This is a genomic window from Brevibacterium sp. VCM10 (assembly GCF_000583215.1).
In the GTDB taxonomy this organism is placed as follows: Bacteria; Actinomycetota; Actinomycetes; order Actinomycetales; family Brevibacteriaceae; genus Brevibacterium; species Brevibacterium linens.
This window is the reverse complement of sequence record NZ_JAJB01000009.1, coordinates 1-57,671: the sequence shown is the minus strand read 5'-3', so window position 1 is coordinate 57,671 and position 57,671 is coordinate 1. Positions and strand designations below refer to the sequence as shown.

The 57,671-nt window shown below is 64.9% G+C and carries 51 protein-coding genes and 3 tRNA genes (1 of these 54 running past the window's edge); 43 read left to right on the top strand and 11 right to left on the bottom strand.

The window, feature by feature from the left end; all coding sequences use genetic code 11:
- Window positions 1–1,946, top strand: the 3' portion of a protein-coding gene (locus AD89_RS0102060) for a UPF0182 family membrane protein (RefSeq protein ID WP_035319666.1). The gene continues 1,042 nt to the left of window position 1, outside the view; only the last 1,946 of its 2,988 coding nucleotides appear in the window; its start codon lies off the left edge, out of view; the stop codon is at window positions 1,944–1,946.
- A 280-nt stretch (window positions 1,947–2,226) separates the two neighbouring features.
- Here AD89_RS0102060 and AD89_RS0102055 read toward each other — a convergent pair.
- A tRNA-Met gene (locus AD89_RS0102055) sits at window positions 2,227–2,300 on the bottom strand.
- A gap of 241 nt (window positions 2,301–2,541) precedes the next feature.
- Here AD89_RS0102055 and AD89_RS0102050 point away from each other — a divergent pair.
- A complete protein-coding gene (locus tag AD89_RS0102050) occupies window positions 2,542–3,090 on the top strand; it encodes a YceI family protein (protein WP_025776946.1) in 549 nt (182 codons plus the stop codon).
- 189 nt (window positions 3,091–3,279) lie between these two features.
- On the opposite strand, the gene AD89_RS0102045 is transcribed toward AD89_RS0102050, so the two are convergent.
- From AD89_RS0102045 to AD89_RS0102025, 5 genes are read right to left on the bottom strand one after another with little or no spacing between them, the layout of a single operon-like run.
- A complete protein-coding gene (locus AD89_RS0102045) occupies window positions 3,280–4,545 on the bottom strand; it encodes an aminotransferase class I/II-fold pyridoxal phosphate-dependent enzyme (RefSeq protein WP_025776945.1) in 1,266 nt (421 codons plus the stop codon).
- A complete protein-coding gene (gene hisN, locus AD89_RS0102040) occupies window positions 4,545–5,336 on the bottom strand; it encodes a histidinol-phosphatase (RefSeq protein WP_025776944.1) in 792 nt (263 codons plus the stop codon). Before hisN ends, AD89_RS0102045 begins: the two co-directional genes overlap by 1 nt.
- Before the next feature lie 9 nt (window positions 5,337–5,345).
- Window positions 5,346–6,449, bottom strand: a complete 1,104-nt coding sequence (gene rsgA / locus AD89_RS0102035; protein WP_025776943.1) for a ribosome small subunit-dependent GTPase A — start codon at window positions 6,447–6,449, stop codon at window positions 5,346–5,348.
- Window position 6,450: 1 nt separating this feature from the next.
- On the bottom strand, window positions 6,451–7,761 hold the full coding sequence (gene aroA / locus AD89_RS0102030; protein ID WP_025776942.1) for a 3-phosphoshikimate 1-carboxyvinyltransferase: 1,311 nt from the start codon (window positions 7,759–7,761) through the stop codon (window positions 6,451–6,453).
- 22 nt (window positions 7,762–7,783) lie between these two features.
- On the bottom strand, window positions 7,784–8,281 hold the full coding sequence (locus AD89_RS0102025) for a DoxX family protein (RefSeq protein WP_025776941.1): 498 nt from the start codon (window positions 8,279–8,281) through the stop codon (window positions 7,784–7,786).
- Between the two features lie 144 nt (window positions 8,282–8,425).
- Between AD89_RS0102025 and AD89_RS0102020 the strand changes: the two genes are divergently transcribed.
- Window positions 8,426–9,082, top strand: coding sequence for a sigma-70 family RNA polymerase sigma factor (locus AD89_RS0102020; protein ID WP_051504988.1), 657 nt, complete (start codon window positions 8,426–8,428; stop codon window positions 9,080–9,082).
- A complete protein-coding gene (rsrA, locus tag AD89_RS0102015; RefSeq protein WP_025776939.1) occupies window positions 9,079–9,336 on the top strand; it encodes a mycothiol system anti-sigma-R factor in 258 nt (85 codons plus the stop codon). The genes AD89_RS0102020 and rsrA overlap by 4 nt, the downstream gene beginning before the upstream one ends.
- A gap of 100 nt (window positions 9,337–9,436) precedes the next feature.
- Here the strand turns inward: rsrA and AD89_RS20620 are convergent, their stop codons facing one another.
- The 3 genes from AD89_RS20620 to AD89_RS0102005 all read right to left on the bottom strand — a co-directional run bounded on the left by AD89_RS20620 (window position 9,437) and on the right by AD89_RS0102005 (window position 13,916).
- Window positions 9,437–9,511, bottom strand: coding sequence for a 50S ribosomal protein bL37 (locus AD89_RS20620; RefSeq protein ID WP_098731028.1), 75 nt, complete (start codon window positions 9,509–9,511; stop codon window positions 9,437–9,439).
- An 83-nt stretch (window positions 9,512–9,594) separates the two neighbouring features.
- Window positions 9,595–10,209, bottom strand: coding sequence for a GDSL-type esterase/lipase family protein (locus AD89_RS0102010; RefSeq protein WP_025776938.1), 615 nt, complete (start codon window positions 10,207–10,209; stop codon window positions 9,595–9,597).
- Window positions 10,206–13,916: a multifunctional oxoglutarate decarboxylase/oxoglutarate dehydrogenase thiamine pyrophosphate-binding subunit/dihydrolipoyllysine-residue succinyltransferase subunit gene (locus AD89_RS0102005; RefSeq protein WP_025776937.1), complete on the bottom strand. Its 3,711-nt coding sequence runs from the start codon at window positions 13,914–13,916 to the stop codon at window positions 10,206–10,208. The genes AD89_RS0102010 and AD89_RS0102005 overlap by 4 nt, the downstream gene beginning before the upstream one ends.
- Window positions 13,917–14,018: 102 nt before the next feature.
- Between AD89_RS0102005 and AD89_RS0102000 the strand changes: the two genes are divergently transcribed.
- The 29 genes from AD89_RS0102000 to murA all read left to right on the top strand — a co-directional run bounded on the left by AD89_RS0102000 (window position 14,019) and on the right by murA (window position 45,481).
- Complete coding sequence (locus AD89_RS0102000; protein WP_025776936.1) at window positions 14,019–15,476, top strand: GuaB1 family IMP dehydrogenase-related protein; 1,458 nt, start codon at window positions 14,019–14,021, stop codon at window positions 15,474–15,476.
- Between the two features lie 131 nt (window positions 15,477–15,607).
- Window positions 15,608–16,939: a hemolysin family protein gene (locus AD89_RS0101995; RefSeq protein ID WP_025776935.1), complete on the top strand. Its 1,332-nt coding sequence runs from the start codon at window positions 15,608–15,610 to the stop codon at window positions 16,937–16,939.
- Window positions 16,936–17,997 carry a hemolysin family protein gene (locus AD89_RS0101990; protein ID WP_025776934.1) on the top strand — a complete coding sequence of 354 codons (1,062 nt, stop codon included), beginning with the start codon at window positions 16,936–16,938 and terminating at the stop codon, window positions 17,995–17,997. Before AD89_RS0101995 ends, AD89_RS0101990 begins: the two co-directional genes overlap by 4 nt.
- A gap of 418 nt (window positions 17,998–18,415) precedes the next feature.
- Window positions 18,416–19,453, top strand: coding sequence for a M15 family metallopeptidase (locus AD89_RS0101985; protein WP_025776933.1), 1,038 nt, complete (start codon window positions 18,416–18,418; stop codon window positions 19,451–19,453).
- 113 nt (window positions 19,454–19,566) lie between these two features.
- Window positions 19,567–19,642 (top strand) — tRNA-Arg (locus AD89_RS0101980).
- Window positions 19,643–19,765: 123 nt separating this feature from the next.
- The gene (locus AD89_RS0101975) at window positions 19,766–20,539 is read left to right on the top strand and encodes an ABC transporter ATP-binding protein (RefSeq protein WP_025776932.1); all 774 of its coding nucleotides are present in this window, start codon (window positions 19,766–19,768) and stop codon (window positions 20,537–20,539) included.
- On the top strand, window positions 20,536–23,085 hold the full coding sequence (locus AD89_RS0101970; RefSeq protein WP_025776931.1) for an ABC transporter permease: 2,550 nt from the start codon (window positions 20,536–20,538) through the stop codon (window positions 23,083–23,085). Before AD89_RS0101975 ends, AD89_RS0101970 begins: the two co-directional genes overlap by 4 nt.
- A gap of 49 nt (window positions 23,086–23,134) precedes the next feature.
- Complete coding sequence (locus AD89_RS0101965; protein ID WP_025776930.1) at window positions 23,135–24,310, top strand: MFS transporter; 1,176 nt, start codon at window positions 23,135–23,137, stop codon at window positions 24,308–24,310.
- Window positions 24,311–24,394: 84 nt separating this feature from the next.
- The gene (locus AD89_RS0101960; protein ID WP_197021701.1) at window positions 24,395–25,222 is read left to right on the top strand and encodes a DALR anticodon-binding domain-containing protein; all 828 of its coding nucleotides are present in this window, start codon (window positions 24,395–24,397) and stop codon (window positions 25,220–25,222) included.
- Window positions 25,222–26,661 carry a diaminopimelate decarboxylase gene (gene lysA / locus AD89_RS0101955; protein ID WP_025776928.1) on the top strand — a complete coding sequence of 480 codons (1,440 nt, stop codon included), beginning with the start codon at window positions 25,222–25,224 and terminating at the stop codon, window positions 26,659–26,661. The genes AD89_RS0101960 and lysA overlap by 1 nt, the downstream gene beginning before the upstream one ends.
- Window positions 26,662–26,695: 34 nt before the next feature.
- Entirely contained in the window at window positions 26,696–28,003 is a 1,308-nt protein-coding gene (locus AD89_RS0101950; protein ID WP_025776927.1) for a homoserine dehydrogenase, read from the top strand.
- Window positions 28,004–28,005: 2 nt separating this feature from the next.
- Entirely contained in the window at window positions 28,006–29,091 is a 1,086-nt protein-coding gene (gene thrC, locus AD89_RS0101945) for a threonine synthase (RefSeq protein WP_025776926.1), read from the top strand.
- A gap of 2 nt (window positions 29,092–29,093) precedes the next feature.
- Window positions 29,094–29,996 (top strand): homoserine kinase, encoded by a 903-nt coding sequence (thrB, locus tag AD89_RS0101940; RefSeq protein ID WP_051504987.1) that lies wholly within the window; start codon window positions 29,094–29,096, stop codon window positions 29,994–29,996.
- Window positions 29,997–30,220: 224 nt separating this feature from the next.
- Entirely contained in the window at window positions 30,221–32,215 is a 1,995-nt protein-coding gene (gene rho, locus AD89_RS0101935) for a transcription termination factor Rho (protein ID WP_025776924.1), read from the top strand.
- Window position 32,216: 1 nt separating this feature from the next.
- The gene (prfA, locus tag AD89_RS0101930) at window positions 32,217–33,293 is read left to right on the top strand and encodes a peptide chain release factor 1 (RefSeq protein WP_025776923.1); all 1,077 of its coding nucleotides are present in this window, start codon (window positions 32,217–32,219) and stop codon (window positions 33,291–33,293) included.
- A 1-nt stretch (window position 33,294) separates the two neighbouring features.
- Window positions 33,295–34,221 (top strand): peptide chain release factor N(5)-glutamine methyltransferase, encoded by a 927-nt coding sequence (prmC, locus tag AD89_RS0101925; protein ID WP_035319662.1) that lies wholly within the window; start codon window positions 33,295–33,297, stop codon window positions 34,219–34,221.
- A gap of 75 nt (window positions 34,222–34,296) precedes the next feature.
- On the top strand, window positions 34,297–34,947 hold the full coding sequence (locus AD89_RS0101920; protein ID WP_025776921.1) for an L-threonylcarbamoyladenylate synthase: 651 nt from the start codon (window positions 34,297–34,299) through the stop codon (window positions 34,945–34,947).
- Window positions 34,948–36,057: an MraY family glycosyltransferase gene (locus AD89_RS0101915; protein WP_025776920.1), complete on the top strand. Its 1,110-nt coding sequence runs from the start codon at window positions 34,948–34,950 to the stop codon at window positions 36,055–36,057. It begins immediately after the preceding gene.
- Window positions 36,054–36,500 carry a hypothetical protein gene (locus AD89_RS0101910; RefSeq protein WP_025776919.1) on the top strand — a complete coding sequence of 149 codons (447 nt, stop codon included), beginning with the start codon at window positions 36,054–36,056 and terminating at the stop codon, window positions 36,498–36,500. Before AD89_RS0101915 ends, AD89_RS0101910 begins: the two co-directional genes overlap by 4 nt.
- Before the next feature lie 263 nt (window positions 36,501–36,763).
- Window positions 36,764–37,576, top strand: a complete 813-nt coding sequence (gene atpB / locus AD89_RS0101905; RefSeq protein ID WP_231488360.1) for a F0F1 ATP synthase subunit A — start codon at window positions 36,764–36,766, stop codon at window positions 37,574–37,576.
- Window positions 37,577–37,657: 81 nt separating this feature from the next.
- Complete coding sequence (gene atpE, locus AD89_RS0101900; RefSeq protein ID WP_025776917.1) at window positions 37,658–37,882, top strand: F0F1 ATP synthase subunit C; 225 nt, start codon at window positions 37,658–37,660, stop codon at window positions 37,880–37,882.
- A 19-nt stretch (window positions 37,883–37,901) separates the two neighbouring features.
- Window positions 37,902–38,453 carry a F0F1 ATP synthase subunit B gene (locus tag AD89_RS0101895; protein ID WP_025776916.1) on the top strand — a complete coding sequence of 184 codons (552 nt, stop codon included), beginning with the start codon at window positions 37,902–37,904 and terminating at the stop codon, window positions 38,451–38,453.
- Window positions 38,453–39,259 carry a F0F1 ATP synthase subunit delta gene (locus tag AD89_RS0101890; protein ID WP_025776915.1) on the top strand — a complete coding sequence of 269 codons (807 nt, stop codon included), beginning with the start codon at window positions 38,453–38,455 and terminating at the stop codon, window positions 39,257–39,259. Before AD89_RS0101895 ends, AD89_RS0101890 begins: the two co-directional genes overlap by 1 nt.
- 81 nt (window positions 39,260–39,340) lie before the next feature.
- Complete coding sequence (gene atpA / locus AD89_RS0101885; RefSeq protein ID WP_025776914.1) at window positions 39,341–40,975, top strand: F0F1 ATP synthase subunit alpha; 1,635 nt, start codon at window positions 39,341–39,343, stop codon at window positions 40,973–40,975.
- Between the two features lie 31 nt (window positions 40,976–41,006).
- Window positions 41,007–41,939: a F0F1 ATP synthase subunit gamma gene (locus tag AD89_RS0101880; protein WP_025776913.1), complete on the top strand. Its 933-nt coding sequence runs from the start codon at window positions 41,007–41,009 to the stop codon at window positions 41,937–41,939.
- 26 nt (window positions 41,940–41,965) lie between these two features.
- Window positions 41,966–43,414 carry a F0F1 ATP synthase subunit beta gene (gene atpD / locus AD89_RS0101875; RefSeq protein ID WP_025776912.1) on the top strand — a complete coding sequence of 483 codons (1,449 nt, stop codon included), beginning with the start codon at window positions 41,966–41,968 and terminating at the stop codon, window positions 43,412–43,414.
- A 3-nt stretch (window positions 43,415–43,417) separates the two neighbouring features.
- Entirely contained in the window at window positions 43,418–43,678 is a 261-nt protein-coding gene (locus AD89_RS0101870) for a F0F1 ATP synthase subunit epsilon (protein ID WP_025776911.1), read from the top strand.
- A gap of 22 nt (window positions 43,679–43,700) precedes the next feature.
- Window positions 43,701–44,168: a DUF2550 domain-containing protein gene (locus AD89_RS0101865; protein ID WP_025776910.1), complete on the top strand. Its 468-nt coding sequence runs from the start codon at window positions 43,701–43,703 to the stop codon at window positions 44,166–44,168.
- Window positions 44,168–45,481, top strand: a complete 1,314-nt coding sequence (gene murA, locus AD89_RS0101860; protein WP_025776909.1) for a UDP-N-acetylglucosamine 1-carboxyvinyltransferase — start codon at window positions 44,168–44,170, stop codon at window positions 45,479–45,481. Before AD89_RS0101865 ends, murA begins: the two co-directional genes overlap by 1 nt.
- Before the next feature lie 120 nt (window positions 45,482–45,601).
- Here murA and nucS read toward each other — a convergent pair whose 3' ends face one another.
- Window positions 45,602–46,297: an endonuclease NucS gene (gene nucS, locus AD89_RS0101855; protein ID WP_025776908.1), complete on the bottom strand. Its 696-nt coding sequence runs from the start codon at window positions 46,295–46,297 to the stop codon at window positions 45,602–45,604.
- 30 nt (window positions 46,298–46,327) lie between these two features.
- On the opposite strand from nucS, the gene AD89_RS0101850 reads away from it, so the two are divergent.
- Complete coding sequence (locus AD89_RS0101850; RefSeq protein ID WP_025776907.1) at window positions 46,328–46,624, top strand: hypothetical protein; 297 nt, start codon at window positions 46,328–46,330, stop codon at window positions 46,622–46,624.
- A gap of 117 nt (window positions 46,625–46,741) precedes the next feature.
- On the opposite strand, the gene AD89_RS0101845 is transcribed toward AD89_RS0101850, so the two are convergent.
- Window positions 46,742–48,439 (bottom strand): cell division protein, encoded by a 1,698-nt coding sequence (locus AD89_RS0101845; protein ID WP_025776906.1) that lies wholly within the window; start codon window positions 48,437–48,439, stop codon window positions 46,742–46,744.
- Between the two features lie 232 nt (window positions 48,440–48,671).
- Between AD89_RS0101845 and AD89_RS0101840 the strand changes: the two genes are divergently transcribed.
- The 9 genes from AD89_RS0101840 to ettA all read left to right on the top strand — a co-directional run bounded on the left by AD89_RS0101840 (window position 48,672) and on the right by ettA (window position 57,608).
- Window positions 48,672–49,862, top strand: coding sequence for an acetyl-CoA C-acetyltransferase (locus AD89_RS0101840; protein ID WP_025776905.1), 1,191 nt, complete (start codon window positions 48,672–48,674; stop codon window positions 49,860–49,862).
- A gap of 83 nt (window positions 49,863–49,945) precedes the next feature.
- Complete coding sequence (locus tag AD89_RS0101835) at window positions 49,946–50,260, top strand: thiamine-binding protein (RefSeq protein ID WP_025776904.1); 315 nt, start codon at window positions 49,946–49,948, stop codon at window positions 50,258–50,260.
- 88 nt (window positions 50,261–50,348) lie between these two features.
- The gene (locus AD89_RS0101830) at window positions 50,349–50,555 is read left to right on the top strand and encodes a hypothetical protein (protein ID WP_025776903.1); all 207 of its coding nucleotides are present in this window, start codon (window positions 50,349–50,351) and stop codon (window positions 50,553–50,555) included.
- 121 nt (window positions 50,556–50,676) lie between these two features.
- Window positions 50,677–50,750: transfer RNA gene (locus AD89_RS0101825), tRNA-Arg, on the top strand.
- 124 nt (window positions 50,751–50,874) lie between these two features.
- The gene (locus AD89_RS0101820) at window positions 50,875–52,572 is read left to right on the top strand and encodes a dynamin family protein (RefSeq protein WP_025776902.1); all 1,698 of its coding nucleotides are present in this window, start codon (window positions 50,875–50,877) and stop codon (window positions 52,570–52,572) included.
- A complete protein-coding gene (locus AD89_RS0101815; RefSeq protein WP_025776901.1) occupies window positions 52,569–54,149 on the top strand; it encodes a GTPase in 1,581 nt (526 codons plus the stop codon). Before AD89_RS0101820 ends, AD89_RS0101815 begins: the two co-directional genes overlap by 4 nt.
- A gap of 190 nt (window positions 54,150–54,339) precedes the next feature.
- Window positions 54,340–55,008 carry a single-stranded DNA-binding protein gene (locus tag AD89_RS19165; RefSeq protein WP_197021700.1) on the top strand — a complete coding sequence of 223 codons (669 nt, stop codon included), beginning with the start codon at window positions 54,340–54,342 and terminating at the stop codon, window positions 55,006–55,008.
- Between the two features lie 101 nt (window positions 55,009–55,109).
- Window positions 55,110–55,817 (top strand): DUF6993 domain-containing protein, encoded by a 708-nt coding sequence (locus AD89_RS0101805; RefSeq protein ID WP_025776899.1) that lies wholly within the window; start codon window positions 55,110–55,112, stop codon window positions 55,815–55,817.
- Between the two features lie 108 nt (window positions 55,818–55,925).
- Window positions 55,926–57,608, top strand: a complete 1,683-nt coding sequence (ettA, locus tag AD89_RS0101800; protein ID WP_025776898.1) for an energy-dependent translational throttle protein EttA — start codon at window positions 55,926–55,928, stop codon at window positions 57,606–57,608.
- Window positions 57,609–57,671: the final 63 nt, after the last annotated feature.

The following is a 57,671-nucleotide window of genomic DNA, read 5'->3' as shown; positions in this document are numbered from 1 at the left end:
TGCGCAAGGACGCCGAGACCGCGGCCTCGATCCGTCTGCTGGACCCGAACCTCGTCTCAGACACCTTCCGCCAGCTGCAGCAGGTGCGTCCGTACTATTCGTTCCCGCAGAAGCTCGATGTCGACCGCTATGACATCGACGGGGAGATGCGAGATACCGTCATCTCCGTGCGTGAGTTGGCACCGAGCTCGGTGAACAACCAGAGCTGGTTCAACCGGGCCATCGTCTACACCCACGGTTTCGGAGTCGTCGCGGCCAACGGCAACCAGCGCAATCCGGACGGCGAACCGCTGTTCATGGAATCGGACATCCCGCCGAAGGGCGACTTCCCCGAATACGAGCCGCGGGTGTACTTCGGCGAGTCATCGCCGGACTACTCGATCGTCGGTGCGCCGGAGGGAGCGACCCCACGTGAGCTCGACTATCCCTCCGATGAGAAGAGCGGCTCCGGCCAGGTGAACAACACGTTCGCCGGAGACGGCGGACCGTCGGTGGGCAACGTGTTCAACCGTCTCGCCTACGCTCTGAAGTTCCAGGACGAGCAGATCCTTCTCTCGGACGCTCTCAACGAGGACTCTCAGATCCTCTACGATCGTCACCCGCGTGAGCGTGTGGAGAAGCTCGCTCCCTTCCTCAAGGTCGACGGCGATCCGTACCCGGCCGTCGTGGACGGGAAGATCAAGTGGATCCTCGATGGCTACACCACTGCCGAGGACTACCCCTATTCGACACCGCAGCCGCTCCAGCAGGCCACCGAGGATTCGACCACGGCCTCGGCCCCGAATTCGGTGGCGACTCTGCCGGACGACGAGGTCAACTACATCAGGAACTCGGTGAAGATCACCGTCGACGCCTACGACGGTTCCGTCGACATGTACCAGTGGGACAAGGACGATCCGGTTCTCAAGACCTGGATGAAGGTGTTCCCCGGACTCATCAAGTCCTCCTCGGAGATGTCCGGTGATCTGATGAGCCACGTCCGCTATCCGGAGGACATGTTCAAGGTCCAGCGCGATCTGCTCGCGAAGTACCACGTCACCTCCGCCAGTGAGTTCTACTCCGGTCAGGACTTCTGGACGCTGCCGACGGATCCGACGACGAAGGCGAGCAGCGGACTCACCCAGCCGCCGTTCTACATGACCCTGCAGATGCCGGGCCAGGAGTCGCCGTCGTTCTCGCTGACGAGCTCGTACATTCCGGCTCGGTCGTCCGAGGGGCAGTCGCGGAACAACCTCACCGGCTTCCTCTCGGCCGATGCCGATGCCGGAAACAAGAAGGGTGAGACTGCCGAAGGCTATGGCAAGCTGCGGCTGCTGCAGCTGCCGCGCAACACGACAGTGCCCGGACCGGGCCAGGCGCAGAACAACTTCAACACTGCGCCGGATGTGCAGCGCAGTCTCAACCTGCTGCGTCAGGGTGAGTCCGAAGTCGAGAACGGCAACCTGCTGACTCTGCCGATCGGCGGCGGTCTGCTCTATGTCCAGCCGGTCTACGTCCGGTCTGCCGGCGAGACCTCGTATCCGCTGCTGCAGCACGTGCTCGTGGCCTTCGGCGAGGACATCGGATTCGCTCCGACTCTCGACGAAGCGCTCGACCAGGTGTTCGGGGGAGACTCCGGTGCCACGGCAGGCGATGCCGGCACCGAGGACAGCGGAGACGGCGAATCCGGATCCACCTCCGGCGGCGAGGGTGCGGATTCGAGCTCCGGTTCTCCGGACAAGGCACTCAACGATGCACTGCAGGAGGCGAAGCAGGCCATGGAAGACTCCGATGCCGCTCTGAAGGACGGTGACTTCGAGGAGTACGGAAAGGCCCAGGAGCGTCTGAAGAACGCGATCGAGGACGCTGTGGCCGCTGATCCCTCGCTGGCCGAGGACGCAGCGGACGGGGAATCCTCCGCTCCCGCCTCGGAGCCGGCTGACGAAGGCGGTGACTCGGGCAACTGACCCTGAGCAGAACCGGTTCGGCTTCCTGACGCTGAACCGGTTCGAGCCGCCCGCGACGAATGCCCTTGGGAACTCCCAAGGGCATTCGTCGTTCTCACACAAGCAGAATTGGCTGGGGCCGACTGCCGAATCGCCGAGCGCTCGAGCTGCCGTCGCTGTGCCGAGTTATGCGGCGCGCGGTCGACGCTGGGGCGAGCGGTCGGCGAGGAGTCGGGGCACGCATGCGGTGAATGAGAAGAACCCCCAGCCAGAAAACTGACTGGGGGTTCTGCCGCTGTCGTGGCGGGGGAGGGATTTGAACCCCCGACCTCCGGGTTATGAGCCCGGCGAGCTACCGAACTGCTCCACCCCGCGGCGTGTTCTTAACTCTACACGAGGGGTCACCTGGCGTCCAAACCGAATACAGGTGACCTCCGCCACATGGTCACTTGCCGTTTACCCGCAGGGTCTGAGGCTGCATGCCGGCGCTTCACCCGCAGGGCCCTGGGGGCTGTACGGCAGCGCTTCCCGAAGGGAAGCGCTCGGGGCTTGCATGTGATTGAAAGTTGAACTAGGATCATTCTTGTACTTCAAATTTCAACCAAAAGGAGAAATCATGACTGCTCTGCCTCAGGGACTCGCCGCCGGAACCTGGAACATCGACCCCATCCACTCGGAGTTCACCTTCACGGCTCGCCACGCAGGCGTGTCGAAGGTGCGCGGCCACTTCGAAGAGATCGCCGGCAGCGTGAACGTCGGGGAGACCCTCGAAGACAGCATCGTCTCCGCCGAAGCCTCCGCGGACTCGATCAACACCCGCAACGAACAGCGCGACGGTCACCTCAAGAGCGGCGACTTTTTCCTGGCCGAAGAACACCCGAAGCTGAGCTTCACGTCGACCGCCATCAAGGCTGACGCCGCTGATGAGTTCGAGACCGTCGGTGAGCTGACGATGCGCGGCGTGACCAAGGAAGTCGCCTTCGCCACCGAGTTCGCCGGCGTCGCGACCGACCCGAACGGCAACCAGGTCGCCGGTCTCTCGGCCACCGCCACCGTCAACCGCAAGGACTTCGGCATGTCCTTCGAGGCTGTCCTCGGCGGCGGCGAGCTCCTCGTCTCCGACAAGATCAAGATCGAACTCGAGCTCGAGCTCGTCAAGGCCTGATCTGCTCTGAGCTGAGCTGCTGATCGGCGCATGCGCCGACACGGAGCCAGACTCAGCGGGCAGCGTCGCTGCCCGATACGGAAGGGGCGAACCGCATCGGCGGTTCGCCCCTTCCGGCGTCTCTCGGCTCAATGATGTCTGCACGTTCCCGCTCGGGGAGTACTCACTCGGCTTGAGTCCGATGGATGCTCATCGTCTCTGCCGCAGAGCCTCCGGGTGCTCCCGGAGATGCCCGCCGAGGGCGATGAACAGCTGTGCGCCCTTGTCGACGTCTGCGACGGACTTGCAGAAGGAATACCGGATCGATGATCGATAGGCCTCATAGGCCGGGCTCCCCGGCCTGCACAGAGCCGGTACGGGAATCCCGACCAAGGAGAATTCCCTGGCCAGCAGATCGTTGAGCTCGAACGCATCGAGGTCCGTCAGCGCAGAGAAGTCCACCACTGTGAAATAGCCGGCGCGCGGAGTGGACACTTCAGCGCCCGGCACCGTGCGACAGGCGGAGACCAGAACCTCGGCGCGTGCCCGCAGCGAAGCTCGGTTCTCGGCGACGAACGGCGAATCGTCGGCCAGCATATCGGCCATTCCGATCTGCATGGGGCCGCCGGCCGTGAACGACAGGAACTGCTTGACCGTCTGTATGGCCTGACGCACCTCGGGCGAGGCGATGACCCAACCGATCTTCCACCCCGTGGTGTTCCAGGATTTGCCCGCCGAGGAGACCGTGACGACCCGTGCAGAATCCTCGATCGCCACGGCCGGGGGAACATGCCCCTGTTCGGTGAGCACGAGCTGCTCGTAGACCTCATCGGAGACCACCCAGGCATCGACCGCCTCGGCTGCTCGACCGATCCGGACGAGATCTGCGGCAGAGAAGATGAACCCCGTGGGATTGTGCGGAGTGTTGACGAGGATGATCTCAGGGGCGACCTCAGCGATGACGGAATCGAAGACATCCCAATCCGGGGCGAATCCGCCATGGTCATCGGGCAGGATCGGTACCGTGTGCAGCGTTCCGCCGGCAGCGGCGATCGCCGCCGGATAGGAATCGTAGAACGGTTCGAAGGCGACGAGGGAGCCGCCCCGCGGCAGCAACGCGAGGATCGCAGCTGTCAGGCCCTCCGTGGCACCCGCCGTGTAGAGCACCTCGTCAGGATCGACCCGCTGACCGAAATCACGACCGCGCTGAGCGGCCACCGCCTCGAGCAGCTGCGGGAAGCCCTGACCAGGGGCGTACTGATTGAATCCGGCGCGCATCGCCTCGGCGGTGGCGGCGATGAGCGCCTCCGGAGGCTCCGTGCCCGGAGCGCCCTGGCCGAGGTTGACGGCTCCGACCTCGGCGGCGAACTTCGTCATCTGGCCGTAGATGGTCTCACCGATCGACCCGTCAGGATTCGTCAGACCCGCGGATTCGGCCATCGAATGCCACAGCGGGGCCCTCATGATGTCCGGCATCACGACACCTGAGCCGGAGCGACACGCCCGAGCCGGTCGAGGGCCGCTTCGTGGAGACGCGAATTGCTCGCCACGGCATTGCCTCCGAAAGGACCTGGCACGCCGGCCGTGTTCGTGAAGGTGCCTCCGGCCTCGAGCACGATCGGAACGATTGCGCCCATATCGTAGAGCGCGAGTTCCGGCTCGCAGGCGAGGTCGACCGCGCCCTCGGCCAGCAGCATATAGGAGTAGAAGTCGCCGTATCCGCGAGTGCGCCACAGCGAATCGCAGAGGCCGAGGAACTCATCGAGGATTCCCAGCTCTTTCCACCCCGACAGCGACGAATACGACAGGGATGCATCGTCGAGTGCGTCGACCGATGACACGCTGATGCGTTCGGCCGCGGACCCGAGCTCGGTCGCATAGGCGCCCAGACCCGACTCCGCCCACCACCGGCGTCCGAGTGCGGGAGCAGAGACCACTCCCAGCAGCGGACGGTCGTCGTCGTAGAGCGAGATGAGCGTGGCCCACACGGGCACTCCGCGCACGAAGTTCTTCGTTCCGTCGATGGGATCGATGATCCACCGTCGTGAAGAGCTCCCGTGCGCCCCGAATTCCTCACCGAGCACACTGTCATCGGGTCGAACTTCGGCGAGGCGATCCATGATCGCCTTCTCCACCGCACGGTCGCACTCTGTGACCGGAGTCAGGTCGGGTTTGGTTTCGACGGCGAAGTCCTGTGCCCGGAAGTGCGGGTGGCTGATGGCATCGGCGAGATCGGCGAGTTCGATCGCCAGGTCGAGGTCGTTCATGCCTCCAGCCTATCCAGTCGAAGGCAGCAGCCGGCGCAGGGACTCCAGTCGTGAGACTCCTCCAGGACCGGCCTTGCCGTCGGCCACCCAGTCATCGAGGCGACAACCGGGTGAATCGGCGAGGTGAGTGCAGCCACGGGGGCATTCGGCGGTGGCGTCGACGAGTTCCGGGAACGCGGAGAGCAGTGTTTCCCGGTCGACATGGGCCAGTCCGAAGCTGCGCACTCCGGGGGTGTCGATGAGCCATCCGCCGCGTTCCAACGGCAGGCACACGGCCGATGACGAGGTGTGACGTCCGCGTCCGGTGACGTCATTGACATGTCCCGTCGCCCGGTCGGCGGCGGGCACGAGGATGTTGGTCAGGGTGGACTTGCCCACCCCGGAATGGCCGACGAGGACGCTGATGCGTCCGCGGAGGTGTTCGGCCACCTCGGCGTGGGGATCGGCTTCGTCGAGAGCCGAATCGTCCTCGGTCGACCGAGCCACGGCCGCATCGGCATCGGGGTCGATGGAGGATTCGACGATGTCGACCCCAGCGGCGGAGAATCGCTGCCTCAGTTCCGTGGCCGGGTGCAGGTCGGTCTTCGTGACGATGAGCAGGGGAGTGATGCCCGCCTCGAAGGCCGCGACGAGGGCTCGGTCGATGAGACCGAACGAAGGTTCGGGATCCACTGTGGCCGTGACGATGCCCATGACATCGACGTTGGCCACGAGGACGCGCTCGGTCGGGTCGGCGTCATCGGCGCTGCGGCGCAGCAGGGTCTGCCGCTCGGTGACCTCCACCAGCCTGGCCAGAGTCCCCTCGGTTCCCGACGTGTCACCGACGAGGCGGACGATGTCGCCGGGAACGATCGCGTGCTTGCGCAGGTGAGAGGCTCGCACTGCCGTCACCGAGGCGGCTCGCCGAGACCGCTTCCCCTTCTTCCGGGACGGGGAAGCCGAAGGGAAGTTCCCCTCATCGTCAGCGAGGATGACGCGGTACCTGCCCCGATCGACGCCAGTGACCAGACCGGAGACTGCATCCTTGTGATCAGGACGGTTCTTCGTCCGGGGGCGTGAGCCACGTCGGTTCGGTCGGGGACGATAGTCCTCGTCGCGGAAGATCTTCGCCATCTCAGGCTCCGGGTGTGAGCATGGCTTCCCACAGCTGGGTGAAGGCCGGCAGGGTCTTTGCCACGGTGCCGGCGTTCTCGATGACCATCCCGTCGTTGCGCAGGGCGAGGACGGCGCCGGCCATGACCATGCGGTGGTCGTGGTAGGTGTGCCACAGTGCTGGGCGCAGCTGTCTGGTGCCGGTGATCGTCAGCGAATCGGCATGCTCGACGACGTCGACGCCGATGGCACCGTACTCCCGAGTCAGCGCGGCCAGGCGATCGGTCTCGTGCCCGCGCAGGTGTCCGATCCCGCGCAGCCGCGAAGTGCCTTCCGCCAGCGCCGCGAGGGCCGAGACCACCGGGGTGAGCTCGCCGACCGCGGACAGGTCGAGATCGACGGCGGTGAGAGTCTCCGGACCCTGCACATGCAGTCCGTCTCGGTCGAGACGGACCGTCGCACCGAAGGCCTCGGCGATCTCGCGGAAGCCGTCTCCGGCCTGCGTCGTATGTGCGGGCCATTTCGCGATGGTCACGGAACCGCCGGTGGCGACGGCTGCGGCGGCGAAGGCGGCGGCGTTGGAGAGGTCGGGCTCGACCTGGACGTCGAGCCCGCGCGGCAATCCGGGTTCGACGATCCAGCGTTCGGGCTCGGGTTCGCTGATGTCGACGCCGGCATCGCGGAGGACTTCGATCGTCATGTCCACATGCGTGCGACTGGGCACTGAGTCAGCAGTGTTGGTCAGTTCGAGGCCCAGGGGCATGACTGGAGCGGCGAGCAGCAGGCCGGAGACGAATTGGCTCGAAGCGCTGGCATCGATGCCGAGGTGGCCGCCGCGCAGCTGCGAATCGGCATGGATCGTCATCGGCAGGGTGCCGTTCGCCGAGGTGATCGAAGCGCCGAGTTCCCGCAGCGAGTCGATCGTCACTGACATCGGCCGCGCCCGGGCCTGTTCGTCACCGTCGAGGACGATGTCACGTCCCGTCAGCGCCGCGAGCGGCGGGATGAAGCGCATGACGGTTCCGGCGAGACCGCAGTCGATGGTGATCGGAGAATCCGGCCCGGCATCGTGCGCGGGCGCATCCGAACCGGCGAAGGGGATCGGCTCGACGTGGAGCTCATCACCGTCGTCGTCGATCACGGCACCGAGGCGGCGCAGAGCCTCGATCATGAGCAGAGTGTCCCGGCTGCGCAGCCATCCTGTCAGGTCGGAGCTCGAACGGGCCAGGGCCGCGAGGATGAGATAGCGGTTGGTCAGGGACTTGGAACCGGGAACGGCGACAGCGGCGGAGACGGCGGAACCGGCGACCGGCGGCTGCCAATCGCCGGTCACCGGGGGAGTGTGTGTGGGGATGTCAGTCAACTCCGAGCGCGTTCAGGGCCTGCTTCGAGGTGTCTTCGACGCTCGACCACAGGTCTTCGGCCGCGTGCTGGGTGCGCCACCACAGGCCGGGGCGACCGGCGGTGTCGACAGCGGCGAGCAGCGCGCCGCCGAGCATCGAGGTGCGCAGCAGGGTGCGTTCGTTGCGGGCCTTCTTCTCCTCCTTCGACGCCGTCTTGTCGGCAGACAGACGCTCGCCGACGGTGTCGAGCAGATAGGTGCCGACGAGGATCGAAGCGCTGAGGCGGGGGAAGCGACCGATGGCCAGCAGCGAACCGGCTGCGACCTGAGCAACACCGGTGGCGCGGGCGAGAGTCACTGCGTCGACCGGGACATCGGCCCGCTTACGGGCCTGGTTGAGCAGCGGGCCGACCGATGCGGCAGCCGCTTCCGGTTTGCGCAGCCGGTCGACGCCGTTGAGGATGTAGCCGGCGGCCAGCATGGGCCGTGCGATCAGACGAATGGGAGACACAGTGGTCCTTCCTACGTGGCGGTCATCTCACTGGCAAGCATAACTGCTGAGGTGGGAATAGTGGGACGCCGACCCGATGTTGTAGGGGTGAAGCCATTCGACGGGCGGACCCGTCGCGAAGTCGACAGGCAGAAGGAGAAGTCTATGAGCGCCACTGCCGTCCTGGAGAGAACGGGCGTACCATTGACTGCGATGACCGAATCAGTCAAAGAAGCCCCCGAAACCGCCGCCGAGAGGTCGGAGCGTTTCGAGCGGGATGCTCTGGAATATGTCAACCAGCTCTACGCAGCTGCTCTGCGTATGACCCGCAACCCGGCAGATGCCGAGGACCTCGTTCAGGAAGCCTATGCGAAGGCGTACGCGGCCTTCCACCAATACAAGCCCGGAACCAATCTCAAGGCGTGGCTGTACCGGATCCTGACGAACACCTTCATCAACAACTACCGAAAGAAGCAGCGTCAGCCCCAGGAGCACGGCAGTGAGGACATCGAGGACTGGCAGATCGCGCAGGCGAACAGTCACTCCTCGTCCGGAGGGCGTTCGGCCGAACTCGAAGCCCTCGACCACCTTCCCGACTCCGATGTCAAGGAAGCGCTCTCGGCGCTGCCCGAGGACTTCCGCATGGTCGTCTACTACGCCGATGTCGAAGGCCTGCCGTACAAGGAGATCGCCGAGATCATGGAGACGCCGATCGGCACAGTGATGTCGCGACTCCACCGCGGGCGCCGACAGCTGCGGGAGATGCTGGCCGACTACGCCGCCGAACGCGGTTTCGTGAGTCCCGAGGGAGGTGCGAATTGAGCAACGAGGGATGCTGCGAAAGCGTCAGGGCCGAGTCTCTGATGCGCATCTACCACTATCTCGACGGAGAGCTGACGACGACGGAGATCCGTGAGATCTCGATCCACCTCGAACAGTGCCCGTCGTGTCATGACGAGTACGAGATCGAAGCGCTGCTGAAGGAGCTTGTGCGTCGTTCATGCAGCCACGACCGTGCCCCGATGGGACTGCGTGAGAAGATCCGCCAGCGGATCGCACTGGAGCAGAACTCCTGACTCGAGGCTTGAGCAGAGCCGGAGCGCTCCGGGAACAGCGAAGGCGGGAAGAGAATCGATTCTCTTCCCGCCTTCGTCATTCACCGAACGAATCAGCGAATCATGCGTTTGGACGCTTGCCGTGGTTGGCTTTCTTACGGCGGCGATCGCGACGCTTACGGCCACGCTTGCTCATTGTGCCCTCCTTTGATAGACGCTCAATTGTCTCATGATCGTCCGAGCAGAGCAAAGTCGGACCAGGTCACACAGTGCGCCGGCTCAGCTGTCGCCGAGGACGTCCTGGACCCCCAGCCAGTTGAACCAGCCGCGATGCAGAACCAGCCACGCCAGGAGCCCATAGCCTTCCTGTGCCGGCAGATGGTCCCGTGACGATGCGACCTCGCGCTGCCATACGGGATGGCCGAGGAGGGGAGTGAAGGTGTCGACATAGGTGATGCCGCGCCTCTTGGCCACGTCCGAGAAGCTGGTGTTGAGCTCGGCGATGCGTCGATTGCGATCCCCATCGTGCTCCGGCGGTGGGCCGAGCACGAAGGTCGAGACCTTCCGGGCCAGGGCCTCGTCGAGGATATTGGCCACGTCGAGGCGTGCCCTGGCCACCGATCGACCCGAGTCGAGGTCGCCGGAGCTCAGAGCCAATACCAGACGGTTGTCCCCGTCGGGCGTGAATCGCAGAGACGCCTCGGCGATCGTGCGCGCATGGAGTCCGGCGGAGTCCTCGGTCGGCACCGCCAACGGATACACCTTGAGCTCCGGCACGCTCGGCAGAGTTCTCGCCGTCACTCGTCCGACCCACCCGAGGCCACGGCCATCGCCGTGGCCGGCGACCAACGGGCCTCCGACCACGGCGATGGTTGTGGTGATGTCGCTGCTCACCGGCTGAAGATCCGCTCGACGAGATCCTTCTGCTGAGCCTCGTGGAAGTGCTTGAGCCCGGTCGAGGTGGCTGCAGAAGCGGCACGGGAGATGACCTTGACCTCACGGCCGCCGAGGAGCTCGGGCAGGTGCAGTGCCATGAACGGCCAGGCCCCCTGGTTCTCCGGCTCCTCCTGGGCCCAGACGATCTCGGCATCGGCCGGGAAGCGGTCGAGCACAGCGGTGATGGCCGCCTCGTCGAGCGGGTAGAGCTGCTCAAGGCGGACGAGAGCCATCTTCTGGTCGCTGTCCTTCTCGCGCTTGGCCTTGAGCTCCCAGTAGAGCTTGCCGGAGACGAGGACGACGCGTTCGACCTGCGAGGCGTCGACGTCCGTATCGTCGATGACGGCCTGGAACCTGCCCGAGGTGAATTCCTCCGGCGAGTTCGCAGCGGCCTTGAGGCGGAGCATCGACTTCGGGGTGAAGACGATGAGCGGACGCTTGTTAGTCGTCGAGGCGTGGCGACGCAGCAGGTGGAAGTACGAGGCCCCTGAGGACGGGCAGGCCACCGTCATATTGTTCTCGGCGCACAGCTGGAGGTAACGCTCGATGCGGCCCGAGGAGTGGTCAGGTCCCTGTCCCTCATAGCCGTGGGGCAGGAGCATGACGACACCGGAGTTCTGCTGCCACTTCTGCTCGGAGGAGGAGATGAACTCGTCGATGACGGTCTGTGCACCCTGTGCGAAGTCACCGAACTGCGCCTCCCACGCCACGAGAGCGTCCTTGCGTTCGACGGAGTAGCCGTATTCGAAGCCGACGGCCGCATATTCGCTCAGCAGGGAGTCGTAGACCCAGAAGCGAGCCTGATCCTCGGTGAGGTTCTGCAGCGGCGTCCACTCATTTCCGTTGACCGAGTCGATGAGCACGGAGTGACGCTGGACGAACGTGCCGCGACGGGAGTCCTGGCCGGCCAGGCGCACCGGGACGCCGTCCATGAGCAGCGAGCCGAAGGCCAGCAGCTCGGCGAAGCCCCAGTCGATCCCGCCCGAGAGCGACATCTCCTTGCGCTTCTCGAGCAGAGCGCGCAGCTTCTTGTGGACCGTGAAGCCCTCGGGGATCTCGGTGAAGGCCTCACCGATGCGCTGGAGCATCTCGGGGCTGATGGCTGTTTCGGAGTCGTTGAAGGTCTCGATATCGCTCGGCTCGTAGGGAGCGTTGAACGCTTCTCCGTCGTAGGATCCGGTCTCGGCTTCCTTGGTCTCGGCGAAGGCCGATTCCAGCTTCGACTGGTAGTCCTTGAGCGCCTCGGCGGCCTCTTCGTCGGTGATGCACTTCCTGCCCACGAGCGATTCGGTGTAGAGCTTGCGCACCGACCCCTTCTTCTCGATGAGCGAGTACATCGTCGGCTGGGTCATCGACGGGTCGTCGCCCTCGTTGTGGCCGCGACGGCGGTAGCACACGAGGTCGATGACGACGTCGCGGTTGAATTCCTGGCGGTATTCGAAGGCCAGGCGAGCCGCGCGCACGACGGCCTCGGGATCATCGCCGTTGACGTGGAAGATCGGGGCGTTGATCGACTTGGCCACGTCCGTGCAGTAGAAGGAGGAACGCGCCGAGGCGGGGGGAGTGGTGAACCCGACCTGATTGTTGATGATGACGTGGACCGTTCCGCCTGTGCGGTAGCCGCGCAGCTCGGAGAGGTTGAGCGTTTCGGTGACCACGCCCTGGCCGGCGAATGCGGCATCGCCGTGGACGAGGACCGGCAGGACGGTGAAGCCCGCCTCGCCCTGGTCGACGAGGTCCTGCTTGGCGCGGACGATTCCTTCGAGGACCGGATCGACGGTCTCCAGGTGGCTGGGGTTGGCCGCGACGTAGACACCGGTGGTGTTGCCTGCCGGTGAGGTGAACGAACCCTGGGTGCCCAGGTGGTACTTCACATCGCCCGAGCCCTGGACGCTGTCCGGGGACATGGTTCCGTCGAACTCGCGGAAGATCTGCGCATAGGATTTGCCGGCGATGTTCGTAAGGACATTGAGGCGACCGCGGTGGGCCATGCCGATGGCGACCTCGTCGAGACCGGTGTCGGCGGACTGGTTGAGGATCTCGTCGAGCAGGACGATCGCGGACTCTCCGCCTTCGAGGCTGAAGCGCTTCTGTCCGATGTACTTCGTCTGCAGGAAGGTCTCGAAGGCCTCAGCGGCATTGAGGCGACCGAGGATGTGGCCCTGCTCCGACCGGGTGAGCTCCTGATGCGGGACCTCGATCTTCGACTGGAACCAGCGACGCTGGACCGGGTCGGCGATGTGCATGTACTCGAAGCCCGTGGTTCGGCAGTAGCTCTCGCGCAGCAGTCCGAGGATGTTGCGGAAGGGCATCATCGGCTTCGCGCCGAATCCGCCGGTGGGGAACTCGCGTTCGAGATCCCACAGGGTCAGGCCGTGCTGATTGATGTCGAGGTCAGGGTGGGACCGCTGTCGGTAGACCAGGGGATCGATGTTGGCCATGAGGTGGCCGCGAGTGCGGTAGGCATCGATGAGTTCGATGACTCGTGCGGTCTTGTTGACGTCGTCCTGGTCCTCGGCCGAGACGTCGGGAACCCAGCGGACCGGCTCATAGGGCAGGCGCAGGGATTCGAAGACATCGTCGTAGAAGCCGTCTTCGCCCAGCAGGTAGCTGTGGACGAGCTTGAGGAACTCGCCCGATCCGGCGCCCTGGATCACACGGTGATCGTAGGTCGAGGTCATGGTCAGCACCTTGGACACGGCCAGGGAGTTGATGGTCTGCTGGCTGGCACCCTGGAATTCGGCGGGATAGTCGAGCGCGCCGACGCCGATGATGCAGCCCTGGCCCTTCGTCAGGCGCGGCACGGAGTGGACGGTGCCGATTCCGCCGGGGTTGGTCAGCGAGACCGTGGTGCCGGCGAAGTCGTCGGCGGTGAGCTTGCCCTGGCGTGCCTTGTCGACGAGGCCGTCGTAGGCGTCGACGAACTGACGGAAGGTCAGCGTCTCGGCCTTCTTGACGTTGGGCACGAGCAGGGTACGAGACCCGTCCTTCTTCGGAACGTCGATGGCGAGGCCGAAGTTGATGTGAGCAGGGGAGATCATCACGGGCTTGCCGTCGCGGACATCGTAGGAGACGTTCTGCGAGGGGAAGTTCTGCAGCGCACGGATCACGGCGAAGCCGATGAGGTGGGTGAACGAGACCTTTCCGCCGCGGGTCCGCTTGAGGTGCGAATTGATGACGATCCGGTTGTCGATGAGCGCCTTGGCAGGCAGTGCCCGGACCGACGTGGCGGTCGGGACTTCGAGCGACTCATCCATGTTCTTCGCGATGAGCTTCGCTGGGCCGCGCAGGGGAGTGATCGTCTCTTCGGGTGCGGGCTTCGGTGCAGTCTCCTTCGGAGTGACCTGCGGCACGGACTTGGTCTCGGCCTTCAGCGTCTCGGACTCGGCCGAGGACGGGGTGACTCCGCGGGATGTCGCCGGCGCTGCGGTGGAAGCCGGGGACTTGGCCTCTGTCTTCTTCTCAGCCGGCTTCGCCTCCTGCTTGGCGGCGGGCTCGGCAGCGGACTGAGCGCCTCCGCCGTTCTTCTCGTACTTGTCGAAGAAGGGCCACCAGGACTGGTCGACCGAATTCTTGTCTGACTTGTACTGCTCATACAATTCCTCGACCAGCCACTCGTTCGACCCGAAGTCTTCGACGGTGCGGTTAGGAGTATTGACGGACACGGCGTTGATCGCCTACTTCCTGATTCAAGACTTGCTGCTTAACGACATCTCCAAGCCTAACGTGATGTGCCATCGAATGTGCAGTTAAGGGACAATAGTGTTATGCGTTTCATCTCAAATGACCCGAACACCGATCTCGCCTACTCCGATGTGTTCCTCGTCCCGAATTCCTCGACCCTGACTTCGCGCTTCGCAGTCGATCTCACCACAACCGATCCGACCGGGTCGACCACTCCGCTCGTCGCGGCGAATATGACCGCTGTATCCGGTCGACGGATGGCGGAGACGATGGCCCGGCGCGGGGGACTGGCAGTGCTGCCGCAGGACATCCCGCTGACCGCTGCGCAGGAGACCATCGCCTGGGTGAAGAGCCGTGACCGGATCTTCGAATCCGCATTGCGCTTCGCCCCCGAGGACACAGTCCTCAATGCCCTGCACGTGCTGGCCAAGCGTCCGCACGGCTTCGGCGTCGTCGTCGATTCCGCAGGCAGGCTCGAAGGCATCATCAACGCCGCGGATCTGCGCGGAGTCGACCGTTTCACCTCGGTGGCGGAACTGCTGGACTCCTCACCCCATCTCATCCGCGCCTCCGAAGTCGACTGGGAGGACTCCGGGCAGCTGGAGAACCTCTTCGAGTCGATGACGGAGGCCCGGGCGGAGTTCGCCGCTGTCGTCGACGACGAGAACACCGTGCTCGGCAGCCTCACTCCGAAGTCGCTGCTGCGCTCGTCGATCTATACGCCCAACGTCGATGACCAGGGCCGACTGAAGATCGCCGTGGCCATCGGCGTCAACGGTGCCGCGGTCGAACGTGCCGCGGCCGTCGTCGAAGCCGGTGCCGATGTCCTCGTCGTCGACACCGCACACGGCCATCAGGTCAAGATGCTCGACACGCTGTCGGCGATCGCCGATGCCGAGCTCGGGGTGCCGATCGTGGCCGGCAACGTCGTCACCGCCGAAGGGGTCCGTGACCTCGTCGCGGCCGGCGCCGACATCGTCAAGGTCGGGGTCGGCCCGGGAGCCATGTGCACGACCCGGATGATGACCGCCGTCGGTCGTCCGCAGTTCAGCGCAGTGCTCGAATGCGCCGAGGCGGCTCGTGAGCTCGGTGCACATGTGTGGGCCGACGGCGGAGTCCGCTACCCCCGAGACGTCGCCCTGGCCCTGGCGGCCGGAGCTTCGCAGGTGATGGTCGGATCCTGGTTCGCCGGCACCCACGAATCCCCTGGCGACCTGCTCGTCGACGGCGACGGTCGGAAGTACAAGGAGAGCTTCGGAATGGCGTCGGCACGCGCCGTGGCCAACCGCACCCGCACGGAGTCGGCCTTCGCCAGGGCGCGGAAGGGACTGTTCGAAGAGGGCATCTCTTCGTCGACGATGTACATCGACCCGGAATCTCCGGGAGTCGAGGACCTGCTCGACGCGATCACGTCGGGCGTGCGCAGCTCCTGCACCTACGCCGGAGCCGGTGACCTCCGGGAATTCGCACGTCTGGCCGCGGTCGGAGTCCAGAGTGCCGCCGGATACGAAGAGGGCCGACCTGTGTCGGGAAGTTGGTAAGATCGCCTCATGCACAGTGACAGTCCCGGCCGGCGGGAAGCCGGCGCCCCAGATGACGATCCTCACCCCGCGAGGGTCTCTCACTTCACCCACTCTGCTCAGCAGATCGTCAACGGCGGGGACAGTCACTGATGGAATGGATACTCCTCGCCCTCGCACTGCTGCTCATCCTGGGCACCGGCGTCTTCGTCGCAGCCGAGTTCTCACTGCTGACCCTCGACCGTCATACGGCCGATCAGGCGGTCGAGGACGGCGTCGTCGGCGCGAAGACGCTGCGGCGCTCGATGACCCACCTGTCCACGCAGCTCTCGGCGGCGCAGGTGGGCATCACGATCACCACCCTGTTGACCGGTTACCTCATGGAACCGTCCCTGGGCAGGCTGCTGGCTCCGCTGTTCGAAGCCTGGGGCGTCGGCCCCGGAATCGCGGCACCGCTGGCGCTGACCATCGCCCTCATCGTCTCCACCGTGGGATCGATGATCTTCGGAGAGCTCGTCCCGAAGAACCTCGCCATCGCCGTGCCTCTGGCGACCGGCCGCATCGCCGCGCCGATGCAGTACGTGTTCTCGATCGTGTTCAAACCGGTCATCGCGGTCCTCAACGGCACGGCGAACAAGATCCTCATGTCGATGGGCATCGAGCCGCAGGAAGAGGGATCGGTGGGCCGTTCTCCGGAGGAGCTGACCTCCCTCGTGCGTCACTCCGCTGAAGAAGGCGTACTCGACGAGCAGACGGCGGGCCTGCTGGAGAGGACGCTGAGCTTCTCCGAGCGGACCGCCGAAGACGTGATGACCCCGCGCACACGCATGTCCACGGTGGACAAGGACACCACGGCCAGACAGATCATCGAACAGGCCCGGGACACCGGATTCTCCCGCTTCCCCGTGGCCGACGAGGACAAAGACCACATCGTCGGCGTCGTCCACGTCAAACAGGCCTTCGCCGTGCCCCCGGGCAACCGTGACGACGCCTATGCAGGAGGGCTGATGACCGAAGTCCGGGAGATTCCGGAGACCCAGCGTCTCGATCCGCTGCTCCTGGAGCTGCGGGCGACGGGCCTGCAGATGGCCGTGGTCGTCGATGAGTTCGGCGGCACTGCCGGAGTCGTCACCCTCGAAGACGTCGTCGAAGAACTCGTGGGCGAGGTCGCCGACGAGCATGATCGGATGCGCGTCGCGGCCCGACCGGCTCGCGACGGCTCCTGGATCGTGCCCGGTCAGCTGCGACCCGATGAGATCTCGTCGACGATCGGTGTGACCATCCCGGAGGACTCGGACTACGAGACTCTGGCCGGGTTCGTCCTCAAGGAGCTCGGACGGATTCCCGAACCGGGTGACGAGGTCCGCACCGAGGATGCGCGAATCGTGGTCGAAAGGATGCACGGGCGACGCATCGAACGCCTCCGGGTGGTGCTGCGCGCCGCCGACACGGGAGCGTTCGAAACCGGAGGTGAGACCCGATGAGCGCCGATTGGTTCGGACTGGTCTGGCTGGTCGTTCTGCTGCTGGGCAACTCATTCTTCGTCGCCGCCGAATTCGCTGTGGTCGCGGCCAAACGCTCACAGATCGAACCGCGAGCGGCAGAAGGCTCTGCAGCGGCGAAGACAGCGCTCTACGCGATGGAGCACGTGTCACTGATGCTGGCGATCTGCCAGCTCGGAATCACCGTGTGCTCCCTGCTTCTGGGCAACGTGGCCGAACCGGCCATCCACCATCTGCTCGCCGGTCCGCTCGAGGGCCTGGGCATTCCCGCGGGGCTGTCATCGACGATCTCCTTCGTCCTGGCACTGGGAGTCGTGACCTACCTGCACGTGGTCATCGGCGAGATGGTGCCGAAGAACCTGGCTCTGGCCGCATCCGGCCAGGCGGTGATTCTGCTGGCGACCCCCCTGGTGTTCCTGGCGCGGGTCTTCGGGTTCGTCATCCGTCCCCTCAACGGCCTGGCCAACGGGATCCTGCACCTGTTCAGGATCGAGGCCCGCGACGAGGTCAATGAGGCCTATACGATCGAACAGGTCGAATCGATCGTGGCCGAGTCGAAGCGCGAAGGACTGCTCAGCGATGACACCGGGCTGCTCAAGGGCGCCATCGAATTCAGCGACAAGACCGCGTCGGACATCATGGTCCCGATGTCCGAGCTCATCACGATCTCGGACAAGGTGACCCCGAACGAGCTCGTGACCCTGGTCGGAAAGACCGGCTACTCGCGGTACTTCGTCGTCGGTGACGACGGATATCCGCAGGACTACCTCCACATCAAGGACGTCCTCTACGCGGACACCGAAGAGGCCTTCGACTCTCCCGTGCAGAGCAAGCGCTTCCGCCCTCTGTTCACGGTCACGGCCGATGACGAGGTCGAGGAGGCTCTGGCACAGATGCAGAAGGCGGGAATCCACGTCGCCCGCGTCATCGACTCGCAGGCGCAGGTGCTCGGTCTGCTGTTCCTCGAGGACGTGCTCGAAGAGCTCGTCGGCGAGGTCCAGGATGCGATGCAGCGGGGACGATTCGACTTCCGCAGCTGAGCATGTCCGATCGGCCGATCAGTCGGGCTCAGCCGTTCGCCGCGACGGCGGTCTCCTGATTGCGGGGAGGCCGCCGTCGCGTCGTTGCGTCCGCTGCGGGCGCTGTGCCGGTGCGCGGGGCTGCGCGTGCGGGCAGTGGCGAAGGGTCTGTGCTCGCGGGAACGTTTCTGTCGGCGCGGAGTCCCATTCGTGACCGATTGTGTAACGGTTCGTAACGAAACAGTGATTCAGGACACCTGGAGTAGAGCGCCTGTAGTCGTTCGTGATGACTCATCGTCGGCGAATGACCTGGTCACACGCTGTGTATGAACTGAAGGTGACATTCTGTAACGATGTCGTTATAGTGTTGTGACATAAGCTTTCGGGTGCCCGGCAGAGGGCCTCCACCGCACAATCTTCACCAACAGTATGGAGCACTATGTCGAGTGAGCTCTCGACCGTCGAGGCGCCGCCGGTCCGCCGACGTGATCTGCGCAAGCAGAACGCCTCCTCGCAGGTTTCGCCGATCAACTCTTCGCATTCCGTGACATCGCAGTCGCGGAGCAGCGCATCCGCAGCCCTCTCGCCCCGTCGTGCGGCCATGGCCGCCGAGGCCCGCGCCGCAGCGGGTTCACCGCGCCGTGCCGCGATGGCCAAGGAGGCTTCACTGCCGCTGACCCCAGCAGGCCATACGTCGTCGTTGGCCGCAACTGAGCTCGGCAGGCGCGGTTCCGACGGTTCGCTGCTGCGCTCGGTCCGCCGTCGCCAGGTCACGACCTTCTCGGCTCTGGCCACGGTCTCGGTGACCGGCACCGCCATCGCCGCTGTGATGGTCGCCGGGAACATGAGCGGCAGCCAGGAAGTCAAGGTCGATGACACTGCCGCGCAATCCCAGCCGCGTGCGATCAACGCCGAATCGGTCTCCGCCGACATCAAGGTCGACGAGGACGACAAGACTGCGATGACCATCGGCGCCCCGAGCGCCAAGCAGACGAAGGTGGAAGCGGCGTCCAGAGCGATCACGAAGACCGTTCTGCCCGGCTGTGACGAAGCCGCGCCGAAGGGCGACGCGAGCAACGGCGAACTGCCCGACGAATGGCTGTGCGAGATCGGTGTGGGCAGCCACAAGCTGCGCTCCGATGCCGCCGTATCGTTTGCGAAGATGAACGCTGCCTTCAAGAAGGACACCGGCAAAGACCTCGCGGTCACCGATTCCTACCGGTCGCTGTCGTCCCAGGTCTCCGTCGCCGCACGCAAGCCCGGCTTCGCAGCCCGTCCCGGAACGTCCAACCACGGATGGGGTCTGGCGCTCGACTTCGGTGGGGGAACGCAGAACGGCACCGGTCAGCAGTACGAGTGGCTCGTCGCGAACGCCGAGAAGTTCGGGTGGGAGAATCCTGACTGGGCCAAGCGCAATTCCTATGAACTCTGGCACTGGGAGTACGTTCCCGGCCGCAAGGCCATGAAGGGCGCCTGATCTGCACTGATATCGCTGATCACAGCCCCGCGACACCGCGTGCAGTCCTGGCGGGACTGCACGCGGTGTCGTTTTGGGAGGTGGTGCCAAACGGTGATAGAGTAGCTTCCGTTGCCCGCGTAGCTCAGTGGATAGAGCGTCTGCCTCCGGAGCAGAAGGTCGTAGGTTCGAATCCTGTCGCGGGCACCACGACACCGCCCATCTCAACCGCTGAGGTGGGCGGTTTGCGCATACGCGGTCCGAACTGTCGGCGGTGCAGTCAGGATCCGATGCAGTCGGAGACGAGACCCGGACCGTGATGTGAGGCATGCGATGTCGGAACCTGCTGATGAGGCCGTCCAGACCGGCGCGGGGGATGATGACATCGTCCTCCGCGCGCAGGGCCTGCGCAAAAGCTTCGGCCGCGGCGACACGGCAGTCGACGCTCTCGACGACATCAGCGTCGACTTCGAATCCGGTCGCTTCACCGCTATCATGGGACCCTCAGGGTCGGGCAAGTCGACATTCATGCATGTCCTCGCCGGTCTCGATCGCGTCGATTCGGGCTCGATCATCATGCGCGGCCACGACATCACTCGTCTCAACGATCGGCAGCTGACCCAGCTGCGCCGTGACCGCGTCGGCTTCATCTTCCAAGCATTCAACCTCGTCCCGACCCTGAGCGCAGAGCAGAACATCGAACTGCCGGTGTCGCTGGCCAGGAAGAAGATCGATCGCGAGTGGAAGGCCGAAGTCGTCGAACGACTCGAACTCGGCGATCGCCTCCAGCATCGTCCGCACGAGCTCTCCGGCGGTCAGCAGCAGCGAGTCGCCGTGGCCCGGGCCCTGCTGACCCGGCCGGACGTCATCTTCGCCGATGAGCCCACGGGAAATCTCGACTCCCACGCGGGAGCGGAGGTCCTGTCCCTGCTCGGCCGGGCCACGACCCTGTACGGGCAGACGATCATCATGGTCACCCACGATCCCGTGGCGGCATCCCATGCCGGTCGGGTCGTCCTCCTCAAGGACGGCCGGGCCACGGGTGAAGTCCGTCAGCCGACGCGGGAGAGCGTGGTCACGGCGCTGAGCGAACTGAGCACTCTGTGATCGCAGTCGCTCTCGCGCAGATCCGGATCCACTGGGCCCGGTTCCTCGCCATCGGCCTCGGCATCGCCCTGGCCGCGGGTTTCGTCGCGACGACCCTGATCATCAACTCGTCGCTGCAGGACAGCCTCGAACACGCCGTCGGCCGTTCGTTCGAGAAAGCCGACCTCGCAGTCATTCCGGACAGAGACGTCTTCGTCGGGGGAGACGAGGCGTCTCCGCTGCTGGGACCCCTGGCCGATGTCGACGGGGTGAGCAGTGCGTCTCTGTCGGCCCGCACCGTGACCACCGGCAGAGGCGCCTCATTCTCCGAGAGCTCCTTTGCTCTGTCCCCGGTGCCTGCCGATGAACGCCACGACACGTTCGACATGGTCTCGGGCCAGCGACCGGACGCGACGACGGACCTCGTGCTCGATACCCGCACGGCAGCCGACCTCGCCATCGGCATCGGTGATGAGATCCGCTTCACCGTCGACGCCGTTCCGGTGGGCAGCGGAGACGATGACATGCCCGTCTATCGGGGACCGAGCCAGAGCAGTGTCACCTTCTCCGTCGTCGGCATCGCCGAACTGGGGCAGGACCCGGCGCTGCCCGGAGCCACTCGGGCACTGACGAGCGCCGCTGGCTACCAGGAGTACTTCGCCCAGCAGGGTGATGTCATCGCCATTCAGATCGCATTCGAGGACGGCGCGGACCCGGAGACGGTGCGATCTCAGCTGCAGACGGTCATCGACGAATCTGAGCTGCGCGGCAGCCTCGAAGCGCTCACCGTGGACGACGCCGTGAGCGCGAAGACCGATCGGCTCTCCGGGGGCAATGCCGTCGTGACCGGGTTCCTGCTCGTGTTCGCCGGAATCTCCGTCATCGTCGCCATCCTTGTCGTCTCCAACACCTTCTCGGTCATCGTCGCCGGGCGTCGTCGCGACCTCGCACTGCTGCGCTGCCTCGGCGCCAGCCGAGCGCAGATGTACAGCTCCGTCGTGGCCGAAGGGCTCTTCGTCGGTGTGCTCGGATCGATCTTCGGCGTCCTCGCCGGGATCGTCGTCAGTCGCGGACTGATGGCCGCCGCGGTGCGCTACTGGCCCGCGGAATTCCCCTACGACACCCTCACCGTCCCTGTCTCCGCTCTGGTCAGCGGCATCGTCGTGGGTGCCCTGCTGACGATCGTGGCCACCATCCGCCCGGCTCGCAGCGCCATCGCCGTGACGCCGCTCGAAGCCCTCCAGCCCTTGGACGCCTCCATCTCGCCGAGAACCCGCGCCCGACCCCGCCACCTCATCGGCTTCGGCCTCATCGGCCTGGGCGCACTTCTCGTCATCGTCTCCGTCTACGCTGTGCCGACCTCCGAGCGCTGGATCCTCGGGGGAGCGCTGGGCGGAGGTCTCGTGGTCACCGGACTGGTCATCAGCTCCGCGAAGATCATCCCGCCGGTCGTCGCGTGGGCGGGGGAGGTGCTGTTCAGCCCGTGGGGCGTGCCCGGGCAGCTGGCGACCTTGAACACGCTGCGCAATCCGCGCCGCACCGCGGCCACGGCCACGGCGCTGATCATCGGTGTGACCCTGGTGGCGACGATCCTCGTCGGCGGCATGTCGACGAAGGCGACGCTGAGTCACGGACTCGACCAGCGCTATCCGGTCGACATCTCCGTGCCGCTGTCGGGCCTCGTCGACGGTGATGAACTCGACGAGGTGCGCGAGATCCCGGGCGTGTCCACCGCGGTCACCGCCCACCGCGCCGAGGCGGTCGAGGATTTCGAGGGCTCCCGTCCAGAGATCTTCGTCCTCGACCCGGACAGCGCCGACACCGTGCTCGGAGACGCGGCAGCCGATATCGTGTCCGGACGGGTCACCGTTCCCGAGGACTACAGCTCAGCGACCGTGCGGGTGAGAGGACTCACCGAGATGAGCGTGCCTGTGCACAGGGACGGTCTGTCCAGCCTCGCCTTCTTCACCACTCCCGATGTCGGCAACGACCTCGGCATCTCGGCGACGACGACGGCTGTGCTCGTCCGCCTCGATGAGGACGTCGACATCGACGAGATCACGCGCATCCGCCAGTCCGTGGCCGAGGCACTCGACGTCTCCAGCGAGGAGGTCGGCGGCTCCGCCGTCGCCCGGGGCACCTATTCCGAACTCATCGACGTCATGCTCACCGGGGCGGTGGCCCTGCTCTTCATCTCTGTGATCATCGCGCTCATCGGCGTTTCGAACACGGTCAGTCTCTCCGTCATCGAACGCCAGAGGGAGAACGCGCTGATGCGGGCGCTGGGCCTGAGCATCTCGCAGCTGCGGACCCTGCTGGCGCTCGAAGCGGTGCTCATCTCATCTGTGGCCGCACTGCTCGGACTCGTCCTCGGTGGAGCATTGGGCATCGTCGGCACCCGTCTCGTCACTCATGGCTACTCCACCGACCTCATCGTCGACGTCTCCGTCGTGTCCTTCCTCGGCATCCTCGGGGTGGCGGTCATCGCCGGGATCCTCTCTGCTCTGGCGCCGGCCAGGCGGGCGTCTCGGCTCTCACCCGTCGAGGGACTCAAACTCGACTTCTGATGGGCCCCGGCCACCGAACCGGACGTCGGTGTCTGATAGGAAAGAGCTCATGAACTCCGCGCGCATCCGCTTTCTGATCGTCCTCGGAATCGTCTTCGCTGCCTTCAATCTGCGCCCGGGAGTCACCGGGCTCTCGCCTCTGCTCGACACGATGGGCGAAGAGATCGACCTGAGCGCGGTGTTCCTGGCCGTCATCGGCATGCTGCCGCCGCTGCTCTACGGCATCAGCGGCTTCATCACACCGCGGCTCTATGCCCGCTTCTCCGGACTCGGCCTGACCTTGGCCGCCATGGTGATGGTCATGATCGGACTGGGTGTCCGCGCGGTCATCGATTCGCCGTCGCTGTTCCTGGCGCTGAGCGTGTTGGCCCTGCTGGGAATGGGCATCGGCAACGTCATCCTCCCGCCCCTGGTGAAATCATATTTCCCCGACAGAGTGGCCCTCATGTCGACCGTGCACGTCGGGCTCCTCCAGTTCGGGACATTCATTCCGCCGCTCGTGGCGGTTCCCCTCGCCTCCGGTGTCGGTTGGAGAGGCTCACTGCTCGTCTGGGCCGCTTTCGCGGCTCTGGGGGCGGTCGTGTGGATCGTCATCCGCATCGTCAGGCCCGCACCCGCCACCGAGGTGGCCGTCGCCGTCGTCGGCGGCAGTGAGCTCTCCCGCCTTCTGCGCAGCCGTCGGGCCTGGGCGCTGATGACGATGACGGGACTGACATCGTTCAACAACTTCATCCTCTTCACCTGGCTGCCGAGCCTGCTCACCCGCTCCGGATTCGATGCGGCATTCGGCGGAGCGATGCTGGCGCTGGTCACCGCCATCCCGCTCGTCCTCGGCTTCGTCCTGCCGACCATCGCGCAGAAGATGAGATCGGCCCATCTCATCGTCGTCGGCTTCTGCCTCAGCCTGGCCGTGGGCTACCTGGGGCTGTGGCTGCTGCCCACGGCGGCCCCCGTTCTGTGGACCGTACTGCTGGGCATCGGCATCTCCACGTTCCCGCTCGCGCTGACACTGATCACCCTGCGTGCACGCGACGCCGAAGCGGCGGCCTCCCTGTCCGGTTTCGTCCAGGGCGGCGGTTACCTCCTGGCGGCCACCGGCCCACTGATCTTCGCGTTCCTCATCCAGAGCTTCGACAGCATGTGGCCGGCATTCGCTGTGGTGCTCGCCTCAGTGGCGGTCAAGTTCTTCGTCAGCCACACCGCCTGCCGCCCCGGCGCCATCTGAGGCCGTCCGGGCATCCGTCTCGTCATGAGAGCGAAGATGACGCCGGATTCGTCCTCGCAGTCCGGCCCCGAGTACTCTGTTCGAGTGACCCCGGAAGACCTGCAGACTGCACTCGCGCGCGCCTTGGCGACGGCCGACGCAGGTCTTGTGGCGCCGGGATCCGCCGCGGTCATCGACGTTCGGGCCTCGGCCCGTCCCGACCTCGGTGACTGGACGACACCCGTGGCGCTGCGCGCCGCCGCTTCAGCCGAGCTGCGAACCCGACTCGCCGCACATCTGTGCACCGAACTGCGCGCCCTGCCCGAGGTGGCGGACGCAGTCGTGTCCGGGCCCGGATTCGTCAACGTGACCCTCACCCCGGCCGCGCGTGCGCGGGTGATCTGCGACATCATCAGAGCGGGAGCACGAGCCGACACCCACAGCGGAGCGGAACAGGATGGAACGACGTTCCGCGCGCTGGTCTCCGCATCCGACCGGGAGCTGGCACCGGGTCTGCCCGCCGACGGCCGCGGCAACGATGTCGATTCGGGCGCTGTGAACGCCCTCCAGCGCGGCCACGCCGCGGCCTGCCGCGAACTGCGGCGGGCACACCGAGCGGGAATCCCGACCACGGCCAGCGACCTGGCGACGCTCGCGCAGCCGAGTGAGACCCGGATGCTCACCATCGTGGCGGGGCTGCCGTCCGCGCTGGAACGGTCGCGCCGCCTCGGCGAGTCCGAACCTCTGCTCACAGCGCTGCTCGAGCTCGGCGCAGTTGTCGAGACCTGGCTGCGTCGCTGCCCGGTCACTCCGACGGTCGATGAGAACATCACCGTCACCCATGCCTCCCGGCTCTTCGCTCTGAGAGCCGTGATCATCGTCCTCGCCGCAGGACTACGACACTTGGGCGCTTCGGCCCCGGAGAGGATCTGATGCCCGCACATATCGCAGGGACACTGCACGCGACCCCGGCCCCGGTGTGGCTGCCCTATCCCGATGACGTCAATGCGCTGCTGCCGAGTCTGTGGTCGGACAACGTCACGAAGACCGACGACGGTGTGCTCACGATCGCCGGTCATTCCGTGACGGACCTGGCCGAACGCTACGGAACCCCCACCCTCGTCATGGACGTCGCTGACTTCCGCAGCCGTGCCGAGGCCTACCTGAGCACGTTCTCCAACGCCTTCTCCGTGGAGAAGGGACTGGCCGGCGCCGATGTGTTCTACGCCGGGAAGGCATTCCTGTGCACAGCTGTGGCCCGCTGGGTGCATGAGGCCGGGCTCGGCCTCGACACCTGCTCCCTGGGCGAGATGATGATCGCCCGCGCCGCCGGTGTCCCCGGCGACCGCGTCGGGCTGCACGGAAACAGCAAATCGGCGGCGGAGCTCGAATACGCCCTCGACTACGGCGTGGCCAGGATCTTCGTCGACAGCCTCGATGAGGTCGCGCGCCTCGAATCCATCGCCGCGGCCAGAGGAACCGTCGCACCGGTCATGCTGCGGGTCACGGTCGGCGTCGAAGCGCACACCCATGATTTCATCGCCACGGCCCACGAGGACCAGAAGTTCGGGCTCTCTCTCGCCGACGGCACCGCCGCCCGGGCAGCGCGTCTGGTCGCGGAATCCGCCCACCTGCGTCTCGACGGCCTCCATTCGCATATCGGTTCGCAGATCTTCGACATCTCCGGATTCCAGGTCGCCGCCGCCCGCGTGCTCGCCTTCCGTGCCGAGATCATGGGCGAACACGGCATCGACCTGCCCGATGTCGACCTCGGCGGCGGCTTCGGCATCCGCTACACCTCGCAGGACACCCCGATCCCGGTCACGGAGATGGCCGAGGAACTCGCCTCCGTCGTGGCCAAGGAATGCCGGGGGCTGGGCACGAGCGTCCCGCGGATCTCCATCGAGCCCGGTCGGGCCATCGTCTCCCCGGCGGTGTTCACGCTCTACGAAGTCGGCACGGTCAAGCAGGTGAGCACCGACAGCGGCACTCGCACCTATGTCGCCGTCGACGGGGGCATGAGCGACAACATCCGCACCGCACTCTACGACGCGGATTACTCATGCACTCTGGCCAACCGGAACTCGAACGCCGAGCCGGCGATCGTGCGGGTCGTCGGCAAACACTGCGAATCCGGTGACATCATCGTCCGCGACGAGTACATGGGCGCTGACGTGAGCGCGGGTGACCTCGTCGCGGTGCCGACCACCGGAGCGTACTGCCGGTCGCTGGCCAACAACTACAACCACCTGCCCCGGCCGGGTGTGCTCGGCGTCGAGGCCGATAGAGTTGAGTGGATCGTGACTCCCGAGAACCACACGCAGATGTTCGCCACCGACCCGGGGATGGCCGGGGGAGGAACGTCACACTGATGAGCGTGAGAGACAAGAGCGGAAAGGTGAGGAAATGCAGGCACTGAAGGTTGCCATGCTCGGATGCGGAGTCGTCGGCACGGAGGTCGCCGCCCGGATTCAGAACCGTGCAGAGGGCCTGGCCGAACGCATCGGCGCTCCGCTGGAGTTGAGCGCCATCGTCGTCCGCGATGTCTCGAAGGCCCGCCCGGGAATCGATGAGAAGCTGCTGACGACCGACGCCGAGGCGGCCATCGCCGGGGCCGATATCGTCGTCGAGCTGATGGGCGGGATCGAACCGGCCCGCTCGCTCATCACCGCTGCTCTGCGACAGGGATCGTCGGTCGTGACCGCGAACAAGGCGCTGCTGGCCGCCAGCTACGGCGAGCTCATGTCCGCAGCCGATGCCGCCGGAGTCCGACTCGAACACGAAGCGGCGGTGGCCGGTGCGATTCCGATCATCCGGCCCGTCGGCGATTCGCTGGCCGGTGACCGGATCGAACGCATCATCGGCATCGTCAACGGCACGACGAACTTCATCCTCGACCAGATGGACTCCGAAGGCTGGGACTTCGACCACGCGCTGACCACCGCACAGGAGCTCGGATACGCCGAGGCCGATCCGACCGCCGACATCGGCGGACACGATGCTGCTGCGAAGGCTGCGATCCTGTCCTCCCTGGCCTTCCACGCCCCTGTGTCGATCGATGATGTCCACGTCGAAGGCATCGAAGGCATCACCGCCGAGATGGTCGAAACCGCCCGGGACCAGGGCTTCGTCATCAAACTCCTGGCCGTCTGCGAACGCGTCGCCTCCTCGCCGGCCGGAGCCGGTCTCTCTGCACGCGTGTACCCGGCACTGCTCGACCGGGGCCACGCCCTGGCATCCGTGCGCGGTGCGTTCAACGCCGTGTTCATCGAAGCAGAAGCCGCCGGCGAGCTGATGTTCTACGGACAGGGAGCCGGCGGAGCACCGACGGCATCGGCAGTGCTCGGAGATCTCGTGTCAGTGGCCAGACGCAAGGTGCTCGGCGGACGCGGACAGTACGAACGTCCCTTCCACGACGACTACCCGATCCTGCCGATCTCGGCGATCACGACCCGATACCACATCACTCTCGACGTGGTCGATCGGCCCGGCGTCCTCGCCGCGGTCTCCGAGGTATTCGCCGACGAAGGGGCATCCATCGAACTCATGCGACAGACGATCGGTGACATCGACGACGACGGCATCCAGCACGCGAAGCTCGTGCTCGCCACCCATTCGAACACCGACTCGACTCTGCAGAAGACGGTCGATCGACTCATCGATCTGCCTGTCGTCCACACCGTCAAATCCGTGATCCGCGTAGAAGGACAGTGACCATGAACTACCCCAGACACCAGTGGCAGGGCGTCGTCGAGGAGTACCGCAGCCTCCTCAACATCTGCGACGACACTCCTGCAGTCACCCTCGGTGAAGGCGGGACCCCGCTGATCCGGGCGGAGAAGCTCAGCGCGCGCACCGGTGCCCAGGTGTGGGTGAAGTACGAAGGCCTCAACCCGACCGCGTCCTTCAAGGACCGCGGCATGACGATGGCGATCACGAAGGCCGTCTCCCACGGCGCCAAGGCCGTCATCTGCGCCTCGACGGGCAACACCTCGGCCTCGGCCGCGGCCTATGCCACGAAGGCCGGACTCACCTGTGCCGTGCTCGTGCCCACCGGCAAGATCGCGCCTGGGAAGATGAGCCAGGCCATCGCGCACGGGGCGACTCTGCTCGAAGTCGACGGAAACTTCGACGACTGTCTGACGCTGTGCCGCAAGCTCTCCGAGTCCTATCCTGTCCACCTCGTCAACTCGGTCAACCCGGATCGCATCGAAGGTCAGAAGACCGCGGCCTTCGAAGTCGTCGATGTCCTCGGCGACGCCCCCGACATCCATGTTCTGCCCGTCGGCAACGCCGGCAACATCACGGCGTACTGGAAGGGCTACAACGAATACCGCGAACACGGGATCTCCACGCAGCTGCCGCAGATGTGGGGCTTCCAGGCCGCCGGCGCCGCACCGCTGGTCCTCGGGCATCCGGTCGACGAACCCGACACGGTGGCGACCGCCATCCGGATCGGGAACCCCGCGAGTTGGACGCAGGCCGAAACGGCGCGTGACGACTCGGGCGGTCGCATCGATTCGGTCACTGACGACGAGATCCTCGCCGCCCACAAGTTCCTCTCGCGTGAAGAGGGCATCTTCGTCGAACCCGGTTCGGCCGCCTCGGTGGCGGGTCTGCTGAAGATGGCCGACGCGGGCGATGTCCCTGCCGGTGCGACGATCGCGGTGACCGTGACCGGTCACGGTCTCAAGGATCCCAGCTGGGCCCTGCACACCGCAGACGGATCCGATATCGAGACCCAGCGGGTCTCCGTCGACGCCGTCAGCGCCGCTCGCGCGCTGGGACTCGAGGACAGCTGAGCGTGCGCGTGAGACTCGAGGTCCCGGCCACCTCGGCGAATCTGGGACCCGGCTACGACTCGTACGGGCTGGCGCTCGACATCGTCGACACCCTCACTCTCACCGTCGCAGACGCAGCGGTCGACCCTGACCGCTGCGTCGAGGTGACGGGGGAGGGCGCCGAGGTGCTGTCACGCGACCGTTCGCACCTGATCATGCGGATCATCGGGGAGGTGCTCGAGGCGGAGTTCCCCGACGTCGCGGCCGATCTGAGTCCTCGGCTGTCGCTCGAGTGCGTCAACCGGATCCCGCATTCGCGCGGGATGGGCTCTTCGGCGGCCGCGGTCGTGGCGGGGATCGGCCTCGCCGCGGAGCTCGGAGCCTGGTCGACCGGAGAGGAGATGAGTCGAGATCGGATCCTCGAGATCGCCACCGCGATCGAGGGCCATCCGGACAATGCCGCGCCCGCGATCTACGGGGGTCTCACCGTCTCCCTGTCTGCGCCGGTCCAGTCATGGCAGGTGCCCGTGCGCACGCTCGAGCACGTCACCGTGCTCGTTCCCTCCGTCCGCCTCGACACCGAGGTCGCCCGCGGCCTCATTCCCGCAGGTATCGACCATGCGATCGCGGCGGACAACTCGGCTCGGGCGGGCCTGCTCGTGCACGGACTGAGCAACGACGCGCAGGTGCTCTTCGAAGCCACTCGTGATCGGCTCCATCAGGAGTTCCGCCGCAGCGCCTATCCGGAGTCGATGGAACTCGTCGACGCGCTGCGTGCCGAGGGGTTCCCTGCTGTCATCTCCGGAGCCGGACCGACGGTGCTCGTCCTCGCCGAGGCGGTGCCCGACACCCTCGTGCCGGCCGGCATCGTCGCTCATCGGACTGCGATTGACCTCGGCGGTTATCGGGTGAGCCGAGAAAATTGAGGAAACGATTCGCCAGATCGTCTCCGAACAAGTAGACTGTGGGTGTTCCGACAGGGCACGGCTTCCCGCTGTTCTTCACAGACCCGTCGCCGATGTCATACATTCTGGAACATCTCCTGCTCATTCTTTAGCAGGTTTTCTTTCACAACGCACCGTCAAAGGTGTTTCCGTCGCCGTGAGCAAACGGCACATGCCGCACGGCCGAAAGAGGGAGAAGGACCTTCGTGTCTGAAACCACCACTCAGGATTCCACCCCGCGCACAGGCAGCCTCACAGCGCTGCGGCTGCCTCAGCTCCAGGAAATGGCTGCCGGGCTGGGAATCAAGGGTTACCGTCGCCTTCGCAAGAGCGAACTGATCGACGCCATCAACAGCCACTCGGGCGGATCCGCTGAGACGAAGTCCGCCCCCGCCGAGAAGAAGTCCTCCGGCGAGCCCGCTGCGAAGGCCGAGAAGCCGGCGGAGAAGCGGGACGAGAAGAAGCAGGACTCGACGAACCGCCGTTCCTCGCGTCGTTCCTCCGCTGCCGCCTCCGAGGATGCTCCGGCGCTCATCGTCGAACCGCACTCCGACGATTCCTCGGCGAATGAGTCCGGTGCACAGCAGTCCGGGGAAGCATCCGCCGATGAGTCGAACGGCGACCAGGATCGCCAGCGCTCCCGCCGCAGCCGCTCGCGTTCTCGGGGCTCGGAGTCCCAGAACGCGGAGTCCCGGAACGAGGACCGTGATGGCAGCGGCGAAGAATCCTCCGACCGCAACGGCGGCCAGGATCGTTCCGACCGTGACCAACGCGGAGGACGCGACAACGACCGTCGCAGCAAGAACAACGACCGTTCCGACGACAACCGAGGCGGCAACGAGCGCAACGGCCGTGGCAACAACGACCGGAACGGCGGAAACGATCGCGGGAACCGCAACGACCGCGGCGGAAACAACGACCGCAACGATCGTCGCAACCGCAGCAACGACGATGACGACCGCGGCGGCAACCGTCGCGGACGGGGTCGGGACCGGAAGCGTCGCGGCCGCGGCAACGACGAGCCGGAGATCCGCAACGACGATGTGCTCATTCCCGTCGGCGGCATCCTCGACGTCCACGACAACTACGCCTTCCTCCGCACCTCCGGCTACCTGCCGGGGCCGAACGACGTCTATCTCTCGGCATCCATGGTGCGCAAGAACGGCCTGCGCAAGGGCGACGCCGTCGCCGGCGCGATCCGTCAGCCGCGTGAGAACGAACAGCGGGGCAACAAGCGCGAGAAGTTCGATGCTCTCGTCCGCCTCGACTCCGTCAACGGACTCACCGTCGACGATGCGCGCAGCCGTGTCGAGTTCTCAAAGCTGACTCCGCTCTACCCGCAGGAACGACTGCGTCTCGAGACCACCTCGAAGCTGCACTCGACCCGCCTCATCGATCTCATCACCCCCATCGGCAAGGGACAGCGCGGACTCATCGTCGCGCCCCCGAAGGCGGGCAAGACGACGATCATGCAGCAGATCGCGAATGCGATCACCGAGAACAATCCCGAAGCGCATCTCATGGTCGTCCTCGTCGACGAACGTCCCGAGGAAGTCACGGACATGCAGCGCGCGGTCAAGGGCGAAGTCATCGCCTCGACCTTCGATCGTCCGGCCGACGACCACACCACGATCGCCGAGCTCGCCATCGAACGCGCCAAGCGTCTCGTCGAGATGGGCTCCGACGTGGTCGTGCTGCTCGACAACATCACTCGCCTGGGTCGTGCCTACAACATCGCGCAGCCGGCATCCGGCCGGATCCTCTCCGGCGGTGTCGACGCCAATGCGCTCTACCCGCCGAAGAAGTTCTTCGGTGCGGCACGCAACATCGAAGGCGGCGGCTCGCTGACCATCCTGGCCACAGCCCTCGTCGAGACCGGTTCGAAGATGGACGAAGTCATCTTCGAGGAGTTCAAGGGCACCGGCAATATGGAGCTGCGTCTGAGCCGACAGCTCGCCGACAAGCGCATCTTCCCGGCCATCGACGTCAACTCCTCAAGCACCCGTCGCGAAGAGATGCTCATGACCAATGAAGAGACGAAGGTCATGTGGCAGCTGCGCCGACTGCTCTCGGGACTCGAGCAGCAGCAGGCCGTCGAACTGCTCATGTCGAAGCTCAAGGAGACCGGCTCGAACGTCGAGTTCCTCATGCAGGTCCAGAAGACGACCCCGCTGCCGAAGTCGTCGACCGACAACAGCTGAGATGGTCGACGACACCCTCACGGCCAGCGTCAGTGCACTGCTCGATGAGCATGCGCGGGTGCAGGAGGAACTCTCCGACCCCGCGGTCCACGCTGACGCCGGCCGGGCCAAGAAGCTGACCCGGCGGTACGCGGAACTCGACAAGGTCGCCGCGGCCGCCCGGCACTTCGCCCAACTCGAAGCCGATCACGCCGCCGCGGTGGAACTGGCCGCGGACGACGCCGACTTCGCCTCCGAGGCCAAGCGGCTGGCGGCAGAGATGGACACGGCCGAGGGTGAGCTCAAGGATCTCCTGGTTCCCAGCGACCCGGACGACTCCCGGGACGCGATCATCGAGATCAAAGCCGGCGAAGGCGGGGACGAATCCGCACTGTTCGCCGGCGATCTGCTGCGGATGTATCAGCGGTGGATCGACTCGCGGGGCTGGTCGAGCCAGATTCTCGACGCCACGCATTCGGATCTGGGCGGATACAAAGACGTCAGCATGGCCGTCAAGGCGAAGAACGACGGTGCCTACGGCTGGGTGAAGTTCGAAGGCGGAGTGCACCGGGTCCAAAGGGTCCCGGTCACAGAGTCGCAGGGGCGCATCCACACCTCAGCCGCCGGCGTGCTCGTCTTCCCCGAAGTCGACGAGCCCGAAGAGGTGCAGCTGGACGAACACGATCTGCGCATCGACGTCTACCGCTCATCCGGCCCCGGCGGCCAGTCCGTGAACACCACCGATTCCGCTGTGCGCATCACACACCTGCCGACCGGAATCACCGCAAGCTGCCAGAACGAGAAGTCGCAGCTGCAGAACAAAGAGGCAGCGATGCGCATGCTTCGCGCCCGGATCCTGGCCAAGCAGGCCGAAGAGGCCGCGGCGGAGGCCGCGGATATCCGTCGGTCTCAGGTCCGCACCGTCGACCGCTCCGAACGCATCCGCACCTATAACTTCCCGGAGAACCGGATCACCGATCACCGCACAGGATACAAGGCCTACAACCTCGATCAGGTGCTGACAGGCGACCTCGATCCCGTCATCGGGTCCTGCCGCGACGCCGACAAGGCCGCTCGCCTCGACGCGCTGGGGGACTGACCTGGACACCGACAGCCCGAGGCTCGTCTCCGCTCTCCTGCGCGGGGCCGCCACACTCTTCACCGAGGCGGGAATCGCGAGTCCCGAAGCCGATGCGCTCGAGCTGCTCGCCCACGCCTGGGAGATCGACCGGGCAGCGCTGAACCGCCATCGCCTCTTCGACGACCCGGTGCCGGAACCCGTGAGTGCACGATTCGCCGAACTCTGTGACCGGCGCCGGCAGCGGACACCGCTGCAGCACCTCACCGGCATCGCCTACTTCCGTCACCTGCAGCTGCAGGTCGGTCCCGGAGTCTTCGTCCCCCGCCCGGAGACCGAACTCCTCGTCGGCGGTGTCCTCGCCGAACTGGCCGAACTCTCCACCACCGACTCTCCGACCGGGACCGACGAGGTTCGACGCCCAATCGTCATCGACCTCTGCTCCGGGTCGGGTGCGATCTCACTGTCCGTGGCCACCGAATTCGATGGCGTCGATGTCCTCGGCGTCGAACGCGAACCCGCCGCGCTCGACTGGTCGCTTAAGAACCTCGCGCACAGCCGCCTCGGCGATTCGAACGTCGAGTTCATCGGCGCAGATGCGACGACGATCACCGATGCGCGACCAAATCTGCGCGGGCGAGCCGACATCGTGGTGACGAACCCACCCTATGTGCCTGATGCCGCGGTGCCGCGGGACCCGGAGGTGGCCGATCATGACCCGGCGGCCGCGCTCTTCGGCGGAGACACGGGGCTGGAGATACCGGGGCTCATCATCCGCGAGGCCGAGCAGCTGCTGCGACCCGGGGGGCTCTTCCTCATAGAACACAGCGAAGAACAGGGCGTCGGGGCACGGGACCTGCTGGAGGCCACGGCCAGTCTGAGACATGCCGCCACCTTCCAGGACTACACTGGACGCGACCGCTATACCGTGGCGCGCCGCGAGGCCTAGGCACCAGCGGGGACGATTCCGCTCCGCGCCCGGCCCTGCACCGCGACCACACCGAACATTCGAAACGGAGAACTCGTGTCGAGACGATTCGACGTCAGCCAAGCCGAAATCCGTGAGCTCGTCTTCGACGAGTGCGCGCGAGTCGTCGACACGGGCAACCTGCTCGTCATTCCCACCGATACCGTCTACGGGATCGCCGCCGATGCCTTCAGCGCTGCGGCCGTCGCGGCACTGCTCGCGGCCAAGGGCCGCGGCCGCGACATGCCGCCTCCGGTTCTCGTCCCACGCGCGGAGACCATCTTCGGTCTCGTCGACGGGGTCGATGAGACCGTGCTGGCGCTGACGGCGAAGTTCTGGCCCGGACCGCTGACGATCATCGCCAACGCCCAGCCCTCCCTCGATTGGGACCTCGGCGACACCCACGGAACCGTGGCCGTGCGCATGCCCGACGACGAGTCGGCACTGGCACTGCTCGCCCGCACCGGGCCCCTGGCCGTGTCGAGTGCGAATATCTCCGGACAGCCCGCCGCCCAGACCGCCGACGAAGCGCAGGAGATGCTCGGCGACGACATCGACATCTATGTCGACGGGGGAGTGCGAGGATCGGGGATGTCATCGACCATCATCGACCTCAGCGGAGACGTGCCCCGCATCCTGCGCCGCGGCCCGATCACCGCCGAGGAGCTGCGCGAGATCGTCCCCGGCCTCATCGACCTGGACGGCTGAGTGCGCGCCTACCTCTTCATCCTCATCGTCTCCGCCCTCGTGGCGTACCTGCTGACTCCCATGGTCAAGCGGGTGGCCGAACGAGGCAAGATCTTCTCACCGCTGCGTGCCCGCGACGTCCATTCCGTCCCGACGCCGAGGCTCGGCGGAGTGGCCATGTTCGGCGGACTGCTGGCCGGTCTCATCTTCGCCTCCCAGATGCCCTTCCTCAATCGGATCTTCGTCGAACCGGAACCGATCGTCGGCATCGCCGGAGCCGCCGCACTGCTGTGTCTGCTCGGAGTCATCGACGACATCTGGGACCTGCATTGGATGGCGAAGCTCGCCGGCCAGGCACTCGCCGCAGGCTTCATGGCGATCAAAGGCGTGGCGCTGCTGTCCATTCCCTTCGGCGGAGTCATCATCGGCTCGCCGCGGATGTCGATCATCGTCACGGTCCTCGTCGTCCTCGTGACCATCAACGCGGTGAACTTCGTCGATGGTCTCGACGGCCTCGCCGCAGGAGTCGTCGCCATCGGCGGCAGCGCCTTCTTCATCTACTCCTATTGGTTGGCGCGTGACGCCTCACCGGAGTCGTATGCGAACCTCGCCTCGCTCATCATCGCGATCCTCGTCGGCGCCTGCCTCGGCTTCCTGCCGCACAACTTCAACCCGGCCAGGATCTTCATGGGCGACTCCGGATCGATGCTCATCGGCCTGCTGCTGGCCGCCTCGACGATCAGAGTCACCGGCCAGGTCGACCCGGCACTGATCGGGCAGGAGCGAGCATTCGCCACCTTCATGCCGATCATCCTGCCGATCGCTGTGATGTTCCTGCCGCTGCTCGACCTCGGGCTCGCCGTGGTGCGTCGCCTGCGAGCCGGACAGTCTCCGTTCTCCGCCGATGCCAAACACCTCCACCACCGGATGCTGCGTCTGGGACACTCCCATGCGCGTGCGGTGCTCATCCTCTACACCTGGACCGCGCTCATCGCCTTCGGATCGGTGCTGCTCCTCTTCAAGGGCTGGCTGTTCTCGGTGTGTGTCATCGGCGCGCTGGTGGCCGTCACCCTCATCTTCACCTTCTATCCCCTTCGCATGCGTCAGAAAGCCAGAGAGGAAATCTCGTGACCGACCCGACACCCCGCCGAGAGACCGAAGTCGAAGCAGCCTGGACGCGTGTGTGGAGGACGCTGCTCATCCGCGGCATCCTCCTCGTCCTCGTCGTCGCGGTCCTCGGCATGGGCCTCGGCTGGTTGGTCTCGGGGACGACGGGTTTCGTCGGCGGGGCGGTCGGCGGGGGGCTGGCCGCGGTCTTCATCATCATCACTCTCGTCGTCATGTACGTGGGGCGGAACATGGGACTGACCGCGATCGCCGGGTTCCTCGGCATCGGGTTCCTGTTCAAAGCCTTCATCTTCATGATCGTCATCTGGCGTATCAAGGATGCGACCTGGCTCGACGGCACGGTCGCCTTCTTCACGATCGTCGTCGCGGTGATCGGCTCCTCGCTCGTCGAGGCGATCACCGTGGTCAGAGGGCGCGTTCCCTATGTCGATCCGGAAGCGAAATAGGCGCTGCGGGCTCCGTCTCCCCGCGGATCGCAGACACGTCCCGAGGTGGGTTCAGAGTCCAATGACGTGTCGTATAAAATCGTTGACAGAAATTGCACAGAGAAGCCTGATGAATTTGTCGGTCACTCTCTACAATTGGTAGAGTAGTCCCGGTGCTTGGGCGGATCTTCGCCCTTTGTCGCTCCTGAACCTCATGCCTCGCTTTCAGTGCGGGGCCTAGGCCAGGCCATCAGGGCCCTTGACCATGGGAGAGTAGTAAAAACGTGGGAACACTCAACGCCGCGAACACAACAGTCAGTGCTGCAGAAGGCGGCTTCCACGCACCGTCGATGGCTGAGTTCTTTCCAGCCTCGTTCCTCTTTGAGGGCACACCGTTCGAAATGAACCGCGTGATGCTCATCCGCATCATCGCCACCGTCGCCGTCGTTGTGCTTCTGGCCGTCTGGGCCAAGCGCATGAAGCTCATCCCGTCCCGATTCCAGTCGAGCATGGAGCTCGCGATGGAATTCGTCACCGTCGGCATCGCCGAGGACACGATGGGCAAGGAGAAGGCCAAGAAGTTCATGCCGCTCATCGTGGCGATCTTCTTCGGCATCCTCTTCTGGAACGTCACGAAGCTCATTCCGTTCCTCAATATGCCGGGCACCGGCGTCATCGGCATGCCGATCGTGCTGACCCTCGTGGTCTACGTGACCTACCACTGGGCCGGCATCGCAGAGAAGGGACTCGGCCGCTACCTCAAGGATTCGCTCATCCTGCCCGGCGTTCCGCCGGCGATGCACATCCTGCTCATCCCGATCGAGTTCATCACGAAGTTCGTGACTCAGCCGTTCACTCTGGCGATCCGACTCTTCGCGAACATGATGGTCGGCCACCTCCTGCTCGTCCTCTGCTTCTCAGCCACGAGCTTCTTCCTCTTCGACGCTGCGAACGGATTCCAGTTCTTCGGCATCGTCACCTTCGCCGGCGGCATGTTCGTCTTCGTCCTGGAGATGCTCATCGTCGTGCTGCAGGCCTACATCTTCGCTCTTCTGTCCTGTGTGTACATCAATGCCGCGATCTCGGACGACCACTGAGTTCGCACCCCCAGATCCGTAACTCACGAGTTGCACGGTCGGGCCAACCACCCGGCTTCATTATGAAAGGAAAAGCATCCTATGGATATGCTCGCCGAAGTGTCAGGTAGCGTTTCGACGATCGGTTACGGCCTCGCCGCAATCGGCCCCGGTGTCGGTGTCGGAATCGTCATCGGCAAGACCATCGAAGGTACCGCTCGTCAGCCCGAAATGGCCGGCGCCCTGCGCGGAAACATGTTCCTCGGTATCGCTCTGATCGAGGCCCTGGCCCTCATCGGTATCGCCACCCCGTTCTTCCTGCCCTGATCTCGAAGAGGACTGAAAGATGACTCCGGTAAACATCGTCGCCTCCGCGGAGAACCCGCTTCTCCCGGCGGCCTACGACATCCTCTGGAGTGCCGTCTGTCTGCTGATCGTCTTCCTGGTTGTCTGGAAGTACGTCCTTCCCGCCTTCAACAAGACCCTCGACGAGCGTGCTGAGCGCATCCAGGGTGGAATTGAGAAGGCCGAGAAGGTGCAGGCCGAAGCCGATCAGGCTCTGGCCGAGTATCAGAAGCAGCTCGCCGACGGTCGTGCCGAAGCTGCACGACTGCGCGCCGAGGCTCAGGAAGAGGGCGCCCAGATCATCGCCGAGATGAAAGCCCAGGCTCACACCGAGGCTGATCGCATCATCGCTCAGGCACAGACTCAGATCGACGCCGAACGTCAGTCCGCCATGGTGCAGCTGCGTTCCGAGGTCGGCACTCTCGCCACAGACCTGGCTTCGCGTATCGTCGGTGAGTCCCTCACCGATGATCAGCGTTCGGCCAATGTGGTCGATCGCTTCATCTCCGATCTCGAGTCCGATTCGTCCGCGCAGCCGGTCAAGGGGGCGTGATGCTCCAGTCGAGCAGATTGTCCCTGCAGGCCGTCCTCGAGACCGCGAACTCCGAGATCTCCGGGGGAGACCCCCGACAGATCGGTGAGGAGACTCTGGCAGTCGTCGGCTTCCTCGCCGAGAATGTCGGACTGCGCAAGGCTCTGGCAGACTCCTCCGAGTCGGCCGAGAGGAAGCAGCAGCTGCTGCGGACTCTGTTCTCGACTCGGATCACGGATGCGGTTCTGCGCATCAGCGATCAGGCAGTCGGCCGCCGTTGGGCGCGGACCCAGGACCTCGTCACCAGCCTCGAAGTCGCCGGTGTGACAGCGATTGCCGCTGCCGCACAGGCCGACGCGAAGCTGGGAGCGGTCGAAGAGGAGATCTTCCGCTTCGCGCGTCTGCTGGAATCCAACCACGAGCTGTCCCGCGCGCTCGATTCGCAGGCCACCGACGAGAGCAAGCGCGCTCTCGTGACGGACCTGCTCGCCGGCAAGGCACAGCCCGACACCATCAGGCTGGTCGAACAGGCTGCTCTGCACCCGCGCGGTCTTCGTGTGGCGAAGGCGCTCGACCAGTACAGCGATATCCTCGCCGCCCGGCAGCAGCGGTCGGTTGCGGACGTCACCGTCGCCAAGCCTCTGAGCGAGGCGCAGACCGAACGGCTGCAGGCGGCATTGTCGGCCAACTATGGTCGCGAACTCGTCCTCAATGTCCAGGTCGATCCCGACGTGCTCGGGGGAGTCCGGGTGCAGGTCGGCGACGAGATGATGAACTCGACCGTGGCCGATCGACTGGCCGATGTGCAGCGCAAGCTCGCAGGTTGACACTAGTGGCCGGCTTCTCCGGCATCGGCGGCCCACCGGTCGCCGGACGCAAGATTTGAGTAAAGGAAGCAGGGAAACCAGATGGCGGAACTGACAATTCGCCCGGAAGAGATCCGGGACGCTCTCGGGAAGTTCGTTGACTCGTACAACCCGGAGAGCTCGGAAAAGACCGAGGTCGGCAAGGTCGTCACCGCTGGTGACGGTATCGCCCACGTCTCGGGCCTGCCCGGCACCATGGCCAACGAACTCCTGCGGTTCGAAGACGGCACCCTGGGCTTGGCACAGAACCTCGACGAACGCGAGATCGGCGTCGTCATCCTCGGCGAGTTCTCCGGCATCGCCGAAGAGCAGAACGTCTACCGCACCGGTGAGGTCCTCTCGATCCCGGTCGGCGACGGCTACCTCGGTCGTGTGGTCGATCCGCTGGGGCGTCCCGTCGACGGACTCGGCGATATCGAGACCGTCGGCCGCCGCGAGCTCGAACTCCAGGCTGCCGGCGTCATGGACCGCCAGGAGGTCCGTGAGCCCCTTCAGACCGGTTACAAGAGCATCGATGCGATGATCCCCGTCGGCCGTGGGCAGCGTCAGCTGGTCATCGGCGACCGCAAGACCGGTAAGACCGCTCTGGCGATCGACACGATCATCAACCAGAAAGCCAACTGGGAGACCGGGGACCCGAAGAAGCAGGTCCGCTGCATCTACGTGGCCGTGGGGCAGAAGGGCTCGACCATCGCTGGCGTCCGGCGTTCACTCGAAGAGGCCGGTGCGCTCGAATACACGACCATCGTGTCCTCTCCCGCTTCGGACCCTGCCGGCTTCAAGTACCTCGCTCCCTACTCCGGTTCGGCAATCGGTCAGCACTGGATGTACGACGGCAAGCACGTCCTCATCGTGTTCGACGACCTGTCGAAGCAGGCCGAGGCCTACCGTGCTGTGTCCCTGCTGCTGCGTCGTCCGCCGGGCCGTGAAGCCTACCCCGGTGACGTCTTCTACCTGCACTCGCGTCTGCTGGAACGCTGCGCGAAGCTCTCCGATGAGCTCGGCGGCGGTTCGATGACCGGTCTGCCGATCATCGAGACGAAGGCCAACGACGTCGGTGCGTTCATTCCGACCAACGTCATCTCGATCACCGACGGACAGATCTTCCTGCAGTCCGATCTGTTCAACGCCGGTCAGCGTCCCGCTGTCGACGTCGGTGTGTCCGTGTCTCGAGTCGGTGGTGCCGCTCAGACGAAGGCCCTCAAGGGGGTCTCGGGCACGCTGAAGATCTCGCTGGCCCAGTACCGTTCGCTCGAGGCGTTCGCGATGTTCGCATCCGACCTCGACGATGCGACCAAGCGCGACCTGGCCCGCGGCGCGCGACTGACCGAACTGCTCAAGCAGGGTCAGTACGCTCCGATGCCGTTCGAGAAGCAGACCGTGTCGATCTTCGCCGGAACCAACGGCTACCTCGACGAGATCCCGGTCGACGACGTGCTCCGGTTCGAGACCGAACTGCACGATCACATCGAGCGCAAGACCGGCATCTTCACGACCATCCGTGAGACGCTGAAGCTCGACGACGACACGACCGAAGAGCTGAAGAACGTCCTGGCCGAGTTCACCCGGAACTTCGCCAGCTCGGACCAGAGCGGATCGAAGGCCGGAAGCGAAGACACCGCAGCCGCTTCCTCTGACGAGGTCGAGCAGGAGCAGATCGTTCGGCAGAAGCGTTGAACCTGTTCCGTAACGGCGAAAGGAAGAACTGATGGGAGCCCAGCAGAGGGTCTTCAAACAGAAGATCCGCTCGACTCAGTCCTTGAGGAAGATCTTCAAGGCGATGGAGCTCATCGCTGCTTCGCGGATCCAGAAGGCCATTGCCCGCTCGCAGGCGGCAAGCCCGTACGCGAACGCCCTCACTCGGGCCGTGTCGGCAGTGGCCAGCGAGTCGAACGTCGACCACGTTCTCACCACGGAATCGGACTACGTCAAGCGTGCTGCCGTCCTGGTGATCGGTCCCGACCGCGGATTCGCCGGGGCCTATTCGGCGAACCTGCTGCGCGAGGCCGAGGAACTCATTCGGCTGCTGCGCAACGAGGGCAAGAGTGTGGATCTGTTCACGGTCGGCAGCAAGGCCAAGAACTACTACACCTTCCGCGATCGCAAGATCGAGAAGTCCTGGACAGGCATCTCCGAGAACCCGTTGGCCGAGCACGCCCGCGAGATCGGTGAGGCGCTGTTGGAGAACTTCGATCCGGAGTCGGACGACTCCGGGATCGACGAGATCTACATCGTCTTCACCCGTTTCGTCTCCAGCGTCACGCACGACCCGGAATACCGGCGTCTGCTTCCGCTGGAGGTCGTCGACGCCGAAGAGGCATCGACCGACGGACAGGCCGGCGGATCGTCCGACGCCCCCGCGTTCCCACTCTACGAGTTCGAACCGAGTGCGGAGGCTGTGCTCGACGCTCTGTTGCCGCGATACATCGATTCGCGCATTCTGTCGGCGCTGCTCAGTGCAGCTGCATCCGAGCAGGCATCGCGACAGGCGGCGATGAAGACAGCCACGGACAACGCGGATGATCTCATCAAGACCTACACCCGGTTGGCCAATACGGCTCGCCAGGCGGAAATCACCCAGGAACTCACCGAGATCGTCGGTGGGGCGGATGCCCTCGCGGCATCGGCAGCCGGCGACTGACCGGCGAGAGCAGAGAGAAAGAGACCATGACTGCCACAGCAACGGAAACCTCTCCGGCACAGGGCACTGCCCTCGGCCGGATTTCCCGAGTCATCGGCCCGGTTGTCGACATCGAGTTCCCGCTCGACTCCGTGCCCGAGATCTACAATGCACTGACCGCGTCGGTGGAACTGTCCGAAGGCACCCGGAAGCTGACCTTCGAGGTCGCGCTTCACCTGGGCAACGGACTCGTCCGCGCCGTGTCGCTGCAGCCGACCGACGGCCTCGTCCGCGGACAGGAAGTCGTCGACACCGGCGCACCGATCTCCGTTCCCGTCGGAGACGTGACCAAGCACCACGTGTGGAACACCACCGGTGACTGCCTCAACCTCGCCGACGGCGAGGAGCTGGAGATCTCCGAACGGTGGCCCATCCACCGTCCGGCACCGTCCTTCGACGAACTCGAGTCGAAGACCGAGATCCTCGAAGTCGGCATCAAGAGCATCGACCTCCTGACCCCCTATGTCCAGGGTGGAAAGATCGGTCTGTTCGGCGGCGCCGGCGTCGGCAAGACCGTGCTCATCCAGGAGATGATCTTCCGCATCGCGCACAACCACTCGGGTACCTCGGTGTTCGCCGGTGTGGGCGAGCGTACCCGTGAGGGCAACGACCTCATCATGGAAATGGATGAGGCAGGAGTCTTCAAGGACACCGCGCTGGTGTTCGGCCAGATGGATGAGCCCCCAGGCACCCGTCTGCGCGTGGCGCTGTCGGCGCTGACCATGGCGGAGTACTTCCGCGATGTGCAGAACCAGGACGTGCTGCTGTTCATCGACAACATCTTCCGCTTCACCCAGGCCGGCTCCGAGGTCTCGACCCTGCTGGGTCGCATGCCCTCTGCCGTGGGCTACCAGCCCAACCTGGCTGACGAGATGGGTCTGCTGCAGGAGCGCATCACCTCGACGCGTGGTCACTCGATCACGTCGATGCAGGCGATCTACGTTCCCGCCGATGACTACACCGACCCGGCTCCGGCGACGACATTCGCCCACCTCGACGCGACCACGGAACTCAGCCGTGACATCGCCTCGCGCGGTCTGTATCCGGCGATCGACCCGCTCGCATCGTCCTCGCGCATCCTCGATCCGCTGATCGTCGGTGACGAGCACTACCGCGTGGCCAATGAGGTCAAGGCGATTCTGCAGAAGAACAAGGAGCTGCAGGACATCATCGCCATCCTCGGTGTCGATGAACTCGGTGAAGAGGACAAGCTCGTCGTTCACCGTGCACGTCGCATCGAGCAGTTCCTCTCGCAGAACACCTACACCGCTGAGAAGTTCACTCAGGTTCCCGGTTCGACCGTCCCGCTGGCCGACACGATCGAAGGCTTCTCGAAGATCTGCTCCGGTGAAGTCGACCACATCCCTGAGCAGGCATTCTTCAACGTCGGTGGCCTTGACGATGTCATGCGCAACTACGAAGAGATGCAGAAGTAAGCCATGGCGACACTCGAAGTGAATGTCGTGGCTGCTGATCGCGAGGTATGGGCGGGTGAGGCCAAGCGCGTCATCGCCCGTACCCTCGACGGCGAGATCGGCATCCTGCCGGGTCACGAGCCCGTGCTGGGTGTCGTCGCCGACGGCGAGGCACGGATTCTCACCCCGGGAGAGGACACCATCAGGGTCAAAGCCGATGGCGGATTCCTCTCGGTGGAGAACAACCGTGTGATCATTGCCGCTGATCAGGCCGAACTTCTCTGATCTGCGCGTTACACTGGCAACCGTGAACCCTTCTGTCCTGCTGATCGTTCTGCTCTCGTTGGTAGGACTCGCGCTTGCGCTGATCGTGGTCGTCACGATCCGACGCAGGTCGATCTCGAAGCTCTCGGGTGCCTTCGACTGTTCCATCAACGTGGGCGAGGAGTATTCTTCTCGCCCACGTTGGCGTTTGGGCGTGGCGGTGTTCTCCGTCACATCCCTGGACTGGTATCCGGTCTTCGCGCTCACGCGCCGTGCCGCATTCCGTTTGCCGCGCGCGGATCTGGACATCCTCGTCCGGCGCAAGCCCACCTCCGGTGAGCAGTACTCGGTTCTGCCCGAAGCCGTCGTCGTCGACTGCTCGTACGGCAAGGCGGACGGTCGTCCGCGTTCGGTGTCCCTGGCAATGGACACCGAATCCCTGTCCACGATGGCTTCGTGGCTCGAATCATCACCCCCTGGCTTCAATCCGACGATGGGACGGTTCACCTAATGGATGTCTTCCGCCTGACCGGGCCCGCACAGTTGGCGGGAACCATCGATGTCAGAGGCGCCAAGAACAGCGTCCTCAAGCTCATGGCCGCGAGCCTCCTCGCCGTGGGGCGCACCACCATCACCAACGTCCCGGCCATCCTCGACGTGCGAATCATGGTCGAACTGCTCGTCCGCCTCGGCTGCACGGTCGACTATGACGCTGAAGACGGCGTTGTCAGCATCGACGTCCCCGCCGAAGTCGGCATCCAGGCCGACTACGAACTCGTCCGTGCGATGCGGGCGTCGATCTCCGTCCTCGGTCCGCTGACCGCACGGATGCGCGCCGCGCATGTGGCACTTCCCGGCGGAGATGCCATCGGCTCCCGCGGACTCGACATGCACCAGGCCGGGCTCGAGGCACTGGGAGCAGTCGTGCATCTTGACCACGGCTACTTCGTCGCCGAGGCTCCGAACGGTCTGCGCGGTACCGAGATCGTCCTCGAGTTCCCCTCCGTCGGTGCCACCGAGAACCTCGTCATGGCGGCAACCCTCGCTCAGGGCACCACCACCATCGCCAACGCGGCGCGCGAACCCGAGATCGTCGACATCTGCACGATGCTCGTCGAGATGGGTGCGCAGATCGAAGGAGTGGGCACGTCCGACCTCACCATCACCGGTGTCGAATCGCTGCAGCCGGTCACCCATCGCACCGTCGGCGACCGCATCGTCGCCGGTACCTTCGCCTTCGGAGCCGCCTTGAGCGCAGGCGACGTGACCGTGCGCGGAGTCGGGCTCGACATCATGCCGAACATCGGAATGAAGCTGCGTGATTCGGGCGCGACGGTCGACGACCTCGGCGATATCATCCTCGGTGATGGGACGGAAGGCAAGGGATTCCGTGTCATCGGCGCCGAGCGCCCTCACGCCATCCGGGTTGCCACCATGCCGTTTCCCGGATTCCCGACCGACCTGCAGCCGTTCGTCATCGCACTGAACTCGGTCTCCGACGGAATCGGTCTGCTCTCGGAGAACCTGTTCGAAGCACGCTGGCGCTTCGTTCAGGAGATCGCACGTCTCGGTGCGAAGGTGCGCATCGACGGCAACCACGCGTTGGTCACCGGCAGCGAAAGCCTCTCCGGCGCCGAAGTCGAGGCCTCTGACATTCGAGCGGGAGCGGGCTTGGTCATGGCCGCACTGCGCGCCGGGGGAGTGACCGAAGTGTCCGGAATCGACCACATCGAACGCGGTTACGAGAACTTCGTCGATAACCTGCGCAGCCTCGGCGTCGACGTTCAACGGGTCGTAAAGCGCGACGTCCTCAGTTTCGGCTGAACCTCCCACACATCGCTGCCCGTCGAGGAATCACCGGCTTCCGAGTCCGGCAGAGCTCTTCCGTGTCCGGTGAGCGATCTGTTCTCGTCGACCTCTTCCCGCGCATCGGGAGGGCCAGGGTCAGAACAGGCGTGTCTCGGGGTCGTCCATTCCGCGCAGTGCGTCATAGTCGAGAACGACGCAGCGGATGCCCCGATCTTCAGCGAGCGTACGTGCCTGCGGTTTGATCTCCTGCGCTGCGAAGATACCGTGGACCGGGCTGAGGAGAGGATCGCGATTCATCAGCTCGAGATAGCGAGTGAGCTGCTCGACACCGTCGATATCGCCGCGGCGCTTGATCTCCACTGCCACTGACTTCTGTCCGTCGTCGCGAGCCAAGATGTCCACCGGACCGATCGCCGTCATGTATTCGCGGCGAACCAGACTGTAGCCATCGCCGAGGGTCTCGATGTGCTCGGCGAGCAGCTCCTGCAGATGCGCTTCGACACCGTCCTTGACCAACCCCGGATCGACGCCGAACTCATAGGTGTCGTCTGCGAGGACCTCGGCGATGGAGATGACGAGGCGGTCGCCGGTCTTCGTCTGAGAGACCTCCCACAGTTCGGTCAGGCCGGCCTCTGCCTGCTCGTCATCGGGTTCGATGTGCCGAACCGTGCACGGGGGAGTCATCCAGTTCAGCGGCTTGTAGGACCCGCCGTCGGAATGGATGAGCACCGAGCCGTCGGACTTGAGCATGATGAGGCGAGTCGCCATCGGAAGGTGGGCGGTCAGACGACCGGCATAATCAACGGAACATTGGGCTATGACTAGACGCACGCGCTTCAGCCTACGTGAGACAATGACTCAATGCCACGATCTTCATCCTCGCGTCGCAAGAACAAATGGCAGCAGGCTCACCGCGATCTGTCCGAGTCCACGGCAGGTATGAGGACGAGCCGTTCACTGCCGGATGGAACCTGGTCCGTGCAGACTGTGAAGGGAAACGAATCCGGCAAGGTCTACGTCTGCCCGGGCTGCGGCCGCGACGTCAGTGCCGCCTCGACCCATATCGTTGCCTGGCGACAGGACGCCCCGCACGGAATCGAGATCGGGGTCGAGAGCAGACGCCACTGGCATCGGCGTTGCTTCGATCGCTTCCGGTGATCTCAGGCCGCCTGCAGTCGGTCGGATGAACGGTCGTCTGCGAACGACGCCCGTAGCCGGAAACGTCGAAGGGACCCGCATCAGCGGGTCCCTTCGTCATGAACGTCTCAGGCGGCCTCAGCGCAGCGAGTTGCGCGAGCGTGAGGTCTTCGAGTTGTTGTTCTTCGATCCGGAGACCTGCGCATCGATCGAGATGGTGTCCTCGTCGGTGGCACCGTTGGGCAGATCCGTGCCCGCGGTGTCCTTGTCTTCAACGGCAGAGTCGGCGTTCGCCCCCGAAGCGTTCTTCGCATCAGGTGTCGACTTCGCCCCGTCGGCCGACGGGCGGGAAGTCTTCGCGGAGCTGCTGCCCTTGGTTGTGGGCCCATCGTTGTTCGCAGATCCGGTCGACTTCGAGTTCGTGGATTCGGTCGACTTCGTGCTCGTGGATTCGGTCTTCGAGGATTCGGCAGTGGAGTCGGTCGACGACGCGTCCTCGGTCGGTTTCGCGGAATCGTCGGGCTTCGCGGAACCGTCGGACTTCGCATCATCGGTCGACGTTGCCGACTCCTCGGTCTTCGCCGCATCCGAAGAGTCATCGTCGGCCAGCAGGTCTTCGAGCTCCTGGCCGTCGGCGATCTGCTCGGTGGCGTGAGACGCCGATTCGGCCTTCGCCGGATCCACTGAGTCGCCGCCCATGATCCCGGGCATTGCGAACAGCGAACGGAGCTGATCGAGCTGAGCGGTGATCGTCTTGCGCTGCTTCGTGAGCAGATCGACCTGCGACTGGGCGGAGGCGACATTGCGCTTGGCCTCTGCCGCGGACTCCTCGATGGTCGCCTCGGCGGTGGCCCGCGCTTCGGCGATGAGAGTCTGCGCACGGGACTTTCCGTCGGCGATGATCTCGTCGGCCTTCTTCACTGCGTCGGTGCGAGTCTGCTCGGCACGCTCGGCAGCTTCCTTGGCCTCGGTGTCGGCCTTCGCCGCACGGGCCTGAGCCTCTTCGACGAGCTTCTTGTTCTCGGCCTGTGCCTCTTCGTAGCGTTTCTTTCGTTCGGACTCGGCTTCTTTGCGCTTGTTCGCGAGTTCGACGTCGAAGTCGTTTTCGGCCTTCTTCGACGCCTCGTCACGAGCCTTTGCGGCCTTGAGCAGCTCATCGGCCTGTGCCTGTGCAGCGGCAACTGTCTCTTCTGCCTCGGTCTTGGCCTCGGCACGCAGGTCGGCAGCTTCCTTCTCGGCGGTCGCTCGCAGCTCGGAGAGCTCGAGATCCAGACTCTCGCGAGCTTCCTTCGCAGAAGCGGCATTCGCTTCCTTGGCCTGGTTGGTCTCGCGTTCGGTGGTCGCGCTGAGCTCGGCAGCGCGCTTCTCCGCGGCCTTGATCGTCTCTTCGGCGCGCAGCTCGGCCGAGGACGTGATCGCATCGGCTTCCGAACGGGCATTGGACAAGGTGTCGTTGCTCTCGGTGTGCATGCGCGCACGTGCGGAGGCGGCCTCGGCGCGAGCCTTGTTCCGGATCGTCTCGGCGTCGGAATTGGCCTGGGCGAGGGTCTCACGGGCCTGCGATTCGGCGATCTTGAGCAGATGATCGATGCGGCTTCCGGGAGGGCCGGCGGCCTCCGCGTTGTCGTTGGCAGCCTTCTTCAGCTGTGCCTTGGCTTCGGACAGCTCTCCGGCGATCTGCAGCTTCGCCCGATCTGCATTGATGACCTGACTGCGCGCATCGGCCAGAGCCTTGCGGACCGATTCGACCTCGGTGCGCAGCTGCTGCAGACGCGAATCGACTTCACTCTTCTCGTAGCCGCGCATCGCTGTGCGGAATTCTTCGGTGGGCGTCACTGAAGCGAACTCCTGTCATCGTGGAAAGGGGGTGTACTTGGGCTGTCCTCGTCCTACTCTAACGGAGACTCCATGAGTGTTGGGTGCGAATGCGCGAGTGTGGACAGGGCCGCAGCCAGGGCTGTGGAGACCCAGTGATGCAGGCCACATGTGCCTCGACTAGGCTGGAGGACGTTGAAACGCATACGTGCTGCGGACACGAGTCCGCAGCGCGGAAATCCGAGGAGGAAATATGGCTGATGCAGTAATCGTGGCCGGAGCACGCACACCGTTCGGGCGGCTGCAGGGCGAGCTGTCGAAGCTCAGCGCCGTCGAGCTCGGCGCCGAAGCCATCGCCGGTGCTCTCGATCGCGCCGGCATCCAGGGCTCCGACGTCGGCTACGTGATCATGGGTCAGGTTCTCCAGGCCGGGGACAGTCAGGGTCCCGGTCGACAGGCTGCAGTCAAGGCCGGCATCCCCATGTCTGTTCCGGCCGTGTCGGTGAACAAGCTGTGCCTGTCGGGGATCAATACGATCACTCAGGCCGCTCAGCTGATCCGCGCCGGCGAGTACGACGTCGTCGTGGCAGGCGGTCAGGAGTCGATGAGCCAGGCGCCGCACATGCTCATGAAATCGCGTTCGGGTTATAAGTACGGCGATGTCGTCGTCAAAGACCACATGGACTACGACGGTCTCTGGGACGCCTTCACCGATCAGGCCATGGGCGGATTGACCGAGGAGGCCAACGCCGGTGACCGGGAGTTCTCCCGCGCCGAGCAGGACGCCTTCTCCGCTCGTTCGCACCAGCGCGCTGCCGCAGCCCGGGAAAACGGAGCCTTCGCGGACGAGATCGTTCCCGTGACCATCAGCTCGCGCAAGGGCGATGTCACCGTCTCCGCCGATGAGGGGGTGCGCCCGGACACGACTGTCGACTCCCTGTCCAAGCTGCGTCCGTCCTTCCGCAAGGATGGAACGATCACCGCCGGCAACGCCTCGCAGATCTCCGACGGAGCCTGCGCCGTCGTGGTGATGTCGCGTGAGAAGGCCGAGGAGCTCGGCGCTCCGATCCTTGCGGAGATCCGGTCGCATGCCTGGACCGCCGGACCGGACTCGACTCTCCAGCATCAGCCCTCCCAGGCCATCAAGGCCGCCGCCGAACGCGAGGGCGTTGCTGCCGACTCCTTCGATCTCTACGAGATCAACGAAGCCTTCGCCGCTGTCGGTCTGGCCAGCGCGAAGGACCTCGGCATCGACGAGGACAAGGTCAACGTCAACGGAGGCGCCGTTGCGCTGGGCCACCCGATCGGTGCCTCGGGTGCCCGAGTCGTCCTCACACTTGCCCTCGAGCTCCAGCGCCGAGGCGGCGGCACAGGCATCGCAGCGCTCTGCGGCGGCGGTGGGCAAGGCGATTCGCTCATCGTCACAGTGCCTGCTCGGTCCTGAGCAGAATCGTTCACTCGAAGCCAGAGAGATGAGACGGTGGGGAGTCGATCTGCTCCCCACCGCGCTCGAAAGGAAGGACCATCATGCTCGCAGCATTCTCAGTCGCGCCCAGCGGGGGAGGAGGGGCCGATGCTTCGGTCCATGACGCCGTGGCCGCGGCCGTCGAGATCGTCCGCAGGTCCGGCCTGCCGCACCGCACGGACTCGATGTTCACGACCATCGAAGGCGAATGGGACGACGTCTTCGCGGTCATCAAAGACGCCACCGAGGCGGTCGGCGAGTTCGGCACTCGGGTGTCGCTGGTGGTCAAGGCCGATATCAGGCCCGGCTACACCGGAGAGATCGACGGCAAACTCGAGCGTCTGGAGAAGGCGATCGGCGCCCGCGAAGAGTCCTGAGTCCGATTCTTCCGAAATTCTCAGTGACGTGAGTCTCATCTGGCGTTAGTCTTTCTCCATCGGATGCATCGAACGAAGGAGATGGACAATGAATGGTGCAAAGCTCTTCTCTGTTGCCGCGGCACTCACGCTCGTCGCGTTGGTGGGCTTTATGCTCGCGGGATTCTTTCCGATCATCGTCGACTTCGCGTTCGGCATCGAAGCCGCAGCAGTCATCCTTGCGATGACAGGAGTGGTCGCCGTGTCCTTTGTGACAGTGCGCAAGTCGATGGAGAACGCGGCCCGTCAATACTGAGGTTCTCCTGCCGAGCTGCCACAGCAGCGATCCGGCCCTGATTCGCGGCGGCGACTGAGACAGTCCGCGTCGAATCGGGGCCGCTTTCTGTTCTCCTCCGGGCATCGGTTACGATGTTTGAGCCTCCGTAGCTCAGTCGGATAGAGCAACCGCCTTCTAAGCGGTAGGTCGCGGGTTCGAGCCCCGCCGGGGGCGCTTCCTATGCCCGCATCCGCCTATCGGGCGGAATCGAGCGGTCAGCTCAGCCGCTGAGCAATTCCGCGCCGATACGGCGTGGCAGTTGGTGCCAAGCTGGGAAAACATAGAGAGTGGAGGCGTGATGACTGAGAGTAAGAGCGCCGTGACGCCGCCGGTCGGCCAAGCGTTGAACGATATCGTCAAACGAGTGTCGGAGACGCGCTTCACCCTGCGCAGCGACGACTTCGCCGACGCTCGCGCAGCACACTCGACACTGAGCTCCGAACTCAACGACTACGTGCTGCCGCGGATCAATCGATCACGGACTCCGTTCCTCATCGCAGTGGGCGGTTCGACCGGTGCAGGCAAATCGACCTTGGTCAATTCCCTCGTGGGCCGCAGAGTCAGCCCCGCCGGAGTGCGTCGACCGACGACGGGCAACCCGGTCGTCATCTTCAATCCCGCCGATGCCAAGTCCTTCGAGCCCGAACACTATCTGCCTGAACTGCCGCGCAGCTCCGACCCGCAGTCGAGCGTGCCCGGAGTCGTCCTCATCGCCGATGAGAACATCGAAGCAGGCACAGCCATCCTCGACTGCCCCGATATCGACTCCATCTCGGAGACGAATCGTGCGCTCTCGCGCAGGGTGCTGCTCAGTGCAGACCTGTGGCTGTTCGTGACGACGGCGAACCGGTACGCCGATGCCGCCCCGTGGACCCTGCTGAAGACTGCGGCTGTGCGAAGCACCTCGGTCGCCATCGTGCTCGACCGGGTTCCGCCCGAAGCCAACCGCGAAGTCAGGCATCATCTGTCCAGCCTGCTCGCTGATGCGGGACTGGCGAACTCACCGATCTTCTCCGTCGCCGAGCTCGAACTCGAAGAGGGGCTGCTGCCTCATGCGGCGATCTATCCGATTCGGTCGTGGATCTCACAGGTCGGCACGGAGAGCAGCTCCCTCGAACGCATCCGCAATCGCACGCTCGCAGGTTCCATCGCCGCCCTGCCCGCACGAGTTCGCGAACTCGCCGATTTCGCTGAGAATCAGGAAGCGGCCCACAGCACTCTGGCCGGTTCGTTGGAGGCGAGTTTCCGAACTGCCCAATCGGGACTCGTCGACGTCTTCTCCGACGGACGGGTCCTGCACGGTGAGGTCAATGCCCGCTGGCAGGACTTCGTGGGCACCGGGCAGCTGTTCCGCGGCCTGGAGCCGACGATGGCTCGGATGCGCGATCGCATCTCCGCGGCGGTGACCGGCAAACATGACGCTGCCACACCTCTGCACGTGGCCATTCTGCGCAGTGCGGCGGTCTCGCTGCGGGAACAGGCCATCGACGCGGTCGATGAGGTCAATGCCGAGTGGCGCAATACAGCTGCAGGCGCGGCACTCATCGACGACCAGCCTGAACTGCGCACGGTCGGTGTCGGGCTCGAGGATGCGGTGAAGTCGGCGGTGAGCCAGTGGTCCGACGAGGTCAATGCGCTGGTCCGCGATATCGGTCAGGGTAAGAAGTCCAAGTCCCGAATCCTCTCCTTCGGCGTTGCAGGCGTGTGCGCCGTCGTCGAATACGCGGCCTTCTGGGATCCGCAGCGCACCCACGACGCCGGGCAGACCACTTCGCAGGGAGCTTCAGTCGCACTCAATCTCGCAGAGACGATCTTCGGAGCGGACGAGGCTGCCGGACTCATCGCGTCGATCCGTCAGCGCTTCCTCGATGCCGCTGGCGGGATCGTCGCGGGCTGTCGGACTCCCTTCGACAACGCACTGAGCCTATCCGCGGTACCGGCGCGGCAAGCGGGCGCCCTGCGCGCCTCCGGTGAACGACTTGAGGTGGCATTGTGAACAGTTCTGCACAGACCGAGATCCGGCGCCTCGCCGAAGGAATCCGACATGCGCTGTCACTGAGTGAGGACAAGCTGGCCGGAGACGTTCGCGCCGATGCCCAGAATCTGCTCGACCGGGCCGACGACCGGCTGGGCCTGGGGGAGGATTTCACGGTCGTGGCGTTCGCCGGCTCCACCGGGTCCGGCAAGTCCTCGCTGTTCAACGCGGTTGCCGGTCTCGAGATCGCCCGCGTCGGCGTGCGTCGACCCACGACCTCACGCCCGACCGCATGCGTCTGGGGCGAAGGCGGCAACGATGTCCTCGACTGGCTGCACGTGCCCGAACGCAGCCGCACCTGGCGCGAATCGGCCCTCGACGGCGACGATCAGCGACGCCTGCACGGACTGATCCTGCTCGACCTGCCGGACCACGACTCCACGGCTGTCGAACACCGTGTCGAGTCGGATCGGCTGGTGGGACTCGTCGACGTCGTGTTCTGGGTCGTCGACCCGCAGAAATACGCCGACTTCTCACTGCATTCGGAGTACCTGACCAAGCTCGCCGAAAACAGTGCGAACATGGTCGTCGTGCTCAATCAGATCGACAAACTCAGTCCGGAGGAGCAGAAGGCCGCAACCGATCATCTGCGCCAGCTGCTCAACGAAGATGGGCTGAGCGAGACGAACGTGCGCATCTCCTCGGCTACGACCCGAGAAGGCATCCCGGAGATCCGCAGCATCCTCGCCGATACCGTCTACTCCAACGATGCCGCTGCCGAGAGGCTGTTGGCCGATATGCAGGCGATGGCCAAACGGATCCGGAAGGATCTCGGAGAACCGGTCTCATCCCCGGACGAACTGCCAGGCGCATCCCGACTGGTCGAGACGATGTCGGAAGCCGCAGGTGTCGAAGCTGTGGCACAGACGGTGCACGACGATTACATCCGCCGTGCCTATCGGCAGACCGGCTACCCTGTCCTCGCATGGGCACAGCGCAACGCGCCCGACCCCTTGGGCGCCAAGCACGGTCAGGATCGGGACGAGCTCGTTCGCGCCTCGGTGCCGGCGACGACGCGGGCCCAGAGCTCTCATGTCCGTCTCATGGCGCACGAACTCATCGCAGAATCCGTGTCGACCATGCCGCAGGCATGGCAGAACGAGGCCGCGGCGGCAGAGAAGAAGAGCACGGACGAACTGTCTCAGAACCTCGACTCAGCCGTGACAGCTGTGGAGATCGCCCGGCAGAGTCCCGGTTGGTGGTCGCTGGCACATACCCTGCAGATCATCTTCTTCGTCGCCTCGATCATCGGTCTCCTCGGCATCATCGTCTCCGCGCTCGTCGCCGCGATCGGCTCGGGTGCGCTGCCGGCATGGTGCTGGATCGTCAGCGTCGGTCTGTTCGTGATCGGCTGCATCGGCTCCGTCGTGACCTCGCTGATGGCGAAGTCCGCGCGGGCCAGAGGTGCTGAAGAAGCGGCCGCCGAAGTCGACGGCAGGCTGCGAGACGCGGTCGGTCGCGTCGCCCAGAGTTCGTATCTCAACCCGGTGAAGACCGTCATCGGAGAGCACCGACGGGCCTACGAGATGCTCGGCTGAGTCGCAGACACGCACCTCGGACTCGAACACACAACGCGTACGACTCCGACCGTGATGCCCTGTGGACGCAGAACCACTGTCCACAGGGCATTTTCTGACCCTGGACACCGGACCGGAGGATCGGGCTGACTGGAGGTCCATGCGGACACCGAAGACCGCATGGTCCCAGCACACCGATTTGGAGTCACCGATGTCCGCAATCCCGATCACCGTCACCGGCACCATCGCCACAGAGCCGACCGCACGCACACTTCCCTCCGGACGTGCCTGTGCCTCCTTCAGGCTGGCCGTCAATCATTGGAGAGTCGATAAGAGCACAGGTGAGTTCATCGACGACGGAACCTCGTGGTTCGGCGTCGACTGCTACGGCGAGCTGGCCAGCAATTCCGCGATGTCGCTGACCACCGGGGCTGCGGTGATCGTGACGGGCAGTCTGAGGAACCGGGAATGGGCCACCGAGGAGCGCAGCGGAATCTCGCCGACGGTGGTCGCCGAGCACATCGGTCCCGATCTCAGATACGGAACTGCTCACTACAAGCGGGCGAAGGCATCCGATCGGTCACAGCCGCCTGCCACACAGGCGAACACCGTGCCGACCGGCTCGCACGGTGCGGCCTGGGATGCCTTGGCCCCCACCCCGCCGGACACCGGCACCGGAGACAGCGAGAGCCTCGCCTCGCGGGGGCCGGACGGAGCGACGGGGACGAACGGTGAGGACGATCACACGACCGAAGCCGAGGGTGGGACCGAACGCGACGTCGCCACCGATGCCCCGGGAACTGCGGGGGCAGACAGCAAGCTGGGCGACGCAGACGATGCGATCGCACGTGAGACTGCGAAAGCCGCAGCACCGTTCTGATCACGTGGATACGACGGTTCGAGGTCGATCTGCTTCCGCCCTCGGTACGGGGGATCGGCTACAGTGAGATAGTCAATCGTCCCCTCTCGCCGAGGATTCAGATGCGTCTCGTTCCTGTGCTGGGTGCCGCAGCACTGACTCTGGCATTGTCAGGCTGCTCACTTCTCGGCTTCGGTGCCGATGACTCGCAGCCGCAGCCGAAACAGACCCAGGCGAAGCCCGTTGCCGAAGTCGACAAGGTGCTCACGGCCCTCAAGCCGCTGACGGGCGACAAGGAAGCGGTGCCGTCGACGAAGAAGTTCTTCACCACGATGCTGGACGCCGGATATGAACCCGAGCAGCTCGAGGCGACGATCGACGAGTCTCCACTGGGCAATGAGGTGCCGTCGAAGATGTTCGGCGTCAAGACCGACAAAGGCTGCGTCGTCGGAGAGATTCGGAAGGGCAAAGCCACCGCCGACCTCGTCCAGCCGACCGAATCGACGGGCTCCTGTCTGTTCGGCGAGGTCGAACGGCCGGAGGGCGTCACAGCGCCGAAGGGCGAGAAGCGCGACGAAGACGGTGACTCCAACGGCGCCGGTCACCTGCCCGGCGAGGATATCAACGGCGAAGACGGTGAGACCGAGAGCCCCGCGCCGAGCGGGGACGACTCTGAGTCGGCGAGCACCGGGCGAGCGGAGGGGACCGCAGGCTCCGAGGGGTCGGACAGCTCACAGGGCTCCGGCGGGACATCCGGGGAAGGCGGACCCGGGGAGACCTCGAACGAGGGCGACTCCTCCGGCGAAGCCCCATCACTCGGCGGCGGCTGAGCAGTCGCAGACGGTCGATGCACCGCTTCGGCGGCTGCTGAACAACCCCGGGGTCTGCCGGGCGTCAAGTAGCGCCGGGGTGTGCCGAACCGATAGCCTGAGTGCACTATGGCCGAATTCATCTACACCATGCACAAGGCGCGCAAAGCGCACGGTGACAAAGTCATCCTCGACGATGTATCGATGTCGTTCTATCCCGGAGCGAAGATCGGTATGGTCGGCCCCAACGGCGCCGGCAAATCAACGATTCTCAAGATCATGGCGGGAATCGAGCAGCCGTCCAACGGTGAAGCTCGACTCAGCCCCGGATACTCGGTGGGCATCCTCATGCAGGAACCGCCGCTGAACGAGGAGAAGACCGTCCTCGGCAACGTCGAAGAAGGCGTCGGCGAGATCAAGGCGAAAGTCGACCGCTTCAACGCGATCTCCGAAGAGATGTCCAACCCCGATGCGGACTTCGACGCCCTCATGGAAGAGATGGGCAAGCTGCAGGAGGCCATCGATGCCGCAGATGCTTGGGATCTCGACTCCCAGCTCGAACAGGCGATGGACGCTCTGCGGTGCCCGCCGCCGGACGCTGACGTCGCTGTTCTCTCCGGTGGTGAACGCCGCCGGGTGGCTCTGTGCAAGCTGCTGCTCGAAAAGCCCGATCTGCTGCTCCTCGACGAGCCGACCAACCACCTCGATGCGGAATCGGTGCTCTGGCTCGAGCAGCACCTGAAGACCTACCCGGGCGCAGTCATCGCGATCACGCACGATAGGTACTTCCTCGACCACGTGGCCGAATGGATCGCCGAAGTCGACCGCGGACATCTCTACCCCTATGAGGGCAACTACTCGACGTACCTCGAGAAGAAGCAGGAGCGCCTCCAGGTCCAGGGCAAGAAAGACGCGAAACTCGCCAAGCGACTCAAGGACGAACTCGAATGGGTCCGTTCGAATCCGAAGGCGAAGCAGACGAAGTCGAAGGCCCGTCTGGCGCGCTACGAAGAGATGGCGGCCGAAGCGGAGAAGACGCAGAAGCTCGACTTCGAAGAGATCCAGATTCCAGCCGGCCCCCGCCTCGGTGATGTCGTCATCGAAGCGGACAAGATCGAAAAGGGCTTCGACGGACGCACACTCATCGACGGGCTGAGCTTCTCGCTGCCGCGCAATGGCATCGTCGGCGTCATCGGACCCAACGGCGTCGGCAAGTCGACGCTGTTCAAGACGATCGTCGGTATGGAAGAGCTCGACGGAGGAGACCTCAAGGTCGGAGAGACCGTGAAGATCTCCTACGTCGATCAGTCCCGCGGCGGAATCGACCCGGACAAGAACCTGTGGGAAGTCGTCTCCGACGGACTCGACTTCATCCAGGTCGGCAAGGTGGAGATGCCCTCTCGAGCCTATGTCTCCGCGTTCGGATTCAAAGGCCCGGACCAGCAGAAGAAGGCAGGAGTCCTCTCCGGCGGTGAGCGCAACCGCCTCAACCTCGCGCTCACCCTCAAACAGGGCGGAAACCTGCTCCTGCTCGATGAGCCGACGAACGATCTCGACGTCGAAACCCTCGGCTCGCTGGAGAACGCTCTCCTCGACTTCCCCGGCTGTGCCGTGGTCGTCTCGCACGATCGCTGGTTCCTCGACCGCGTCGCCACACACATCCTCGCCTGGGAAGGCACTGAGGAGAACCCGGCGAACTGGTACTGGTTCGAAGGCAACTTCGAAGCCTACGAGAAGAACAAGGTCGAACGACTCGGCGAAGACGCGGCCCGTCCGCACCGAGTCACTCATCGCCGTCTCACCCGAGACTGATCTCAGTCCGGTCTGAGCTGCCTCGGGTCCGACTCTTCTTTAGCAGGCACAGGGATGCCCCGG

Coding starts and splice junctions, on each gene's coding strand:
- AD89_RS0101805 (WP_025776899.1), top strand. CDS start 55,110: ATGCGTCTCGTTCCTGTGCTGGGTGCCGCAGCACTGACTCTGGCATTG.
- atpA (WP_025776914.1), top strand. CDS start 39,341: ATGGCGGAACTGACAATTCGCCCGGAAGAGATCCGGGACGCTCTCGGG.
- AD89_RS0101820 (WP_025776902.1), top strand. CDS start 50,875: ATGACTGAGAGTAAGAGCGCCGTGACGCCGCCGGTCGGCCAAGCGTTG.
- AD89_RS0101950 (WP_025776927.1), top strand. CDS start 26,696: ATGCAGGCACTGAAGGTTGCCATGCTCGGATGCGGAGTCGTCGGCACG.
- atpD (WP_025776912.1), top strand. CDS start 41,966: ATGACTGCCACAGCAACGGAAACCTCTCCGGCACAGGGCACTGCCCTC.
- thrC (WP_025776926.1), top strand. CDS start 28,006: ATGAACTACCCCAGACACCAGTGGCAGGGCGTCGTCGAGGAGTACCGC.
- AD89_RS0102050 (WP_025776946.1), top strand. CDS start 2,542: ATGACTGCTCTGCCTCAGGGACTCGCCGCCGGAACCTGGAACATCGAC.
- AD89_RS0101985 (WP_025776933.1), top strand. CDS start 18,416: ATGTCGAGTGAGCTCTCGACCGTCGAGGCGCCGCCGGTCCGCCGACGT.
- murA (WP_025776909.1), top strand. CDS start 44,168: ATGGATGTCTTCCGCCTGACCGGGCCCGCACAGTTGGCGGGAACCATC.
- AD89_RS0101850 (WP_025776907.1), top strand. CDS start 46,328: ATGCCACGATCTTCATCCTCGCGTCGCAAGAACAAATGGCAGCAGGCT.
- AD89_RS0101835 (WP_025776904.1), top strand. CDS start 49,946: ATGCTCGCAGCATTCTCAGTCGCGCCCAGCGGGGGAGGAGGGGCCGAT.
- lysA (WP_025776928.1), top strand. CDS start 25,222: ATGCCCGCACATATCGCAGGGACACTGCACGCGACCCCGGCCCCGGTG.
- prfA (WP_025776923.1), top strand. CDS start 32,217: ATGGTCGACGACACCCTCACGGCCAGCGTCAGTGCACTGCTCGATGAG.
- AD89_RS0101830 (WP_025776903.1), top strand. CDS start 50,349: ATGAATGGTGCAAAGCTCTTCTCTGTTGCCGCGGCACTCACGCTCGTC.
- AD89_RS0101965 (WP_025776930.1), top strand. CDS start 23,135: ATGAACTCCGCGCGCATCCGCTTTCTGATCGTCCTCGGAATCGTCTTC.
- hisN (WP_025776944.1), bottom strand. CDS start 5,336: ATGAACGACCTCGACCTGGCGATCGAACTCGCCGATCTCGCCGATGCC.
- AD89_RS0101880 (WP_025776913.1), top strand. CDS start 41,007: ATGGGAGCCCAGCAGAGGGTCTTCAAACAGAAGATCCGCTCGACTCAG.
- AD89_RS0101890 (WP_025776915.1), top strand. CDS start 38,453: ATGCTCCAGTCGAGCAGATTGTCCCTGCAGGCCGTCCTCGAGACCGCG.
- rsgA (WP_025776943.1), bottom strand. CDS start 6,449: ATGGCGAAGATCTTCCGCGACGAGGACTATCGTCCCCGACCGAACCGA.
- AD89_RS0102020 (WP_051504988.1), top strand. CDS start 8,426: ATGAGCGCCACTGCCGTCCTGGAGAGAACGGGCGTACCATTGACTGCG.
- AD89_RS0101975 (WP_025776932.1), top strand. CDS start 19,766: ATGTCGGAACCTGCTGATGAGGCCGTCCAGACCGGCGCGGGGGATGAT.
- AD89_RS0101995 (WP_025776935.1), top strand. CDS start 15,608: ATGGAATGGATACTCCTCGCCCTCGCACTGCTGCTCATCCTGGGCACC.
- atpE (WP_025776917.1), top strand. CDS start 37,658: ATGGATATGCTCGCCGAAGTGTCAGGTAGCGTTTCGACGATCGGTTAC.
- AD89_RS0102000 (WP_025776936.1), top strand. CDS start 14,019: ATGCGTTTCATCTCAAATGACCCGAACACCGATCTCGCCTACTCCGAT.
- AD89_RS0101895 (WP_025776916.1), top strand. CDS start 37,902: ATGACTCCGGTAAACATCGTCGCCTCCGCGGAGAACCCGCTTCTCCCG.
- AD89_RS0102045 (WP_025776945.1), bottom strand. CDS start 4,545: ATGCCGGACATCATGAGGGCCCCGCTGTGGCATTCGATGGCCGAATCC.
- AD89_RS0101870 (WP_025776911.1), top strand. CDS start 43,418: ATGGCGACACTCGAAGTGAATGTCGTGGCTGCTGATCGCGAGGTATGG.
- AD89_RS0101990 (WP_025776934.1), top strand. CDS start 16,936: ATGAGCGCCGATTGGTTCGGACTGGTCTGGCTGGTCGTTCTGCTGCTG.
- AD89_RS19165 (WP_197021700.1), top strand. CDS start 54,340: ATGTCCGCAATCCCGATCACCGTCACCGGCACCATCGCCACAGAGCCG.
- AD89_RS0101840 (WP_025776905.1), top strand. CDS start 48,672: ATGGCTGATGCAGTAATCGTGGCCGGAGCACGCACACCGTTCGGGCGG.
- ettA (WP_025776898.1), top strand. CDS start 55,926: ATGGCCGAATTCATCTACACCATGCACAAGGCGCGCAAAGCGCACGGT.